The following is a 42,613-nucleotide window of genomic DNA, read 5'->3' on the forward strand; positions in this document are numbered from 1 at the left end:
ACTGCTTTGTTTGCAGCGCAAGGCGCAGCGGGGGACTAGCGTGTTTTTTGCCGCTACGTGTTACCTTGCGAAACGATGTTTCTCATCATTTAGAATGACTAAATTTCGTATTTCGCGCCTAGTATCGCCTAAAAAACACACATAGTCGCAAACATAGACGAATTCTCAACAGACCCCAAAAATATTGTTTGATTTGATTTAGATTGAAAAATAATCTTTAAAAATGAAGTCTAAGCGGCATTTAAAGACAGTATGCAATGTTCAAGGTAATTGATTTACATGAATATTTATTTTAAATCTCCGTATGGGATTTTGTGACGGTGCAGATTTTGCGCTACATATTTATTTGTATTTAGCCCTTGTCATATTCTAGAGAGGGTGATTTTATATTAGGATCATCAACGGGATGATCGAAAGCAACTGCTGGATTTGGAATAGGCTTATGGATGGGTTATCTGAATTTTCTTGGCAAAATATTAAATATAACTTTTACAATACTGGAGAACTGCCAGAGATTGTGCAACGAGATTCACCCATTTTACAGCTTTGGGAAAGTGCAAAAAATTCGGGCTTAAGCCCTTTCTCCAAAATCACTGACTTAGACGAGTTTCCTGTCGCTGACCTTTCACAGGGTGATATAAAATTAGCTGCATTGGCTGAAGGTGTATTAAATGATGTCTGGCGCTTATTTGGGCAACAAGATGTTATCGTTTTCTTAATTAATCATCAGCTTAAAATTATTGCTGAACGTCACAATCCTGATTTAGATGATCAATATCATTATTTATGCACGGGTCGTATTATTGAGCCCTCCGTGTTTGGTGCGATTGCACCGACATGTAGTGTGATGTCTAAACAGCCTATGATCATGACAGGGCATCAACATTATCTAGATGAATTTTCGAATTATTCTTGTGCATCGGTTCCGATATTCAATGGCTGTGGTGATGTGCTCGGCGCTTTAGATATCACTTCACCACAAAGGCTTTTGGCGAGCAATTGGTTGCGTCACTTACTTTACCAAAGTTATATTTTGGAAAATAAGATTATTCAGGCAGCGCTACAACCTGATCAACGGGTCCTTTATTTTCAACATTCCAAAGATTTACTGGACAATGCCTATACGGGCATGATCGTATTGGATCATTCAGGAAAAATCCTCAAAGCCAACCAAATGGCGTTGAAATTGCTGAATTGTTCTATTGAGCAATTGTTGCAGCAACCAATGGATCATTTTTTACTCACTGAGCATTTGAATCCATTAAATTCGAGTGATTGTTTTTTAATTCAAAGTTTTGACCATGCGTTTTTTTATGCCCAGCTACGTAGTGTGAATGGGCAGTTGCAGAATAAAACAAGCAAAATCACGACACAGCATTTGCTTGATCAAGCGCTGAAAGCATTAAAAGCTGATATTCCTGTATTGATTACCGGAGAAACTGGCACAGGTAAGGATCATTTTGCTCAGCAGTTACATCAGAAGCTCGATGTGGATTTACCTTTTATTTCAATTAATTGCGGTGCAATACCAGATCATTTGCTTGAAGCAGAATTATTTGGTTATGAAGGCGGCGCTTTCACAGGTGCTAAACGGCAAGGCGAAAAAGGTTTAATTGAACTGGCGGATCAAGGCATACTCTTTCTCGATGAGATTGGTGATTTGCCGTTACATTTACAAGTAAAAATTTTAAGAGTGTTACAAGATCAGCAGTTCTATCGGGTCGGAGGACGTAAACCGATCAAGTCAGCATTTAAACTGTTATGTGCAACACATCAGGATTTAAAAAGTAAAATACAACAGCAGTCATTCCGCCGTGATTTATATTATCGTATTTGCGGTTTTCAGGTACATTTACAACCCTTACGTTTACGTCAAGATAAACAGATCATTTTACACCACGTTCTGGATCAATTTGGTATAGCGCAATGGTCGAGCCATGTAGAGCAACAATTTGATAGGCACACATGGGAAGGAAATATTCGTGAATTAATTCATGTGGTGAAGCTATCTGCAGCGTTTAAAGACAGTGAAATTTTAAATCATTTATATTTACCTGAAGCTGATTTAGCGATTCAGCAGCAAAGTAAGCAATTGATATTAGATGAAAATAAAAACTTAAATAGCTTGACCAAGCAAATGATTGTGCAGGTATTACAAGAAGAAAATGGCAATATCGCAAGGACAGCGAAGCGCTTAAATATCTCAAGAACAACGATATATAAATATATTGGCAATTAATTGTAATTTTTTATTCAGTCCTCTCGTGCATTTTTTATAAATTCAGCTGAAAGAGAGCCTGAAAAATTCAAGATGATCAATCCTTTACTTGTCCATGTGGGTTTTTCTATTAATTAATAGTCTTATAATTAATAGAATGAAAAGGACTAAAGTTATTAACAAATATGTATTCCCTTGGAATATATGAGAATTATATCCTTTATAAATAAACGTTGGTAAAAGTTCTTGTTGTGTATAACCAATTGAAGATTTCTCAAAAAAGTAGCTTAAAATTAAAGAATATAGACCAGTAAAGACAAAAAAAGAGAGTACTTTATTAATTTTATCTTTTATAAAAATAATAGAATTTAAGCTTAAAGATATAATTAATATTGAAAAAACAGCAGAATAAACGTAAAAGTAGCTTAAAATTAAAGAATATAGACCAGTAAAGACAAAAAAAGAGAGTACTTTATTAATTTTATCTTTTATAAAAATAATAGAATTTAAGCTTAAAGATATAATTAATATTGAAAAAACAGCAGAATAAACGTTAACCCAGTATTCATAATTTTCCATGGATTTACCCACCTAAAGCTTTTTTTATAAATTCGGCTGAAAGACGACCTTCTCTGCGTGTTTTAGCAATGACTTTACCATTATTATAAATTATTCGTGTCTCATGTCGATAATCTTGTTTAGACATATCCTTTGTCCCCCCTCTATTTGGACTAGCAAAATCCGCATGCCCAATAACAACACTTCTTTTTTTACCAGCTTTGAATAAAGCAACTGATATTAAAGAGCTAAGAGTGTCTAGCTCTCCATCAAATGCACTATTACAACCATGTATTTCTATTTTTGATTCATTTGTAAAAACTTTAAAATTAATGTCTGAAATAATGAATGAATTTCTCCAATTAGCTCCACCAAAAAATTCATATTGATCCAATTTTGTTGATCTATTTCTATATAAATTAGATGATAAATTATTTGACTGAGAATATTCAAATGTCATTGATTTTTTTAAAGAAGCACCAATCACACTATAAAGACCTAGATCAGAACCATGGCTAAAAACGTCTAAAGATTGAATGGAATTTTCAGGTTGAACATTTATTAGATCAATAAACTGCCTCATTCCATTTGAAATAAAATAAGATTTCACAGGTAGATCATTTTTATAATCAGCAATCACATTTTTAGAGGCATGAAAAAAAGCCCCATTATCTCCAAGAGATCGGGCACCACCGTATAGGACGAGGCGAGTAGGTGATTTTAATTTTACAATTTCTACTTTTGCAATTTTGGTTGTTGTAGTCTGATATCGATCTACCATGAATCAGCCTCAAAAAGTTTAATTTCAATGTCTTCTGCTTTTTCTGTAAGTTCTAGTTTTTCTGTCATGCCATTTTCATCAGTGACACCTTCAATAGTACGACCATCAGCATAGGTAACAATGTATTTTACATTGCTATATGGTTGATTATTTGAATTATTTACTAACTGATATTGACCTGAATATAGAGTTAAGCCTTGAGCTAAAAAGCTTGATGAGTTTGTATTCTTACTATAGTTTTCCCCTTGACTTGTTCCAACAACATGATCTTGTTTCGGTAAAATTTTAGCTCCACAAGTCAATAAGTCGTCAACATAAGCAACAGCTTTGCCATCCATAATAATATGATCATGGCTTTTAACAATTTCAGACCAACATTTGCACTTAGGGCAAAAGTGACCATCTCCAGCTCGTAGAAATAGATTTCCCATTTGAGAGGTTCTTTGTTGTGTTGCTTGAATGATTCCTCCATGATTTGTCATAGAGTTATGAATTGCAAAACCTTTAGCCATGATTAACACCTTCTTGGTACAAAAAGCCTTCAGGGGCCTTATCACTGATAAAGATATTTATAGCTACAGAGTTGTTAGGGCTATCGACAATCTCATCACCACTCTCTAAGTAGCTTTCTACCAATAAACTCGCTTTAACTAATCCACCATTTTTGCTTTTAGCCCCATTTACTGCAAGGTAATAGATCTTTTTCGGCCTATGTCGAAAATAAAGCTGTTCTGCTTTTATTGTTTGCTTTATGTCTTGTTGAGACATCTGTTTTAACTGTTCAATTGGTAATTCATGTAAAAATTTAGGTTTCGTCATACTTAGTCCAATTATTGTTATTGAATGAAGAACATAGCGATTAAAACATAAAACGAACTATTAAGACAAATTTAATAGAGTTATTAATTATATTTAATAATTTAAATTTATTTACTCAAATTCATGACAGTCTTTTTATAGCTTTCATGTTCTGATCGTACGATTTATTAAAATAGTAAATTTAAGAATTAGTCATATGTGTTTTTTAATAACTTATATTTTAATTTTTGTCTTACTAACATAATTTTGCTTTATCGTTCACGACCAGTTTAACAAACGCCATATTTAATTGTTTAGAGAATATTTCATCTACTCGTCAACATCGCTAACCCTCATCCTTGTTTTAGGCCCCCCAGTGATTGTCCATTGATTGGACAGTGTATTCTCAATGCTGTCCATTTATTGGACATTGGGAATGTGGGTTTATTTTAAGTCTATGATTATTAATTATAAAAATATTGGCACGCTAACTGCAAATATTCTATGGCTCATATTTGATTAAAACAAATCTATCAATCGATTTATTAAGTGTAGATGGTCGATTCGTCATGGATAAATCGATTGATTTTTGATTCAAAATTTAAACAAGTGCAATGAGTAGTGAAAAGGATGCTTGAAACTAAAGGGAATAGATGATGTGTTTTAGCAATAAAAATAGCCTGCTTCTTATGTTGAGTGGCATGTTTGTACAGTATAGCCATGCGATAGATGTAAATGTGGGGGATTATACAGCATTGCCAAAAGGGACCAATGCAGGTGTGTTCTATTATCAACATAGTCAAATGGAGGGTTATTACCAAAATGGTGAAAAAACCAGAGCTGAATCTAAATCGGATATCGGTATTGCACGCTTAATTCATTACACCGACATCGCTGGTTTACGTGCAACACCTCAAATAATTTTACCATTTGGAACAATACGGCATACGCAAATTGGTGATACTGATTTAAACAATGCCTCAGGTTTTGCAGATCCAGTGATTGCTTCTGCTTTTTGGTTGATTAATCAACCTGAACAAGGTTCATCGGGTCGTTATCTGGCATTTACCCCATTTATTTATCTGCCACTTGGGCAATATGATCGAAATGACGCGGTGAATTTAGGCGAAAATCGATTTAAGTATGATCTTCAACTGGCATGGGTACAGCCGCTATATGGCAAGCTTGCTTTTGAACTTTATCAAGATGTGATTTGGTATGGAGACAACGATGAAGCGGGAAAGGGCGATCAAACACTTTCACAAGCGACCAGCTATCAAACTCAATTTAACTTACGTTACGACTTGAATTCTAAACAGAAAATCGCCCTCGGTTATGCCGCAAATTATGGGGGTGATCAACAGCTGGATGGAATCAAACTGGATCAGAACATGGAAAAGCAACAAGCGCGATTGGAGTTTCAGCAAATGCTGAATGCAAAAACTCAATTAAGTGCGCAGTTGCTTTCAGACACACGAACAGAAAGCGGATTTAAGAAGGATTACGGTTTGAATTTTCGTGTTTTTTACATTTTTTAATTTAAAGCAGGTGTAACACATTGATTGCGTCATTTTTACAAGGATGCAGTTGGAACAGTAAAGCAATTGTCTAAATAAATTTTGAAGAGGTCAGAATGTCTATATTCACAAAAGAGCTTTGGGATAAAAAATTATTTAACGGTTCATGGCAGTCAGCCCAAGACACCTACAGTGTGATTGAGGTTGCAACAGGTCAAGTGCTTGGTGAAATCGGTTATGCCACTGCCGCTGATGTGGTGAGTGCTGCACAACAAGCCAAAGCCGCTCAACAACAGTGGTGGGCTTTAAATTACCAAGAACGTCAGGCAGTGTTTGAGCGAGCTGCTGTTTTACTGACAGAAAATCAAGCGGAAGTGATTGAGTGGTTGGTTAAGGAAAGTGGTTCATTACAACTGAAAGCGGGCTTTGAAGTAAGCATTGCGATTCAAGTGCTTAAACATTGTATTGCTTCACCTGCAACTGAACAGGGCACATTATTACCTACACAAAATGGCAAATTAAGTATAGCCAAACGCTTGCCCTTAGGTGTTGTTGGGGTCATTTCGCCATTTAACTTTCCACTGTACTTAGCTTTACGTGCTGTGGCACCTGCTTTGGCCTTTGGTAATGCGGTGGTGTTAAAACCTGATGAGCGTACAGCAGTGTGCAGTGGCTATGTGATTGCACGGATTTTTGAACTTGCAGGATTGCCAAAGGGGCTGCTGCATGTATTGCCAGGTGGGGCAGAAGTTGGTGAAGCACTGACTTTGGATAAAAATATTGCCAGTATCCAATTTACGGGATCAACCCAAGTTGGACGGATTGTTGGGGCGAATGCGGCAAAGACCTTAAAGAAAGTCTCTCTAGAACTGGGTGGGAAAAACTCACTGATTATTTTGGATGATGCGGATATTGAGTTGGCAGCAGAAAATATTGCATGGGGTGCATTTTTACATTCTGGGCAGATTTGTATGACCTCTGGCAAGATTTTGATTCATCAAAAAATTTATCAACAGATCAAACAGCGTGTCATTGAAAAAGTGCAGAATTTTGTGGTGGGGAATCCTTGTGACAAGAATGTCACCATTGGGCCATTGATCAATGCCAAACAAGCGCAACGTGTAGAACAATTGGTTAGTGCTGCGGTTAAAGAAGGCGCAACATTGGAAATCGGTGGACATGCCGATGGGGTGTTTTTTCAACCGACTGTACTGACCGATGTGACTGCAAATAATTCGATTTTTAGTGAAGAGATTTTTGGCCCTGTTGCCGTGTTGATTCCGTTTAGCTCAGATGAACAGGCCATTGAATTAGCCAATGACGGCGATTATGGGCTTTCAGCAGGCATTATTACCTCCAATGTAGGACGAGGTCTGCAACTCGGTGCACAGCTCAAAGTGGGCTTGCTACATATCAACGATCAGACCGTAAATGATGAAACGGTCAATCCATTTGGTGGTTTTGGTTCATCAGGTAATGGTACGCGTATTGGCGGCCCTGCCAATGCCGATGAATTTACCCAGTGGCAATGGATTACTGTACAGGCTCAAGCGCCACATTATCCTTTTTAAACAATTAAATAAATCATTACAGGACGTTATAACATGAGTGAATTAAAAGATATTATTGCCGCAGTGACCCCATGTAAAGGTGCTGACTTTGAGTTGCAAGCTTTAAAAATACGTCAGCCTCAAGGTGATGAAGTATTGGTAAAAGTGGTTGCTACAGGAATGTGCCACACCGATTTGATTGTACGTGATCAATATTATCCGGTTCCGCTGCCTGCTGTTCTTGGACATGAAGGGTCAGGAATTATCGAGGCGATTGGCCCTAATGTAACCGAGCTTCAAGTGGGCGATCATGTGGTCTTAAGTTACGGGTATTGTGGAAAATGTACCCAATGTAATACTGGTAATCCTGCCTATTGTTCAGAGTTTTTTGGACGAAATTTTAGTGGGGCAGATTCAGAAGGACAACATGCACTTTGTACCCACGATCATGGTGTGGTTAATGATCATTTTTTTGCCCAATCCTCCTTTGCAACCTATGCTTTAAGTCGTGAAAATAACACGGTTAAAGTGACCAAAGACGTACCAATTGAACTATTAGGACCACTAGGTTGTGGTATTCAAACAGGTGCTGGTGCATGTATAAATGCTTTAAAAGTGACACCGGCCAGTAGTTTTGTGACTTGGGGTGCTGGTGCTGTTGGTCTGAGTGCTTTGCTTGCGGCAAAAGTGTGTGGTGCTTCGATCATTATTGCTGTTGATATTGTTGAATCACGTTTGGAGCTGGCAAAACAATTGGGTGCAACTCATGTGATCAATAGTAAAACTCAAGATCCTGTGGCGGTGATTAAAGAGATTACTGATGGTGGAGTCAACTTTGCATTGGAATCTACTGGGCGACCTGAGATATTAAAACAAGGTGTTGATGCACTGGGGATTTTAGGCAAAATCGCCGTGGTAGGTGCACCTCAATTAGGCACAACTGCACAATTTGATGTAAATGATCTGTTATTGGGTGGGAAAACCATTTTAGGTGTCGTTGAGGGGAGTGGTTCACCCAAGAAATTTATCCCTGAGTTAGTCCGCTTATATCAACAAGGGAAATTTCCATTTGACCAACTTGTAAAATTCTATGCATTTGATGAAATCAATCAAGCTGCGATAGATAGCCACAAGGGTATTACACTCAAACCGATTATTAAAATTGCATAATCTTGTATGGCATGCTCATTGATGAGCATGCCATTTCTTTGATTATAAGTTTTTTAAGTTTAAATTTTGGGTTTAGTTTCAGATTTTAGGTTAAGTGTTTTAAGCTAGTTGGATGAGTTTAGAGCTTTCTTCGCTTTTCCAGTAATTTTCCAAATAATAAACCCAACTCAAACAATAACCACATTGGGATCGCAAGCATAATCATGGAAATTGCATCAGGTGGTGTTACAAACATAGCGATAAAAAAACAGCCCACTATAATAAAGCGGCGTTTTGCAATTAAACTCTGAGTGCTAACCACACCAATCAAAATCAATAAAAGTGTGATCATTGGAATTTCAAAAGTTACCCCAAACACCAAAAATAACTTTAAACAAAAGCTGAGATAACTATTGATATCGGTCATGGGTGCGACGGTTTCGGGAGAGACGCTAATGAAAAAGTGCAGAATAGAAGGCAGTACAATAAAGTAAGCGAAGGCAATCCCTGCGTAAAATAATAGGATACTACCGAACAACAAGGGAAGTGCCAGTGATCTTTCTTTTTCATAGAGTGCGGGTTTAATAAAACTCCAGAGCTGATAAATAATAAAAGGCATTGCCAGCAGAATCGCCACAAAAAAGTTAAGCTTAAATGGCGCCATAAATGTTGCAGTAACATCAGTTGCGATCATGGATGAATTGGCAGGAAGCTGAGCTCTTAACGGTTCTGAGAGTAGTTGATACGTTCGATTGGCAAAAGGCAATAAACAAAAAAATAGTGCGAATAGAACCCCTACCGTTTTAAACAAATGTTGACGAAGCGCCACCAAATGTTCAATCAGTGGCATTTGCTGTAGTTCTTCAGACGGTAGGTTTTTTGCAATCACAGCGGGTGATGAAGATTGAGGGAGCTGTGTATTCATGCGATCACCTTTAATTTTACCGGAGATGAGGCTTTAGGCTCTGTCTGATGATCATTAGATGGTGGTTGATGCTGTAAATAGTTTTGTAAATAATAGGGTGTAAATACTGAGTAATACGCTTGATTACTCAACAAATCACAATAAATCAAGCTGTTAAACTTTGTTGTTTTTTCAGTAGCGCTACTCTGTAGCTGTTGTTTAGCGTCGCTTACCTCTGTTTGCTGCCGAAGTTCAGCAAGTTGGGATTGCATTTTTTGTTCAAGCTCGGCCATACGCTGCATTTCTTGTTGGACTTGCGTACGCAGTTCGGATAACCCGAGTTCACGGTCAATATCTTGTTTGGCATTGTTCACAAAATGCATGAGTTTGGCATACCATTTCCCCGCGAAACGAGCGGCCTCTGGCAGTTTTTCTGGTCCAAGCACCAGAAGAGCGATAATGCCAAACACAAAAAGTTCAGACATTCCAACATTAAACATCTATATCATCCCTAAACTTAGCTGTTAATGGTTGAGTCGGATGGTTTCTTGGTCTCCTCATGTTCAAGCGTGTTGGTCTCTTTCAATGCGATGTTTTCTTCCTCACGCATTGATTTTTTAAAGTCTTTGACTGCGCCGCCAACATCTTTACCAATATTTTTAAGCTTAGAGGTCCCGAATAATAAAATAACCACAATTGCAAAAATGATCACATGCCAAATTGATAAACCAGCCATAGTGTTCTCCCTTGTTATTCCTGTCCATGAGAATTGATTTTTACTGTATTGAGATCAACATCCATTGATTCAATTCATTGTTTTAAATAACCTAATCATTTAGAGTCTTACAATTAAAAGCAGTGCATTTAAAAATGAATAGGTTTTGAGCGAGTTGGTTATAAGTTAAGTTTTTAAAAGAGAAAATTTCAATAAATTCACAAGAATTTTTTCTCTTTCAGCATCATTTTCACTTTGTTTGTCCAGTCAATTAAATTCCGTTTAATCCTTGGGATATTCTTGTTTAAATCGTTTTTTAATATCGAAATAGCATTGAAAATAATCATTGCTATATTTCAGTGGTTGTTTTAGTCATCTCTCCTGTAATGGATAAATTAAGCAGATGAGGCTTGAGTTGCTTTGGGCTATTCGACTTGATTAAACAACAAGCCGCTCAACTGGATTGCTGATCCACTATATATGTACCATACCCCATAATCTGATTCTGTTCCAATGCTTGAATAAGATCATCTTCCTTTATTTTCGAGTTAGGCCCAAGCTTAATAGATCGCATTGAGCGTGTTGATTTTAAATACAGGTATAGCCAGCATCCGCCGTAATGATTGAACCTGTGATTAGACTTGAGGCATCTGAAGCCAGAAATTGTACAATAGACGCAATTTCATGAGCTTGCCCCATACGTTTAGCCGGTGTCATATCCAGCCATTGATTGACTAAGTTATCTTGGTTTTCAAGGTTTTTTAATAACGGTGTTTCAATATAGGTGGGGGCAACAGCGTTCACCCGAATATGGCGTTGAGCCCATTCAACCGCAAGAGATTTCGTTAAATGATGCACGCCTGCTTTTGAGGCATTGTAGTGACATTGCGGTTGTGGCACGTTGACAATCTGTCCTGACATTGAACCAATATTGATAATCGACCCTCGTCCAGCATCCAGCATTTGACGGGCAAAGCCACGACAAGTCTTAAAGATGCCAGTCAAGTTGATGTTGATGACATTATCCCACTCCTCATCTGTCATGTGCTCAGCTGGGGTATTCGTCACAATGCCCGCATTACATACCAATATATCCAGCGCTGGTAATGCTTGAGCAAGCGCGTTAATCGCTGCACTATCCGTGACATCTAAGCTTTCCGCACGTGCAAGATAGCCCTTGGCCTTTAATGCTTGTGCAGTTGTTGTTGCACGATCCAGTAAGATGTCGGTACAAATAACTTCGGCGCCTGTCGCAGCAAGTGCTACAGCAATTGCTGCGCCTATGCCTTGACCTGCACCTGTGACCAGTGCCAGTTTATTGCTTAAGTCCATTTTCTTGCGATAATCCATATCTTTTCTCTTTGTCTTTTCCATTTTATGTGATGAGTGGGCATCGTAACGATTCACCACGTAAACTGCGTAATGCTTCTTCAGCGGCTAAGCGCTGTAAGGTATCTACCGATGTATCAGAAAAAAACGCTGCATGTGGTGACATGATTAAATGAGGTGCTGTACGTAAAGGCGAGTCTGCTGGTAATGGCTCTTGTGCAAAGACATCGAGTCCTGCGCCTGAGATTTGCCCATTGGCTAAGGCTGTGGCTAATGCTGATTCATCAATCAGTCCACCTCTTGAGCAATTGATAATGATTGAACCTTGAGGCATTTTTGCCATCGCCTCCGCATCAATTAAATGACGTGTTGCAGGAGTCAGTGGAACATGTAGCGATAAAACATGGGCAGAAGAAATCACTTGATCCTGTGACATCAGGTGAACGCCTAGTGTTTTTGCTTGCGCTTCAGTGACATATGGGTCAAAGCCAATCATATGACAACCAAAGGCTGCGAGGCGTGAGACATAAGCTTTCGCAATACGTCCTAGCCCGATTAAACCTACAGTGGTATTACGCAACGAACGAATACCTGTAACCATTTGGTCGATCTTCCATTCACCTGCGCGGATACCTTGGTCATACTGATTGAGTTTACGTGCCATCATCAAGGTCATGGCAGCTGCATGATCAGCGACTTCTTCAATACCATAATCAGGTACATTACATACCTGTATCCCAAGTTGTTTTGCGGCGACGAGATCAACATTATCGACACCAACGCCATAACGTACAATGGTTGCACCAGTTGCCATGGCCTGCATCACACGATGGGTCATGGGTGCAAAGTTGTTGAGTACTACATTTGCTCCTGCAACGGCTTGTACTGTTTCTGCTTCATTATGGCATTGAAATGCTGCAAAACTTGCCCCAGCAACTTGTGCGGCTGCTTGCTCATGTCGTGTATTGCCAAAGGCTTGATCAGTGACCACTAATTTCATTAGAGCACTCCTCGTTTTACTAAATTACGCATCAGTGCACGGGTTCCATAAGTCCATGGTTGTGCTTGATCAGCATAAACAACAGTATTGCGTAATGTGCCTAAAAGCGGAGTTGAGATTTCGACCACGTCACCAGGTTTATGGGTAAAGCCAGAACCTTGACCTTCTCGATCTTGTGTTGGCGCAAACATTGTGCCTAAAAATAACATAAAGCCATCTGGGTACTGATGCGAGTCATTGTAGGTTTGTGCGACCAGATGCGCAGGTTTACGACTGATTTCCGCCATATTGGAGTGTCCCGACATGCTGAAACCATCTTCTGCACCAATTACAGACATGTGAAGCGTGGCATTCTCAATATCGCTAAGGGTGAAATCTGAGTCAAATAGACGGATAAATGGGCCAATTGAACATGATGCATTATTGTCTTTTGCCTTGCCGAGTAATAGCGCTGAACGGCCTTCAACATCACGTAGATTGACATCATTGCCCAGCGTCGCACCACGGATATTGCCTTGGCTATCCACCGCCAACACTATTTCTGGCTCAGGGTTGTTCCATGCTGAAATCCGATTAATCCCCACTTGTGCACCATAACCTACAGCAGACATGGGTTGTGACTTGGTGAAGACTTCGGCATCTGGCCCAATCCCTACTTCGAGATATTGTGACCATAAACCTTCAGCGATCAAGGTCGCTTTAACTTCTGCTGCTTGTTCAGAACCTGCTTGAATATTCGATAAACTGCCGCCGATTAGTGTACCTATACGTTGACGTAATGCTTCGGCACGAGCTGGATCACCCGAGGTTCGTTCATCGATGACACGTTCAACCATACTTTTGGCAAAAGTAACCCCACATGCTTTTAAGGATTGAAAGTCACAGGGTGCAAGTAAGCAAGGATGATCTGCGTGGTAACCCATTTCTGTAGGATCAAGCACCAAATCTTCAACTCTTCCAAGTACTTCACCTGTGAGTTGGTCAAAACGACCAGCAGGATCATGGTCAAGAAAATCAGCCATTGAGATGACCGACTCGGTGACATCAATCATTATGTTGTCACGTAAGATGACAACCGATGACCCTTTGTGAGGAAGCCAAACACGACCAACCAATTTGGCGCTGTTGAGTGATGTGGGTAACATGGAGAATCCTTCCTTTGTTTATCATTTGTTCTATCTAGTAATACTACTTTTTAATTTTAGCATTGGTCAAGTAGTGTATTGAGTATATGCAGAGATTATTCGCTTATATTAATAGATTATGTATTTATATAGTTGTTTTTTAATTGTAAATTATTTTATTTTTATTATTGATTTTGATGTTTCCCCAAAGGATTTTCAGATAATTTATAAATTATTCTTGCATAAAAATAGTATTACTATATATTTTAACAATGAATAACAAGATTACTCGCATAGGAAGGCGTGAAGTAAATGATGAAAAATAATGCTTTAGCTGAATCAATCGCTGTACTCGACAGTACTTTATATATCGACGGAACATTTTCTAAAGGCAAAGGGTCTCGCTTGCCTGTGCTAAACCCTGCAACGGGTGAGGTGATTGGTCATATTGCTGCAGCAACAACGGATGAGATTGATGCGGCTGTTTCTGCTGCACGTCATGCATTTGCTTCATGGTCTAAGCTTGTGCCAAAAACGCGTGCGATCGCTTTGCATCGTTTAGGCGATCTTATTGCTGCAGATGCCTTAAATATGGCAATGATCATGACAGCGGAACAAGGCAAACCTGTTAATGAAGCAAAAGGTGAAATTCTAAAACTCGCTGAAGCATGTCATTTTTATGCTGAAGAAGCCACGCGAGTGCATGGTGAAATTATTCCCAATGATCAACAAGGATTCCAAAGTTTAGTGGTACGTGAACCGATTGGTGTGGTTGCTGCAATTACACCGTGGAACTATCCCGCTGAGTTGGTGGGATGGAAATTATGTGCCAGCCTTGCTGCTGGATGTAGCATCGTTATTAAACCTGCTGAATTGACGCCATTTACTGCTTTGGCAATTGCACAAAAATGTCATGCAGCGGGTATTCCTGCAGGTGTAGTCAATGTATTGACAGGTAAAGGCTCACAAGTGGGGCAGGCACTGGTCGAGCATCCGCAAGTGGATAAAATTGCATTTACAGGCTCAAGTGCAGTGGGTTTGCATATTCAACAAAGCTGCCCACAAGTGAAACGTCTGTCTTTAGAGTTGGGTGGCAATTGCCCGATGATTGTCACTGCGAGTGCCGATCTTGATGCAGCGGTCAAAGGTGCAGCACGTCGTAGCTTCCGTAATTGTGGGCAAATCTGTATTGCGATTAATCGCATCTATGTACATCGCGCAGTATATGAGGAGTTTGTTACTCAACTTGCAGCGGCGGCTGATGCATTGAGTGTCGATAATGGCTTGGAAAATCCAGCCGCTGATCTTGGCGCAATGGCATCTGCTGAGCCTTTGGATAAAACGCGTATCCATCTCCAAGATGCTTTGGCTAAAGGCGCACGATTGGTGGCTGGTGGTAAAGCACCAGAGGGGACTCAATATGCCAAAGGACATTTTTTTCGTCCAACTGTGATCGCGGATTGTAAGCATAGTATGCAAGTCATGAGCGAAGAAACGTTTGGTCCTTTGGTTGGGGTTGCGCCTTTTGATGATTTGGATGAGGCAATCAGCTATGCCAATGATACGCCTTATGGTTTAGCGGCTTATTGTTATGCACAAAATTTGACAGAAATTCATCGGGTTTCAGCGGGTCTTGACTATGGCAATGTTGCGATCAATAACGTTGACGCTGGAATAATGAATGCTGCTTATGGTGGTCGTAAGCAAAGTGGCGTTGGCTACGAACATGGTCGTGAAGGACTGCTTGAATATTTTAATTTCAAACATATTCGTTTACACCACGGCGTGGAGAATTGATTTATGCAAGTACTTCTAGGGATAGATATAGGAACTTCAGGATGTAAGGCTTTATTGATCGATATTGAAGGAAAAGTTGTTGCAGCCGATATCGCAACTTATCCATTGTCTAGGCCTCGACCAGGTTGGACTGAGCAAGATCCTGAATTGTGGGTGGAGGGTGCACGTCAGGCTGTCGCAGGGGCATTGGCCAAAGCGCCTCCAGTGCAAATATTGTGTATTGGCTTGTCTGGGCAGATGCATGGTTTGGTTCCACTTGATGCTTCACAGCAAGTTTTACGCCCAGCCATTTTATGGAATGATCAACGTAATCAAGCTGAATGTGATGATATTGTCGTGGCTGCTGGTGGCTTAGATGGATTGCTTGCGGCAACCAATAACAGAATGTTGGTGGGCTATACCGGTGGCAAAATTCTTTGGATGCAACGCCATGAGCCTGAACTGTTTGCGCGTATGCGTAGCATGCTGAACCCGAAAGATTATTTACGTTTACGTCTGACTGGGGTGATTGCCACTGAGGTTTCTGATGCTTCTGGCACAGGCTTGTTTGATGTGCGTGCACGACAATGGGCGATGGGCTTGATTGAAAAGATAGGAATTGATCCTGCAATACTCCCACCGGTATTTGAATCACAAGTGATTTCAGGACGCGTCTCAGCAGCAGGCGCAGCACTCTTTGGTCTTCCAGAAGGATTGCCTGTTGCGGGTGGGGGTGGAGATTCGGTAATTCAGACTTTTGGTTCTGGGGTGATTGAGCCGGGTGAATTGCAAACCACACTTGGTACAGGTGGGATCCTCGCTGCTGCCTTAGATACAGCACAAGAAAACCCGAAAGGTCGTTTGCAGGTTTTCTGCAATGTGGCTGCTGATAAATGGCATTGTATGGGTGTCTCCCTCAATGCTGGCAGTGCAATGAATTGGTTTCGTGAGAATTTTTGTCATATTGCTGACGGGCAACATCTTTCATTTGAACAAATTGTTGCCAAAGCAACAGCGAGTACGGCGGGTGCAAAGGGCTTATTGTTTTTACCTTATCTGTATGGCGAGCGTTGCCCACATGCCGACCCTAAAGCGCGTGGTGCGCTTATCGGTCTCACTGCGCGACATGATTGTGGTGATGTTGCTCGATCTGTGATGGAAGGGGTGGTGCATGCCTTGGCGGATATGTATTCCTTAATGCAGCCATTAGGGATTGAAAAGCATGTGATTAAAGCTTCTGGGGGTGGTGCAAAGTCTACTCTTTGGCGACAAATCCAGGCCGATGTATTTGGTTGTGAGGTGGTGACAACCGATGGTGCTGCTGAAGGTGCCGCCTTTGGTGCTGCATTGGTTGCTGGCTTAGCAGTGGAGATTTGGCCTGATGCACAGAGTGCAATCAAAAACTTTCGGGCAATTTCTAGAGAACAGCCAAATTTGGCAGTCGCTGAGGTGTATGCACAAGCGCATGAAATGTATCGCAGTCTCTATCCCGTATTGGGGCAAACGCTTACCGCATTAAGTTCTCCAATTTTTGACCAATAATTCTCAGGAGTTTTTTATGACTGCTTATTCTGCATTTATCTTTGATTTAGATGGCACGCTGATTGATAGTGCGCCTGATATTGCGGAGGCTTTAAATATTGGCTTTGCTCAAAATGGTTGGCCCAAGCTTGAGGCGCATTTTGTTGAAAAATTTCTTGGCAATGGTCCACGTCGGCTGATTATCGATATTTTAGATGAATTGGGTGTTAAGTATGACGAACTCACCTTACAGCAAACTCTACAATGCTACCAACAGGCGTATCTGGCCAATCCTGCGGGGCATACCCGAATTTTTCCACACGTACGTGAAGATCTTGAGGCGTTAAAATCGGCTGGGATAAAATTGGGCATTTGTACCAACAAAACCCATGCAATCACTGCTAAAGTGTTGCAGCAATTGGGCTTGTCTGAATTATTTGATGTGGCCTTGGGTGCGGATGCGGTACCTGCCTGTAAACCAGATCCAAAACATTTGTTGGCTGTGGCGGACGCGATGAATTTGGTTTCTGGTGGCTGGGCTTATGTTGGCGATACACCCATTGATCAACAAGCCGCAGTGGGTGCCGATGTGCCTTTTTTTGTTGTACCTTGGGGCGGTGGCCCAGAAGTGGAAATTTCTGCCAAGCAACGTTTAAGTCGTTTGGCGGATTTATTACAAGTTTGATTTGATGTGCTGTCAAGTGGCGGCTAGGAGTGTGGTGGTATGACCGTCAGTTTGTTACAGCGGATTCTTCAAGAAAGTGAAAATATGCATCGTGCTGAACGACGTGTGGCTGATTTTGTGGTGACATCACCATCTGAAGTGATCCAGATGAGTATGGCGAGTCTGTCTGAAGTCTGTTCTGTCAGTGATCCAACCATTATGCGCTTTTGCCGCCGTTTTGGTTTTGAGGGCTATCAGGACTTAAAGCTTCAGTTGGCACAGAGCTTAGTGCCATCTGCACCATTTGCTTATGAGCAAATTATTCCCAATGATAGTATTGAAAATATTGTGCGGAAAACCTGCCGTAATTCACTGAATGCAATTCAGCGCTTGGCTGAAGATTTAGTGCCAGAGCAAATCACGGCGGGAGCAGGTTGCCTACAAGCAGCAAATTGGGTTGGCATTTATGCCACAGGAATGTCTGAAATCAATGCTGTGGATGCAGAACATAAATTTCAACGACTGGGTATCCGCTGTCAGGCCTTGCTTGGTACAAAGCACCAACGTATTCATGCCGATAGCGCCAGACCTGAAGAAGTTATTTTGATTTATTCGCAGTCTGGACATACGCGGAAAATGGTTGAGATTGCTAGCATTGCTCGTAAACGTGGTGCAAAAGTGGTTTCGATTACGGCACATGATAGTCCATTGGCGCAGATTTCAGATGTGCTGATTGCCGTGCAGCCTTATGAGCATACTGAGCTTATGACGCCGTTGGCTTCACGTCTGAACCATCATCTGGTGACCAATATGTTAGTCACTGCCATTGCAATCGCAAGTGGTAGTCAATTTCCTGATCAATTGCCGGCGCTTGATTTATGGCACACGGATAAGATTTGATCGATTAAAAAACAGCAGTGAAGCTGCGTAAGTAACAGGAGTACTGAATGAGTAATCAACAGGATGAAGCAAAAAAAGTAGCAGGACGCCGAGTAATTCAGGATTTTATCCATGATGGTATGAAATTGGGCTTAGGTTCTGGAACGACGTCGCATTTTTTTGTTCGAGAGTTGGGTGCACACATCCGAGAACATGGATTAACCCTGACGTGTACCACCACTTCTTGTTCAACCATTGAGGTGGCACAACAGGTGGGGATTGAAATCACGGATCCCAATGAGATCGGTGAAATTGATCTGACCATTGATGGTCCAGATGAAGTTGATCACCAGTTTAATATGATCAAAGGTGGTGGTGCTTGTTTGCTTTGGGAGAAGATCATCGCACACGCTTCTAAACAAATGATCTGTATTTGTGATGAAACCAAGATTGTCGATTGTTTGGGTGGCTTTCCGCTTCCAGTTGAGGTGGTGCAATTTGCATGGAAGCAAACCTTAGCAATGGTTAAACGTGTACTTAGAGAACATGGTATTGACAATATACGGATTGAACGTCGAATGCGTGATGGGCAACCCGTCGTGACAGACAGTGGTCATTTTATTCTAGACTGCCATTGTGGGCCAATAATCAAAGATCCATCACCATTAGAGATTGAGCTTAATCGAATTCCGGGTGTGGTCGAAAATGGTCTGTTTACCCGTGAAGCGGTGGGGATAGTGGTGGCGTGTTTTGATGGAACCTCTTACGTAAAAATGCGATAATATAGTAAAACTATATTTTATTGTTATAAAACTAAAATCGATTTACCAGAATAAAATGGTTGATATTTCTCTTAAATATCCGTGTTTATTATATATTTAAGCTTTTATTGTTTAATTTTAAGTATCTATTTATTGTATCTAAAGATTATTTTTTAAATATTCTGCATGGGATGTTATTGACAGTTTAATTAAAAATCTAGTATTACTAGATTTAATAAATTAAGGAATAAAGGAGATATTCCAATGACAAAATCAAATCAGGGCGGAATAACCCGTCGTAATCTATTTAAAAGCGCAGTTGCAGCAGGTATAGGACTGAGTTTTGGGGGAGGGCTTATAGGATGTAGTCGTTCTACATCAACCGCAACTCGTCTTTCAATTCCATATTCCAATAAAAGTCTTGATTACTACTTTTTTGTGATTCAGGAAGAAGCTGTTAAACGTGCGGTGCAAGCCAACTCAGGCGAGTTTCAAGCCACCAATGCAAACTTTGACAGTACCCGTCAGCTTGAGCAGTGGCAGAGCTTACTCTTATCAAAACCATCGGCGATTATTTCAGATTCAATTGACAGTCAGGCGATTGTTTCTGCCATCCAGCGCTATAACCAACAAAAGATTCCTGTCGGTATTATCGATACGCCTGCGGATGGTGGTGATGTCGCAATTACTGTGAGTTTTGATAATTTTCAAGGCGGTGTCATTGCTGCAGAGGAGATTGTAAGTCGTCTGGTCAAAAAGTACGGAAAGCCAAAAGGTAAAGTCTTGAATTGTTTTGGTGCTTTGGCTTCTGTGGCATGGCGTTTACGTAAAGAAGGCATGGATTCAGTTTTTGCGAAATACCCAGAAATTACCTATTTGTCTCGACCGACTGAAGGACAACTGGAAAAAATGCTGGCTGTGACCTTATCTACATTATCTGAGCATCCTGATCTAGATGCTGTACATGCACCTTCAGATTCTCCTGCTCGCGGTATTGCGACTGCATTGCAACAAAGAAATCGTTGGAAGAAGGTCGGTGAGGAAGGCCATGTTATTTTCGTGACGATTGATGGTGAACCAATTGCTTTGAAATGGATTCAGGAAGGCTATATGGATGCATGTGTATCCCAAGACCCAATCGCTTATGGTGAGATTGCAGTTGAAATGCTAACTAAGCATTCATTGAAGAATGCAGAAGTGCCTTTGGGTGAATACCACAACACGAAGTACTTTTGGGAAAAAGGCGTCATCGTAAAAGGTAAAACAGGACCAACACTGATTATTCCTGCTTTTGTCATCAATAAGGACAATGCAAGCGATGCAAGACATTGGGGGGCAGTGGCTGAGAAGGATTGGGGCATTCCCTATGCTTAATTCGTATTGAGTAAAGCAGACTTGTTCCAGTGATAACAAATAAGCAATGTTGAGAGAAAAAATGGGATTACATGAACGGAATATTGATAAGGCAATTAATGAGAAGATCCTAAGCATTGACAATGTGACTAAAAGTTATGGTGTGGTTCAAGCACTACGCGGTGTCACGGTTGAGATTCGTAAAGGTTCTATTCATGGCTTGCTGGGTGAAAACGGTGCAGGTAAATCCACATTGGTTGGCATTATTTCGGGACAAGTCACCCCTACATCTGGGCGAATTATTTTAAATGGTCGTGTACTTGAGCATGTTGATGTCAAAGCAATGGAAGCCGCTGGGGTTTTCTTGGTGACACAAGAGCCAATGATCATTGACAACATGACCGCAGAAGAAAACCTGATGTTGGGTATCTGGCCGAATAAAAAAGGGTTTATCGATTGGAAAACTTTGCGTGGCAATGCAAGTCGCATGCTTGAAGGAACCAATATCGATGCCAAAGCGCTAGCAGGGCATTTAAATGCGGTGGCACGACGTAAGTTAAATATTCTACGGGCGATGTTCTCTGGTGGTCGAGTGATTATTTTGGATGAGCCAACAGCGGCATTAACCGTTGCTGATCGCCGTCAGTTATTTGATTTTATGCATAAATTAAAAGCTACGGGGGTAACGTTTATCTTTATCTCACACTACAACGATGAAATTCTTGAAATTTGTGATGCGGTGACTGTATTACGCGATGGCAGTTTGGCAGGTGGTTCTGACAATGTGAGTAACATGAGTTCTGAACAACTGACTGAGTTGGTGATCGGGAGAGACCTTGCGCTTTTTCAACGGGAGCGATGTGATTACACCGGTCAAATCCCTGCTGTTTGTTTAAAAAATATATATGGCAAAGATTTGGCCTTGCAACAACTGAACATTGGTCCAGGCGAAGTGATTGGATTTACAGGTCTGCCTGGCGCAGGCGCAAAAGAAATTGCTCGGGCAATCTTTGGATTGCATCCTGCAAAAGGCTCGATCTCAATGCATGGCGAAGATGCGCAAGCTTTAGCAACGTCTCCACATGAAGCCTTTGATATGGGAATAGCTTATCTTTCTGATGATCGTCGTCATGATGGGGCGGTTGGACAGATGTCAATTGGATCGAATATTGCGCTTTCTTCTTTATCACAACGCTCAAAATTGGGATTTATCGATCAACAGGCAGAGGATTCGGTGATTCAGCATTATTTTAACGCAATGGGGGTGAAAGCACCCAATGCTGAATATGCAGTGGATACATTGAGTGGTGGTAATCAACAAAAAGTGTGCTTGGGACGAGTGTTGGCAGCAAAGCCACGATTGTTGATGGTGGATGAACCGACACGTGGAATTGATATTGGGGTGAAACAAGATGTATTGCGCATCATTGATGAACTTAGTCGTGCTGGTGTTGCGGTCATCATTGTTTCAACTGATATGGACGAATTGGTCCGTGTGGTCGACCGGGTGTGTATTTTTGGTCAAGGGACTGTAAAAGAAACATTGACGGGGCAGGAGATTACCGTCGACCGTCTACGTGCATCCGTTCAGGCGTGATGTCACGAGACAATAATAAGGATAGATGCAATGAGTAAGGAGAGATGCAATGGGTAATGAAATAGCAGCAGACAATAAGATCACCAACATTACAGCAAAGAAAAATACCCGCGAAATTTTAGGTTGGGTGCTCCACAACGTGGTCTGGATTTGGTTGATCGCTTTGGTCATCATTTTTGGTGCATTTAATGAATACTTTCTTACCGTGTTTAATTTGCAAAATATTATGGTGCAGGCAACCGTTTTAGGGCTTTTGGGTTTGGCTGTCGCATTGCCATTGTTGATTGCTGAAATCGATCTTTCAATTCCAGCAAATGCAGGTTTTTCCGCTGCTGTGGGTGCACTTGCTTATTCTGATTGGGGATTACCTTGGTTTGCCGCGATTTTACTGGGCTTATTGGTCGGTACTTTTATTGGGTTCTTTAATGGTTGGTGTATCACCCAATTAAAAATGGTTGCATTGATCCAAACCCTAGCAATGATGATCATCCTTCAAGGTGCACTTTTGGCCTTAACACAAGGCAAAACACTGAATAATTTTGCAGAAGCTTATACCTGGATTGGGCAAGCAACCCTCGGGACTTGGCCATTAATGCCAGTGGTATTTCTGATCATGTTGTTGATTATTGGTGTGATGTTGAAACATACCGTTTTAGGTCGTTCAATCTATGCTGTAGGTGGAAATCCTGCTGCTTCACTCTCTGCGGGAATCCGAGTGAAGCGTATCAAGATTATGACCTATACCATTTCAGGGTTTCTTGCTGCTCTTGCGGGATTCTTACTGGCTTCATGGCAAATGGCGATTACATCAAATCAAGGCTCAAGCTATCTACTCTATGCGATTGCGGCACCGATTATTGGTGGTGTCAGTGTATTTGGTGGGCGTGGCAATGTGAAAGGTGTTTTGGGTGGTGTATTGCTACTCACGATCATTCAGGTCGGACTTGCAATTATCAATGTGCCTTCTTTTTATGTCGGAATGATTGGAGGAATCATGATTTTTATTGCAGTACTGATTGATGCTTTCCGCGTCCGTTATTTTGGTTAATTTACTCAACTTGATCGAGGAATAAGCACAATGTCTTTTCAACCACATGGTCAGCACTTAATCGCAGGGAAGTGGATTGCGACTGATCAGACTTTTACCAATAACCCGATTGATGGTTCAGTATATCGTTTTTCTGTTGGTCATCGTGAACTTGTCAATCAAGCGTGCCAAGCGGCAGAAGATGCTTTTTGCACTTATGGTTACTCAACGCTTGAGGAGCGCGCGACTTTTCTCAATGTCATTGCTGATGAAATCGAAGCTCGAGCAGATGCGATTACCCAGATTGGAACCCAAGAAACAGGGTTGCCCAAGGCTCGACTGGAAGGAGAACGCGGGCGTACTGTGGGGCAGTTGCGACTATTTGCTGCACATATCTTGAAAGGTGAGTTTTTGGATCGCCGTCATGATGTTGCACTTGCGGATCGAAAGCCACTGCCACGTCCAGATATTCGTTTGATGCAACGCCCAATCGGACCAGTTGCAGTGTTTGGTGCATCAAATTTTCCGCTGGCATTTTCAACAGCAGGCGGGGATACAGCATCGGCATTGGCCGCAGGCTGTCCAGTTGTGATTAAAGGGCATGAGGCACATCCAGGTACAGCGGAGATTGTTGCTGAAGCGATTCATGCTGCGATTGAAAAATGTGGATTGCATGCTGGTGTATTTAGTTTAGTCCACGGTGGAGCATTAGATGTTGGTCAAAGCTTAGTACAACATCCGTTGATTAAAGCGGTTGGATTTACAGGTTCGTTGCGTGGTGGACGTGCTTTATATGATCTTTGTGTTGCACGTCCAGAACCGATCCCGTTCTTTGGTGAATTGGGTTCTGTTAATCCAATGTTTATTTTGCCCAATGCGATTGCCAATCGTGGTACTGAAATTGCCAAAGGCTGGGCTGAATCATTGACATTAGGCGCAGGTCAATTCTGCACCAATCCTGGGATCGCCGTGTTGATCGAAGGTTTAGCAGCAGATGCATATATTCAAACTGTTGTAAAAACACTTGAATCTGTTCCAGCACAAGTCATGTTAACCGATGCGATTGCCGAGGCTTATCGTGAAGGGCAACAACGTTTGGCAAATACAGCAGATGTAAGTGAAGTCTTTAGTTCAAGCAGTGATTTGCGTAATGCGAGTCCTTATCTGTTTGTTACAACAGGCAAAGCATGGCTGGAGAATAAGACCTTAGAACAAGAGGTATTTGGACCGCTGGGTTTAGTGGTTATTGTTAAAAATATCGATGAATTGATGCACGTGGCGAAGTCCCTTGAGGGGCAGATTACCTGTACGCTTCATCTTGATCAAGCAGATCATCACGTTGCAAGTCAATTACTGCCTGTACTGGAACGTAAAGCAGGTCGTATTCTTGCAAATAGTTTCCCAACTGGGGTTGAGGTATGTGATGCCATGGTTCATGGCGGACCCTATCCAGCTTCAACAAACTTTGGTGCAAGCTCTGTAGGCACGCTGGCGATTCGTCGCTTTATGCGTCCTGTGTGTTATCAAAACATTGCGGAAGACTTGCTTCCTGTGGATTTACGTTAAGTAAAAATCAAGCCTAATGTGCTTGAAAATAAAGGCAATGAGATGAATTAAAGGAGATGATTTTATCTCATTATTAAACTCTAAATTGAATTGAAATAAATATAATTTTAATGAGTGTGCTCTTTACTCCATCCAACTGAATGAATCAGAGAGATAAGGCAAACTCGTGCTTAAAAAAGGAATTTAACATGAAAACAAACTTATGGATTGTTGGAACAACGGTTTTTTTATTGTCGCAAATTGCATCTGCGATTGAATTTGGTGGCTATTTCCGTACGGGAATCGGTGCAACTGAAAATGGCAAAACACAAGAGTGTTTTCGACTCACGGGGGCGCCGACCAAGTATCGTCTTGGCAATGAATGTGAACAATATGGTGAGTTTTTTGCCCAACAAAACCTGATCAAATTAAAAGATAATTCCGAACTGAACATCAAAGGAATGCTTCAGTTCTATAACCAATATGGGCAAACATTAAGTTTTAATGACGACAATGGTTTTACCCGAATGAATCAAATTTATTTGGATTGGAGAAATATTTCCTATCTGAATGGGGCAAATCTCTGGGCAGGTAGGCGATTTTATCAACGTAATGACATTCACATGACTGATTTCTTTTATTGGAATCAGAGTGCTACTGGCTTCGGTATTGATGATTATAAAATCAATGACTTGTCCTTAAGTTATGTGTTTTCCCGAAAAGACAATGTATTTCAGGAAAAATATATCAATCGACATGATGTGACAGTCAAAGGGGTTCCAATCGGTTCTAAAAATACAATCAATACTGGTTTGTCATTGATTGATGCAGATGAGATGGGCTGGGCATTGACTGTGCAAAATGTCACGGCTGAGGTATTGAATGGTAAAAATACCGTGGCGCTACAATATGGTCAAGGTGCTGGAATCGGGCTGAGTTATACCGGTAACCCTGAGCTGGATCGTGATACTTCTTCACTGCGCTTTCTTGAAATCTTGGATTGGAGCTCAGACAGTAAGAAATTCAATGGACAAGCTCAATTTATTTACCAAAAAGACCAACTGAAGAATCAACAAGATCGTGATTGGATTTCAGTGGGCTCTCGGGTGGCGTATGTGGTTCAAGATCATTTTAAAATTTCCACTGAAATTGGCTATGACCAAATTAAGGCCAATGACCAAACCCGTAATCTGACCAAATTGACACTGGCACCAACCTGGTCGATAAAGGGCACAGGCTATTATGATCGTCCAGAACTGCGCCTTTATTATACCTATGCATTTTGGAACGATAATGAGCAAAAAATGCGTGACTTGGTGATGCCGAATAACAATTTTCAAAATGTGAATCGTGGTTCAAACTTTGGTGCTCAATTGGAATATTGGTGGTAAGGCTTTAATTGATTATTCAAAAATGAGTGGTCTTATAAGATCGCTCATTTTAAAAAATGTGACTCAATTGAAAATATGACTTAATTAAAAATGACATCAACCACTGCAACACAACCCAGTGGAATAAGTCAGCAGCAGAAAGGCACAACAAAAAAAGCAACAACGGAAAACAACACCCAAGGAAGCAATCACAATGAAAGCATTGGTACTGGAAGAAAAAGATAAACTGCAAATTCGTGATATTGAGATCAATGAATATCTAAGCGCAACTGATGTACGCATTAAAATTGCCAAAGTGGGTATCTGTGGCAGTGACGTGCATTATTATCAGCATGGTCGAATTGGTGATTTTGTTGTCAATGCACCAATGATTCTGGGGCATGAAGCGAGTGGGATCATTGTTGAAGTTGGTTCAGCAGTTCAACATTTAAGAATAGGCGATCGCGTATGTATGGAGCCGGGGGTTTTTGAGCCCAATTCTCCAGAAGCGATGCAGGGTTTGTATCATCTAGATCCGAATATTCAGTTTTGGGCAACACCGCCTGTACATGGTGTATTGCGTGAGTCTGTAGTTCATCCTGCAAACTTAACCTTTAAGTTACCAGATCATGTCAGCCTTGAAGAAGCGGTGTTGGTTGAACCTTTGGCCTCAGGTGTACATGTGGCTCGCAAAGTGGGTATTTCACCTGGAGATACTGCTGTGGTTACTGGTGCAGGGACGATTGGTGCTTTAATGGCATTGGCATTACTCGCATCAGGCTGTAGTCAAGTTATCATCACGGATATAAAACAACTGAAGCTGGATTTTTTAGTCCAGCATTATGGTGAGCGTTTAATTGCATGTAATGTCGCACAGGAAGATTTAAAGTGCTTTGTACAACGGCACTTTGTCGGTGGTGTCGACCTATTTGTTGACTGTAGTGGTCATGCAAGCGCAATTGCAGCAGCGCCCGATTGCCTAAAACCTGCGGGCAAACTGGTTTTTGTTGGAATGCCACAACACGCTGTGCCTATGGATATTGTTGCCATGCAGGTCAAAGAGATTGAGACGATTTCAATTTTCCGTTATGCAAATGATTATGAGCGTTCTATTGCGCTGATTGCTTCTGGTCAAATCAATGTGAAGCCGCTAATTTCAAAAAAAATTCATTTTAATCAAAGTATTCAAGCATTTGAGTTGGCGGCATCGGCACCTGCAGATGTGATTAAAATTATTATTGATTTTGAACTGTAATTTATTAATTATTAGTTACTTAGATATGTGAGGTTTTTTTAGCATTGTTTCAAACTTATTATGGCAAACAGGTCTATCAGAAATGAAGATAATCAAATATAGGATCAATGTGATACTCAGATTTTAAGTCAGATAGTTTTGGTCTTTTTGAATAAATATTTTATAAAACAAATAAAAATGCACATGCTCCATAAATGCCATAATAAAGATATAGACATGACTATTTAAATAACAAATAAGATATATACAGATCTGTATAGACAAATTGTAAAACTTTTGAGTATACTGGGTAAAATTTAGAAAAACTTAACAATAACTTATGTTGAATAATATTTACTCTGCTTTAGAGCAATTAGGCTTGAGCGCTCAAAAACGTGTGATCCACATACAATTTTCTAATTCGGCTTTGAGCCAACAAGTATTCCTACAACGTATTGATGGGATGCATGCAATCAATCAAGGGGTGAATTTACAACTGATTTGCCTGTCTACAGCAGAAAATTTACCTTTGAAGAGCTTTATTGGGAGCCAAGTAGCTGTTGATATTGTCACAGATAAATCTGAGTTAACCCGTATTTCAGGCATTGTGACCAAGGCTGATATTGGCGCCAGTGATGGTGCTATTACGATTTATCGCTTGACGGTTGAAGATCCGACAGCACTGTGGAAGCATCGTAGAAACTCCAGAGTTTTCATGGCGAAGTCTGTTGTTGACGTGATCCAGACCGTATTCTACGAATGGGTACAACGGAGCACGCTGTTTGCTTCAAGTCTAAGTTTGGATAAAAGTGGCTTAACCAAGGACTACGATGTCAGACCATTCATTATGCAGAATAATGAACTGGATATAGAATTCCTTACTCGTTTGATGAGAAGTGAAAATATTAGCTGGTTGATTGATGAAGCACAGCTTAAGGTTTCCTGTTTTACAGAAAAAATACAACCGCAAAAACTAAGATTAATAGATGATAATTCTCAATACAAAAGTTTAGAACGTCGGAGTATTCGCTTCCACCGTAGTAGTGCTGTAGAGCGTGGTGATTCGATTTTAAGTTTAGTCGCAGAACGAAGTTTACAACCGACTTCCGTGCATATTCATCGTTGGCAAGCCGATGTGCTGGATATAGAAGAAGGTGCAGGCAATGTCTTAAGTAAACACAAGCATAGTGAAAACTATGACAATGCCGGCTTAGGCTTAGAGCAAGTTTGGCATTTTAGCCCAGCATGGACTCAAGACCTGAATGGAGAGGATGGGGTAACGCCATCAGGCAACAGTCAGGTTGAACGGTTTAACCAAAATCTCAGCAATTACTATGATTCACAAGCCAAACAATTTACCGCAACATCGACAGTACGGGATGCACAGGTTGGCTATTGGTTTGAGTTGAATGAAAATCTCCGAGTGGATCAAAAGTTTTCTTCCGATAACGAATTCTTGATTATATCCAAGACTTTCTATAACCAGAATAATTTACCGAAAGACCTCACGTATCAGATCGATGCTTTAATCAAACAAAGTCAGTGGCAAACCGCAAATATCACAACAAACAATAGTGATGAACGTCAAGCCAATCAATTGGTGCTACAACGACGCAATATTGCAGTTGTTCCCGAATATAATCCACTGAAACATCGACCGATTGCATCACCACAACGGGCCAGAGTGGTTGGTCCAAGTGGTGAAGAAATTTATGTGAATGAAAAGGGACAGATCAAGGTTAATTTTTTGTTTACCCGAAAAGAAGACCACAGTCATGATGGTGGGGCAGGTTCTAACGACAATGATACAGATTCTGCTTGGGTAGATGTACTGACCCATGGGCAGGCGAAGGTTATGGGGCAAGGTTCTTACCGAGGATTGGAGAATTAGTCGTTATAGATTTCTTTGCGGGGGATATTGACAGACCATTTGTGATGGGGCGTATCCATGAAGGACACCGCCATCCGACCCAGTTTGATGATAAGGGAAAACTGCCTGATACCAGAAAGCTATCAGGGATAAAAAGTAAGGAATATAAAGCGAGTGGCTATAACCAACTCAGATTTGACGATACCCAAAACCAAATCAGTAGCCAATTACAGAGTAGTCATGGGGCCAGCCAACTCAATCTAGGTAATTTAAGTCATCCTAAAGAAACTGACACCAGTGAAGGTCGAGGTGAAGGCTTTGAATTGCGTACAGATCAATGGGGAGCACTCAGAGCCAAACAAGGCGTATTGCTTTCTACCTATCCGCAAGTTTCAGCAAGTGGCGATCATCTTGATGCCTCTGAAACAAAATCACAACTTGAATCTAGTTTGAATAATTCAAAAGCTTTAAGTGAAGTTGCTAAAAATCAACAAACTGATCCCTTAGAAATACTGGACGACCTAAAAGAGTTTATTGAGCAAATCGAACAGGAAAGTGAAGCTAAGGCAAAAGCATTTAAACAAGCTTTAATGATTTTGACTTCACCTAACTCTATTGCCTTAGCAAGCAATGAAGATATACATCTATCCGCAGATGGTCAAATCAGTCATAGCGCAGCTGATAGTATTAACCTAAGTACCCAAAAGAATGTCTTAGTGCATGCAAAAAATAAAATCAGTTTATTTGCAGCTCAGGAAGGTGCAAGGTTATTTGCAGGAAAAGGTAAAGTTGAAATTCAAGCGCAGGGTGATGGTGCTGATTTGCTTGCCCGAAAAGGCATTCAGATTATTTCGACTGAAGATAAGATTGAGATAAAAGCCAAAAAGAAAATTGTTTTGATATCTGATACAACGAAGCTAGAGATTAGTGGCGCAGGTGTTTTTTTCACCACAGGTGGTCTGTTTGAGGTGAAGTCTGGACAACAGAAGTTTGTGAGTGGAGAAAAAGTTGTGGCTTCTCTTCCTATTTTGCCATTTAGTTCTTTGAACAATACCTGCCCATTGAAAGGTCGTTATGGGAATGAAAATAGTATTAACGAAAATGAAAATAGCTGAGAATGGAGAAAATCATAATGACAATAGATAATGCACCTTATCCAAACTCAAAGGGAGAGGATATTGATACTCCTCCAGTCAATAAGCTTCCTAAAGTCCAAAAACCTGATTTTTCCAAAGTACAAGGTCATGCTTGTACTAAGATCCCCGCTTTTTTAGATCGCCAACATCGTTTTGAGAGTCTATCGGGGAGTTATTATCGAACTAAAGCTGATGGTTCTTATGATGGTGTTGAATTTGATCCAAAAAAACATTCTAATCAACTCAAAACTGTAGAAGAAAATGGTAAAAAACTAGTAGTAACTTTTTATAATTATGGTGGTGGATCTAAAAATATTGATATCGAATTTGATCCTAAAAAGAATGTACTGTGTTTCTCTTGTAGAATTGTATTTTTACCTAAAAGAGTAATAAGCAATAAGGATGGGAAAGAATATCCTTATGAGAATCAAAAGTCGGACAACATTGATGTTTTTTTAATAGAAAATAGAGAAATTACTGAAGAAATAATTAATTTTATTCAAGAAAAACAAGGTAAAGTAAACGAATTGATTAATTATGTGGGTTATTACTTTAGTCCAAGTGATTGTAATATAGCTGGGGGATGTACTTGTTCAATCCCTGTGATTATGAAAGTTTCTATGCAAGTACAACATGCCAGTGAACCGCAAAGCCCATTAGCACACTATATTAACTTATATCCCTCTGCTAGTCGTGCTGATGCTAGTAATTGGGGGGAGATTGAATTAAAGAAAACCATTAAAGCGGCTGAGTCAATTTATAAAGTTATTAATGGGACGCCAACTAAAGTGGGGGAAAAACCACAAGAAGAAATCGAGATGCCACAAGATGTTACCTCAGTTTTTTTACATGAAGCAGCACATTTGTTTGGTTTTCCTGATGAATATTTTGAGGGTGGTGGAGCTGTGCATAAGATGTATATTAAACCAGATACTCAAACTGTAGATATAAATTTTACTGAACCACAAAATGATTGGAAACGGAAAGTAGATGGTCATTTAATGTCTTCACCATTACCAGGTAAAATGCCCATTATTCCAGCATACTATTATGAACGGTTTCGAGAATATTTTGAAAATAAAACAGGTGTAAGATGGAAAATCAAAAAAACAGAAACTTAATTAAAAGAATTGTTTTTTCTTTAATATTATTTGGAATAACAACAATGAATTACGCTGAAAAATTTCGTATTAAACATATATATGCACCTGTTGTGCAGGTTTTAGGACAGCATTCTACCACAGTTACTTTTCCTGTTTATTATCCTATAGCTATAAGTAATGATGATTATGCAATTACAGAAAATTTAAGTGATACATTTTCAATTAAAAGTGATGATTTTGGAATTTATAAAGTTCTTTTATCTGAGGAAATGAATGAAAGAACAAAAGAAATTAATAAAATATTAACTATGCCAAATGTCGAGAAAATTTTAATAACAAATGATCCTAAACGTGATCTTTGGTATCAATTAAATAAAGATCAGCCTAAATTCACAATGCAGAAATTTATCAAAGGTTTTAGAAGAAGCAATACTATAGATTTGGGTGATTTTCATAACCAACAGGAGCGAAGAAAAGCTCAACGTACGATTCAAGTTAGTAACTATATTTCAGATTTGGCTCAAATAGGATATTCAAAAAATAAAGTTAAATTTGCTGATTTTTATGGAACAACCAACATTATTCCTAAAAAAGAAGGTTTAGAAGTAATTCTAACTTTAAAAAATGTAGGACCTTTTGATGTTACCTTAAGCAATCCTAAAAGTTGGGAGGCAATACCGAAAGTCGGTGAAGAGGTAAATACCGATAAAACTTGGTATGAAATTGTTTTTGGTGGCTTGTATAAAGATGTTTCATGGACAACACGCTTTGGTTTAGAAAATAAATATTTAATTACAGATGAATTGCAGTCTGATAAAGCACTTTATGGTTATTTTATTGTTAAGTCCAACTCTGAAAGAACACTTCGCTTTTTAGTTCCTTATCAAGATATTCAATTTCGATCTAATACGGGACTGATAGATGGTAATCGAACTAAAGAGGGTTATATTCTATTAGACTATCATGCAGGAGTCTTGGATAGTAGCTGGATAATGTATATTGATTTTGGTGGTATATTCTCTCAGCGTGTATGGAAAGCAGAAAAAACCTCAACAGTAAAAGGCTGGATTAATTTAGAATAAAAACTAAAGCATTACCAGACTATTCTAATGTATATTGATTTTGGTGGTATATTCTCTCAGCGTGTATGGAAAGCAGAAAAAACCTCAACAGTAAAAGGCTGGATTAATTTAGAATAAAAACTAAAGCATTACCAGACTATTCTAAAGCTATATTTTTACATGAAACAGCAAACTTATTTGGTTTTCCTGATGAATATTTTGAGGGTGGTGGAGCAGTGCATAAAATGTATATTAAACCTGATACTCAAACTGTAGATATAGATTTTACTGAACCACAAAATGATTGGAAACGTAAAGTAGATGGCCATTTAATGTCTTCTCCTTTATCAGGAAAAATGCCCATTATTCCAGCATACTATTATGAATAGTTTCGAGAATATTTTGAAAATAAAACAGGTGTAAGATGGAAAATCAAAAATAAGTGTTTTATCATTCAAGTGATTTTTATTTGTATGTTTAATTCAATTGAATTTACTAAAACCCTAAAAGAAAATACTTTATACATATCGGTCTTTATATTTGTCGTAATTTGTCAATAAATTCGTGGTGAAATGTCAATACGCATATTTCTAAATTTTATACTTTAACACAGTGTTGTGAATATTTATGAATAAAATTCCACAACTTTTATAACTTTAAGAAATGATTTAAATCAATACCAATCGATAAGACAGCACGAAGGATTTGTGAATCTTGGTATGTATTTTAGTTTGAGATGACGATATAGACCATGACAAGAAAATTTTTATAAATACGCAAGGAGCGGTTAAAAGTGTTTGGTCCTGAAGTGACCGAGCGGATGGAATCTGTTGATAAATCAAGAGCGCAATTTAAAAACCAAGCAGAAATATATATGCAAAAGCGAGGTGAAATTTTGCAGCGTAATTTAAATATGCTTGATCAGGAAAAATCAATTGAAGCACTTAGAAAAGAAATTTTTAGTGACGGATATGATAAGCGGAGAATTATCAGTCTGGAAAAAATTTATGATACGGAAAAATCGCTAGATATTCTCAATTAATGCATGTGTATTCAATGAATCAATCTAGTTAATGGGACCGTAGAGAATAAATAAAGTTAGGTCTTATTTAGTATTTGTAATCTAGCCATAGTTTAAGGAGTAAAGTATGACAGCCAAAATTACACGACGAGAACTTATTCAAAAAAGCCTATTCGGTTTTGGTGCACTGTCTTTATCTGCGGGTTTTACGGGATGTAATGACAGTTCAGATCGAGAATCAACAACGCTACAAGTCAATTTTGAATATGGGGTTGCCAGTGGAGACCCTTTACAAGATCGCGTGATTTTATGGACACGCTTAACGCCCAATGATAGCAGCGCACGTTTGCAAGTGACTTGGGAAATTGCTTTAGATGATCAATTCAAGCAAATCATTAAAACAGACAAAGTCACCACAGCAAAAGCACAAGACTTCACTGTGAAAGTTGATGCCACAAACTTAAAACCAGATCAACGCTATTTCTATCGTTTTAGCTTTGGCAATAAATTTTCACCAGTTGGACAAACCAAAACATTACCAATCAACCCCAGCAAAGTCAGTTTTGCGGTATGTTCTTGCGCGAATTTTCCAGCAGGGTATTTCTATGTTTATCGTGAAATGGCCAAGCAAGATGTTGATGTGGTGATTCATTTGGGTGACTATATTTATGAATATGGTCAAGGTGGTTATGCAACAGAAGATGCAGTGAAGTTAGGACGTACTTTGGCTGCGGACAATAATCAAGAAATTATCAAGTTAGATGATTATCGCAAACGCTATGCGTTATATCGTAAAGACAAAGATTTACAAACCTTGCATCACCGTCACCCATTTATTGTGATTTGGGATGATCATGAGTTGGCAAATGATACATGGCGAGATGGTGCTGAAAATCACCAAGCCAATGAAGGGTCTTTCCTCGATCGTAAACTTGCAGCATTACAAGCGTACTTTGAATGGATGCCGATTCGCCCTATTTCCGCAAATGATCATCTCAATATTTATCGCCAGTTTGACTTTGGTACACTGGTGCAATTGACCATGTTAGATACCCGTATCCTTGCCAGAGATAAGCAACTGGAATATACCGATTATATCACCGCTTCTGGTATGGATTTTCAACGTTTTCAAACCGACTTAACCAATCAGAATCGAACCTTGATGGGGTATACCCAACGTGAATGGTTACAGCAAAAGTTGGCTCAATCTAAGGCAACGTGGAATGTATTGGGTCAGCAAGTGTTGATGGGTAAGATATTAATCCCTGCTGAATTACTGGTACCGTTGAGTGCAGTTCTGAGTGGAAACGCAACTCAAGAGGTTTTAAATCAAATCAATACGATGATTATGGAGTTGGTGCAACTGAAAATGCGTGTGCTACAGGGCGATCCAACATTGACCGCAATTGAAAAGGCACGTTTAACCACTGTCGCACCTTATAATTTAGATGCTTGGGATGGTTATTATGTTGAACGAGAAATTCTGTATAACACTTTAAAAGCATTGAACAAGAAGGTCGTAGTGCTGGCAGGTGATACCCATAATGCATGGTCATCAGAGTTGTATAGTCAGGCGGGTGATTTTGTCGGTGTCGAGCTGGCGACAAGTTCGGTGTCATCACCGGGAATTGAAAAGTATCTCAATATTCCAGTGGAACAGTTACAGCAGTTTGAAATGGCGTTTACCACACTGATTGATGAGTTGGATTATACCAATCTAAATCAACGTGGTTATCTGAATGTCAGCTTTACTGCAACGCAGGTTCAAGCGGACTGGATCTATGTCGATACCATTAAAGAGCCGCAATATACTGTGGATACAAAACGTGGGCATCAAGTGGTGTTGAATAATCAATTGGTCAATACCCGTTCGATTAAGAAAACTGCTTAATAAAAGTCTATTTAATTTTATATCGCCTGACTACTGAAGAAGATTTAGATGCTATTGCTATCGCGTCATTTCTTCAGTAGTGCAGGGTTTGGCTGTCTTTGTACACATAATGAAATAACACAATAGGGCTTGTTGACAATTCGTCTACAACGCAAGCCATTTATGAAATGTCAACAGACCCTAATATCAGGAGTAAAAAATCATGGCTGGATTATCGATTTGGCACGTACTTATTTTTGCAATTGTGGTGATCTTACTTTTTGGCACATCTAAATTAAAAAATTTAGGTAAAGATGTCGGCGGTGCGGTGAAGGATTTTAAAAAATCAATTCAAGATGATGAAACAACCGCTGCTGCACTGAATGAACCAAGAACACAGGAACATCAAAATAGTAATACTGATGTGAACTCTACGGTAAAGCACTAAAACTGGAGAACTAACACATGCTTGATGTCGGATTTTCTGAATTATTGGTTTTTGGGATCATTGCGCTGTTGGTGTTAGGGCCAGATAAACTCCCTGAAGCTGCGCGTTTTGTTGCGAAATGGTACAGTAAATTGAAACGTCTCATCAGCAATGTTCAGAACGACATTGACCGTGAATTACGCTTATCCGAATTGCGCGAACAGATGCAGAATGAGATGCAGCGTATTCAAGAATTAGAGCAAAAAATGCAGGCGCAGATGCATGAGTTACAGCAATTATCGGCTATGCCTGGAGATGCTATACAGCAAGAGCAAGCGCCAGCACGATTAGAGAAACAGCAATTAGAGCAACCGCAATTAAAAGAACAGCAAAAAGCCCAGCTGAGAGTGAAGCAGATTTATCAACCTGTCTCACGTGATATTCCTACAGTCTATTTGCCAAGTATCTGGCTAAAACAAGTTCAATGTAATGATGAAAAACTCAGTATTGATCTTGTTCAATCCAAGTCAATATCGCAATTGAAGGTGGCCGTATGACATCAATGATACCGCAGCTACAAGAGCAAGTTTCCGAAGAAACGACTCAGCTTGAAGCAATGCCAATCACCCGACATTTGATGGTGTTGCGTCAGCATCTGTTTAAAATTATCGGGGTATTGATTGTGCTTTTTTTCTGTTTGTTGCCATTTGCAAACAGAACTTATTCAATGTTATCTGAACCACTACGTGCCCAATTACCTGCCAGTTCGACCATGATTGCTACAGATGTAACTGCAACATTTATGGCACCTTTTAAACTGAATTTCTTTATTGCGCTGATGCTGGCGATGCCTTTTATCATTTATCAGATTTGGGCATTCATTAAACCTGCATTGTATGAAAAAGAAAAGAGTCTGGCATTCCCATTGTTATTGAGCAGTATTTGTTTGTTTTATTCAGGGATTGCCTTTGCCTATTTTATTGCCTTACCTTCGATTCTGCATTTTTTTATCAGTGTTTCACCTGATACCGTTGCGCCAATGACAGACATTAACAGTTACTTAAGTTTTTGTTTAAAACTCTTTTTGGTGTTTGGGGTCACTTTTGAAATTCCAATTATTACACTGGTATTGATTTTAATCGGTTTGGTCAGCACGCAAACGCTGGTGGAAAAAAGACGCTTTATTATTGTGGGCTGTTTTTTTATTGCGATGTTTGTTACGCCACCAGATGCTATTTCGATGATCATGTTGGCAATTCCAATGTGGATGTTGTTTGAATTGGGGTTGGTATTTGGCAAGATGATTGAAAAACGTAAACGTGTATAAGCACTGATTTTTAGTGAAAGTGGTTAAGTGTTGCTTTGTTCTATTCAACCTTTCTTTTTTAAAGCAGGCGAATTCATATTTAAGTGTATAAATTCGCCATATCTCTAGATTTTAACCCATCCTTGTCTCATGGGTGAGTACGTAATACTGTTCTAAACCCCACATGGGTTGCAGCCAAATCAAACTCTTGCGGATATCGACTACTATTTCGATAACGAGAGCAATAACTTGAAGCACATAAGAAAGAACCTCCTTTAATCACATATTGGGTTGCTGCGATGCTTTGCTGACGCAGATCCGTATAATTTCCCATATGTTGGTCATGCGCGCCTTGATATACAGAAGTGGTCCATTCCCAAACATTACCAATCATATCGAACAATTGGAACGCATTGGCAGGGTAGCAACCGACAGGTGCCACACCTGCAAAATGGTCGTCAACAGAATTATGTAACGGAAATTCACCTTGCCAGTAATTGGCTTGTGGATGTTGATGGGCATCCTGAGGTGCTTGGTGCAGTGGTGTATCGACTTTTGAACCTGCTTTGGCAGCATATTCCCATTCTGGTTCAGTAGGTAAATCTCGTCCTAACCAAACTGCATAATGTTCAGCATCATTTTTGGTCACATAGCGAACAGGTTCAGCAGGGCGTGGAGCTTGACCCGAAGCGCCATTAGGCGTTTTCCAAGTGTAATCAGATTTGAGTTGCCACCACTGATTAGGCTTATTGGCATCTGGTGAAAATACAGCCGCCTGTTTCTGTTGCTCTGCATCGGTTACATAGCCTGTGGCTTTTACAAAACTGCTAAATTGCGCCACAGTCACTTCGGTTTGATCAATCCAGAAACCCTCAACTTGTCGTTGTTTTTGCCCAAAATTAAGTTCATCGGGATAGGCTTTATCGGAGCCTAGCTGAAATGAACCTTTGGCAATCCAAACCATCCCCGCTGTTGGCTTTTTTTGCCATGCATCGGGTAAACCTGAATAGTGTTCGCATTGCTGCAATGAACCAAGCGGTGTAGAAGCTTTACTGGTTTGTTTGGGAGAATGGTGCGAGTTGGTCGTAACCTTATTGCAGCCTGTTACAAGAAACAGGCTACACAGTGTAATTAAAAGGGGACTGAACTTCATTGAATGTTGTATTCCTTGACTCCATTTTGTTGGGTATATTTGTTATATACATCAAGTAGTTCTTGTAGTTTTGCTGGATTATTTTGTGCAAGGTTTTGGGTTTCACCACGGTCATTTTTTAAGTTATATAATTCCCAAGTTCCCGTTCCTAGCTCTGCTTTACCTTGTAAAGCAATTTTCCATTCGCCTTGACGCGCATATTTACTGCCATGCAATTCATCGGCAAAACTAAAGTTTACAGGGCGAATCGTCTGCGCTTTATTTTCAAGCACCGATTTCCATGAGGAACCACTTGGGGTATTAATCTGACGGCCTTTATATTGACTTTGTGGGACGGCAATATTGGCATAATCTAAAACAGTAGGGAAAACATCGAGTACTGAAGCAAAACCATGATAGGTTGCTTGCGCTTTATTTTGATGAGGAAGTTTAACAATGGCTGGTGCTGTGGTTGCACCTTCACCTGCAGTATCTTTCCATAAATGGAAAGGTGCGGCACTGACTTCAGCCCAACGCGGACCGACATAGTGATAAGAACTGGATGTACCGACATTATTCACCCGATTATCAAAACCTGATTCGGCTCCATAATTACCACGGATAAAGCCTTCAGCCCCATTATCTGAAACAAAGAAAATTAAAGTATTGTCGTATAAGTTATTGCGTTTTAAATACTCAATCACGCGTCCAATATTGGCATCAAGGTTTTCAACCATTCCCGCATAGATTTCCATTCTGCGTGCTTCTAATACTTTTTGCTCAGCGGAAAGTTCATTCCATTTGCCATATTTTTGTGGTGCATTTTGTGTCGCAATCGGTTCGGCTGCAGTAAAGTTGGCTGGAATTAGACCAAGTTGTTTTTGGCGGGCAATACGACCATTACGAATCACATCATAACCAGCATCGTACACGCCACGATAACGGTCACGATATTCAGTTGGGGCTTGTAATGGCCAATGAGGTGCTGTGTAGGCAGCATAAGCAAAGAATGGCTTGCCTGAATTTTTTCCTGACTCTAAATAGCTAATTAATTTATCAGTGAAGTAATTGGTTGAGAAAAAATCATCGGGTAAGGCTGAAATTGGAACAACTTTACCATCCTCTGTATAGGTGGCATTACGTTTGTAGGCACTAGGTGCTTGTTTAAAGTGTAAATCTAGACCTTGTAATAGCGTAAATGAGTGATCGAAGCCTTTTACATGTGCGTTGGTTTCAGCGGTTAAACCGAGGTGCCATTTTCCGCTGATATAGGTTCGGTAGCCATTATCTTTAAGCACTTCTGCAATTGAGAGTGAGCGCTCATTTAAGTAGCCCTCATAACCCGGCTGGCCTTTTAAGTGGGCAGGGGTGAGCTCAGCCATAGCCCCAATGCCCGCTAAGTGATGGTCTGTACCCGAAATCAATTGTGAACGTGTCGGTGAGCAGGTCGGGGCAGTATGATAGTCCGTTAAAATCCGACCTTCTTTGGTCAGTGCATCAATATTTGGAGTGTGTATTTCTCCACCAAAGGCTCCTAAATCTGAATAACCTAAATCATCTGCCATGATAAATAAAATGTTTGGTTGTTTCTTGGTTTCCACCACAGTATTTGAATCGTCGGAATCATTATTATTACATGCTGAAATTGAAAGGCTGAATAATGCAATGGAAAGTGTTGTAAGCAGATTTTTATGAGACATACGTGTCGACTTGGTTTTCTAAAAAATTAGGCTGAGTTTAGAGTGTTAATTTTTATGGTAAAAATAATTAAAATTTGATTGTTAATCTGAAAAAAAGAAAAGCCCTCAATATGCTTCCAAATAGATGTTGAAATCATTTAAAAGTAAGCATGTTGAGCTGTTTAATAAAACCAAAATACTTCTAGGCTAAAAAATAAGCACCATCAGCTTATAACAAGGCCTTGGATATGCTTTAGGCATATTAGGAAAGTTTTATATTCGTAATAGTTTAATACAGAATATTCAATTGCACCTTTGCAATATTATGGGGTTGAGATACTGATATTTGAGTCGATCCGACCGAATCAATTAAATTGACTAAACTTTAAACATTGGTGTGAATCAATAAGCTGTTTTGATTCGAAAGTATGTTTTTTAAACAAAAGTATACAGAACTGTCTGTTTTTATGTTGATGGTGTATTGATTAATTGAAGATTAATGTGATAAATTCTACAGAATTAGAGGGAGATCTTTTTTAAAGATTCTTGATGCCTTGATCCTATTTCCTTTCCCCAAGGGAAATAGGAGTTTTTAAGGCTGAATAAAAAGCAATGGATAAAGATATTTATAAAAGACAGAAAATATATTATCTCAATACGGACTCAGATAAATTTTATTAAATAATGCATTTGTATGAGCTGTATTTTAAGAGTAATAATACGAATCTATAGGTAAGTATTACGATGAAAATTTATGAAATGATATTTCATAAAGGCACTTATGAACAAACACGCTTATTTTATATTCAGAATAATAAAGCTTCACGTCAGCATTTTATTGAAAATATGCGCTTAGAACTTGAGCAAGAACTTAAGGATTTCAATCTCAGTTGTAAGTCTCAGTATAAGCATGATTTATTTGCCTTGTACAAAAAAGTCCAAAAAGAAAGCCATTTACATTTAGATGCGATGGAAGATGAATTTATACAAAATTCAAAAGCCATTTTTGATCAATGCATTTGTTTAATTGTTAAAAGTCATGAGGTTTTACATGTTGTAAAACCTCTTATTTAAAAAGTATTAGTTAAAATAAATAATCATTAAAAATCAAACCTATAATTAATTAAATTCGTAGTTTCATTGTTTTTCATCATAATACAGCCAATTGCTGTTGCGCTAATTCATAGCCTTGGTCTGCGGCTTTTTTAAACCATGCTTTCGCTTTGTTGATATCTTGGGGCAGACCTAAATTTCCATCTAAGTATAGAGATCCCAGTTTAAATTGTGCTGTCATATCACCATTTTCAGCCGACTTGTGATACCAATAATTTGCAAGATCTTGATCTTTCTTTATATTTTTCCCATCTGAATATTCTTCAGCTAAATTGTATTGTGCCATGGCATTGTTCTGATTTGCAGATTTGGTCAGCCATTCAATACCTTTACGGGTATTTTTACCGACACCTGATCCCCATAAATAACTCATTGCCAAACTGAGTTGAGATTCTGAATCACCCGCTTCTGCGGCTTTTTTAAACCAAAAAACACCTTTTTCTTCATCAAAGGACACACCCTGATTGCCACTACTATAAAGATAACCCACTTGGTATTGCGCTTTTACGTCCCCGTTGTTGGCTTTTTCGAGTAGCGCTTCAAAACTTTGTGCAAATACAAGTGTGGTGGGGGAAAATGTAAGAATAATCAGAGGATACAGCAGTTTTTTAATTTTAAATTTCATCATTTTTCAATCATTTGTGTTTTTTAATCAATAAAATTAAAGTGCAAAATTAAGTTATAGTCAACTTAATTTGAGCCAAGACTTATTCTATTTTGTTTTTCAAGCTTAGCTCCCTAGGGAACTAAGCTTACCTAAATAATGAAAATGAAGAGCTTATATCACTCGACAAATTGGGGTAAAAGACGCTGTTAATACTACACAAAATTATCTAAACACTCGCATGTTTAGTGGTGAGCAGCATTAAAGCATCGTCCTAAGTATCCAGCTTACATATTTGGATAGTTAGGCCCACCACCACCTTCCGGCGTTACCCATGTGATATTCTGAGATGGATCTTTGATATCACAAGTCTTACAGTGAACACAGTTTGCAGCATTAATCTGGAAGCGCTTAGAACCATCATCATTTTCCATAATCTCGTAAACACCAGCAGGGCAGTAGCGTTGAGCTGGCTCATCCCATTTCGGTAAGTTGACATTGACTGGAATCGAAGCATCGGTCAGCTTTAAGTGAGCTGGCTGATTCTCTTCATGTACGGTATTGGATACAAATACAGAAGATAAACGATCAAAGGTTAATTTACCGTCTGGCTTTGGATAAGTGGGTTTAAATGTCGCAGCATCTACAGTTTTTAATGCACTAAAGTCAGGTGCAAGGTCATGTAGGGTAAATGGCACTTTAAAGATATTTTGATCGATAAAGTTAAATGCACCACCCATCCATAAACCGAATTTATGCATCGCTGGGCCAAAGTTACGTGAACGATGTAACTCTTCTTTTAACCAACTGTTGTTGAATTTGTCAGTATAAGCAGTCAATTCTTTAGCAAAGAAATCTTCGCCTTCAGCGACACGCGCAACCGCTAAATCACCACCTTTCTCATGACCCGCTTGGATTGCT

General features: G+C 39.7%; 38 protein-coding genes and 1 pseudogene. 25 read left to right on the forward strand and 14 right to left on the reverse strand.

Going from position 1 to position 42,613, the window contains the following annotated elements; all coding sequences use genetic code 11:
• The first annotated feature begins 442 nt into the window (after window positions 1–442).
• Window positions 443–2,239, forward strand: a complete 1,797-nt coding sequence (locus M2R48_RS07690; protein WP_262085661.1) for a sigma-54-dependent Fis family transcriptional regulator — start codon at window positions 443–445, stop codon at window positions 2,237–2,239.
• A gap of 84 nt (window positions 2,240–2,323) precedes the next feature.
• Here the strand turns inward: M2R48_RS07690 and M2R48_RS07695 are convergent, their stop codons facing one another.
• From M2R48_RS07695 to M2R48_RS07710, 4 genes are read right to left on the reverse strand one after another with little or no spacing between them, the layout of a single operon-like run.
• Entirely contained in the window at window positions 2,324–2,797 is a 474-nt protein-coding gene (locus tag M2R48_RS07695) for a hypothetical protein (RefSeq protein WP_262085662.1), read from the reverse strand.
• 4 nt (window positions 2,798–2,801) lie between these two features.
• Entirely contained in the window at window positions 2,802–3,557 is a 756-nt protein-coding gene (locus M2R48_RS07700) for a hypothetical protein (protein WP_262085663.1), read from the reverse strand.
• Window positions 3,551–4,069 carry a PAAR domain-containing protein gene (locus tag M2R48_RS07705; RefSeq protein WP_262085666.1) on the reverse strand — a complete coding sequence of 173 codons (519 nt, stop codon included), beginning with the start codon at window positions 4,067–4,069 and terminating at the stop codon, window positions 3,551–3,553. The genes M2R48_RS07700 and M2R48_RS07705 overlap by 7 nt, the downstream gene beginning before the upstream one ends.
• A complete protein-coding gene (locus M2R48_RS07710) occupies window positions 4,062–4,376 on the reverse strand; it encodes a hypothetical protein (RefSeq protein WP_262085667.1) in 315 nt (104 codons plus the stop codon). Before M2R48_RS07710 ends, M2R48_RS07705 begins: the two co-directional genes overlap by 8 nt.
• A gap of 635 nt (window positions 4,377–5,011) precedes the next feature.
• Between M2R48_RS07710 and M2R48_RS07715 the strand changes: the two genes are divergently transcribed.
• The 3 genes from M2R48_RS07715 (at window position 5,012) to M2R48_RS07725 (ending at window position 8,592) form a co-directional block, all read left to right on the forward strand.
• Window positions 5,012–5,893 (forward strand): transporter, encoded by an 882-nt coding sequence (locus M2R48_RS07715; protein WP_315972854.1) that lies wholly within the window; start codon window positions 5,012–5,014, stop codon window positions 5,891–5,893.
• Between the two features lie 95 nt (window positions 5,894–5,988).
• The gene (locus M2R48_RS07720; protein ID WP_262085670.1) at window positions 5,989–7,443 is read left to right on the forward strand and encodes a benzaldehyde dehydrogenase; all 1,455 of its coding nucleotides are present in this window, start codon (window positions 5,989–5,991) and stop codon (window positions 7,441–7,443) included.
• A gap of 33 nt (window positions 7,444–7,476) precedes the next feature.
• A complete protein-coding gene (locus M2R48_RS07725) occupies window positions 7,477–8,592 on the forward strand; it encodes an NAD(P)-dependent alcohol dehydrogenase (RefSeq protein WP_262085671.1) in 1,116 nt (371 codons plus the stop codon).
• A 118-nt stretch (window positions 8,593–8,710) separates the two neighbouring features.
• Here M2R48_RS07725 and tatC (M2R48_RS07730) read toward each other — a convergent pair whose 3' ends face one another.
• The 6 genes from tatC (M2R48_RS07730) to M2R48_RS07755 form a co-directional block, all read right to left on the reverse strand.
• The gene (tatC, locus tag M2R48_RS07730; protein ID WP_262085672.1) at window positions 8,711–9,496 is read right to left on the reverse strand and encodes a twin-arginine translocase subunit TatC; all 786 of its coding nucleotides are present in this window, start codon (window positions 9,494–9,496) and stop codon (window positions 8,711–8,713) included.
• Window positions 9,493–9,975 carry a Sec-independent protein translocase protein TatB gene (gene tatB / locus M2R48_RS07735; protein WP_262085673.1) on the reverse strand — a complete coding sequence of 161 codons (483 nt, stop codon included), beginning with the start codon at window positions 9,973–9,975 and terminating at the stop codon, window positions 9,493–9,495. Before tatB (M2R48_RS07735) ends, tatC (M2R48_RS07730) begins: the two co-directional genes overlap by 4 nt.
• Before the next feature lie 17 nt (window positions 9,976–9,992).
• Window positions 9,993–10,211, reverse strand: coding sequence for a Sec-independent protein translocase subunit TatA (tatA, locus tag M2R48_RS07740; protein WP_004721526.1), 219 nt, complete (start codon window positions 10,209–10,211; stop codon window positions 9,993–9,995).
• Window positions 10,212–10,778: 567 nt separating this feature from the next.
• Window positions 10,779–11,540 carry an SDR family NAD(P)-dependent oxidoreductase gene (locus M2R48_RS07745; RefSeq protein ID WP_262085674.1) on the reverse strand — a complete coding sequence of 254 codons (762 nt, stop codon included), beginning with the start codon at window positions 11,538–11,540 and terminating at the stop codon, window positions 10,779–10,781.
• 25 nt (window positions 11,541–11,565) lie between these two features.
• Entirely contained in the window at window positions 11,566–12,519 is a 954-nt protein-coding gene (locus tag M2R48_RS07750; protein WP_262085675.1) for a C-terminal binding protein, read from the reverse strand.
• Entirely contained in the window at window positions 12,519–13,664 is a 1,146-nt protein-coding gene (locus M2R48_RS07755; protein ID WP_262085676.1) for a fumarylacetoacetate hydrolase family protein, read from the reverse strand. Before M2R48_RS07755 ends, M2R48_RS07750 begins: the two co-directional genes overlap by 1 nt.
• Window positions 13,665–13,955: 291 nt before the next feature.
• Here M2R48_RS07755 and M2R48_RS07760 point away from each other — a divergent pair, with 291 nt between their 5' ends.
• The 20 genes and pseudogenes from M2R48_RS07760 (at window position 13,956) to tatC (M2R48_RS07855) (ending at window position 37,185) form a co-directional block, all read left to right on the forward strand.
• Window positions 13,956–15,440, forward strand: coding sequence for an aldehyde dehydrogenase family protein (locus tag M2R48_RS07760; protein WP_262085677.1), 1,485 nt, complete (start codon window positions 13,956–13,958; stop codon window positions 15,438–15,440).
• Window positions 15,441–15,443: 3 nt separating this feature from the next.
• Window positions 15,444–16,961: a xylulokinase gene (xylB, locus tag M2R48_RS07765; protein ID WP_262085679.1), complete on the forward strand. Its 1,518-nt coding sequence runs from the start codon at window positions 15,444–15,446 to the stop codon at window positions 16,959–16,961.
• A 16-nt stretch (window positions 16,962–16,977) separates the two neighbouring features.
• Window positions 16,978–17,625 (forward strand): HAD family hydrolase, encoded by a 648-nt coding sequence (locus M2R48_RS07770; protein ID WP_262085680.1) that lies wholly within the window; start codon window positions 16,978–16,980, stop codon window positions 17,623–17,625.
• A gap of 39 nt (window positions 17,626–17,664) precedes the next feature.
• On the forward strand, window positions 17,665–18,504 hold the full coding sequence (locus M2R48_RS07775; protein ID WP_004721513.1) for a MurR/RpiR family transcriptional regulator: 840 nt from the start codon (window positions 17,665–17,667) through the stop codon (window positions 18,502–18,504).
• Window positions 18,505–18,551: 47 nt separating this feature from the next.
• Window positions 18,552–19,265, forward strand: a complete 714-nt coding sequence (gene rpiA, locus M2R48_RS07780) for a ribose 5-phosphate isomerase A (protein ID WP_262085681.1) — start codon at window positions 18,552–18,554, stop codon at window positions 19,263–19,265.
• Between the two features lie 243 nt (window positions 19,266–19,508).
• A complete protein-coding gene (locus M2R48_RS07785) occupies window positions 19,509–20,618 on the forward strand; it encodes a sugar ABC transporter substrate-binding protein (RefSeq protein ID WP_262085682.1) in 1,110 nt (369 codons plus the stop codon).
• Between the two features lie 61 nt (window positions 20,619–20,679).
• Window positions 20,680–22,194, forward strand: a complete 1,515-nt coding sequence (locus M2R48_RS07790) for a sugar ABC transporter ATP-binding protein (RefSeq protein WP_262085683.1) — start codon at window positions 20,680–20,682, stop codon at window positions 22,192–22,194.
• Between the two features lie 49 nt (window positions 22,195–22,243).
• Window positions 22,244–23,242 (forward strand): ABC transporter permease, encoded by a 999-nt coding sequence (locus M2R48_RS07795; RefSeq protein WP_004721504.1) that lies wholly within the window; start codon window positions 22,244–22,246, stop codon window positions 23,240–23,242.
• 30 nt (window positions 23,243–23,272) lie between these two features.
• Window positions 23,273–24,787, forward strand: coding sequence for an aldehyde dehydrogenase (NADP(+)) (locus M2R48_RS07800; RefSeq protein ID WP_262085684.1), 1,515 nt, complete (start codon window positions 23,273–23,275; stop codon window positions 24,785–24,787).
• A gap of 188 nt (window positions 24,788–24,975) precedes the next feature.
• Window positions 24,976–26,157 (forward strand): maltoporin, encoded by a 1,182-nt coding sequence (locus M2R48_RS07805; RefSeq protein ID WP_262085686.1) that lies wholly within the window; start codon window positions 24,976–24,978, stop codon window positions 26,155–26,157.
• A 193-nt stretch (window positions 26,158–26,350) separates the two neighbouring features.
• The gene (locus tag M2R48_RS07810; RefSeq protein WP_262085687.1) at window positions 26,351–27,391 is read left to right on the forward strand and encodes an NAD(P)-dependent alcohol dehydrogenase; all 1,041 of its coding nucleotides are present in this window, start codon (window positions 26,351–26,353) and stop codon (window positions 27,389–27,391) included.
• A 319-nt stretch (window positions 27,392–27,710) separates the two neighbouring features.
• A pseudogene (locus M2R48_RS07815) lies at window positions 27,711–30,355 on the forward strand (type VI secretion system Vgr family protein).
• Window positions 30,356–30,372: 17 nt separating this feature from the next.
• Complete coding sequence (locus M2R48_RS07820) at window positions 30,373–31,497, forward strand: hypothetical protein (protein ID WP_262085688.1); 1,125 nt, start codon at window positions 30,373–30,375, stop codon at window positions 31,495–31,497.
• Window positions 31,470–32,561, forward strand: a complete 1,092-nt coding sequence (locus tag M2R48_RS07825) for a hypothetical protein (RefSeq protein WP_262085689.1) — start codon at window positions 31,470–31,472, stop codon at window positions 32,559–32,561. Before M2R48_RS07820 ends, M2R48_RS07825 begins: the two co-directional genes overlap by 28 nt.
• 224 nt (window positions 32,562–32,785) lie before the next feature.
• The gene (locus M2R48_RS07830; RefSeq protein WP_262085690.1) at window positions 32,786–32,929 is read left to right on the forward strand and encodes a hypothetical protein; all 144 of its coding nucleotides are present in this window, start codon (window positions 32,786–32,788) and stop codon (window positions 32,927–32,929) included.
• Window positions 32,930–33,312: 383 nt separating this feature from the next.
• The gene (locus M2R48_RS07835) at window positions 33,313–33,582 is read left to right on the forward strand and encodes a lipase secretion chaperone (RefSeq protein ID WP_262087466.1); all 270 of its coding nucleotides are present in this window, start codon (window positions 33,313–33,315) and stop codon (window positions 33,580–33,582) included.
• 106 nt (window positions 33,583–33,688) lie between these two features.
• Complete coding sequence (locus tag M2R48_RS07840) at window positions 33,689–35,452, forward strand: alkaline phosphatase D family protein (RefSeq protein ID WP_262085691.1); 1,764 nt, start codon at window positions 33,689–33,691, stop codon at window positions 35,450–35,452.
• A gap of 202 nt (window positions 35,453–35,654) precedes the next feature.
• Entirely contained in the window at window positions 35,655–35,879 is a 225-nt protein-coding gene (tatA, locus tag M2R48_RS07845) for a Sec-independent protein translocase subunit TatA (RefSeq protein WP_004721490.1), read from the forward strand.
• A gap of 17 nt (window positions 35,880–35,896) precedes the next feature.
• A complete protein-coding gene (tatB, locus tag M2R48_RS07850; protein ID WP_151957908.1) occupies window positions 35,897–36,415 on the forward strand; it encodes a Sec-independent protein translocase protein TatB in 519 nt (172 codons plus the stop codon).
• On the forward strand, window positions 36,412–37,185 hold the full coding sequence (gene tatC / locus M2R48_RS07855) for a twin-arginine translocase subunit TatC (protein ID WP_262085692.1): 774 nt from the start codon (window positions 36,412–36,414) through the stop codon (window positions 37,183–37,185). Before tatB (M2R48_RS07850) ends, tatC (M2R48_RS07855) begins: the two co-directional genes overlap by 4 nt.
• A 127-nt stretch (window positions 37,186–37,312) precedes the next feature.
• Here the strand turns inward: tatC (M2R48_RS07855) and M2R48_RS07860 are convergent, their stop codons facing one another.
• Window positions 37,313–38,317 carry a formylglycine-generating enzyme family protein gene (locus M2R48_RS07860; RefSeq protein ID WP_262085693.1) on the reverse strand — a complete coding sequence of 335 codons (1,005 nt, stop codon included), beginning with the start codon at window positions 38,315–38,317 and terminating at the stop codon, window positions 37,313–37,315.
• Window positions 38,314–39,996 carry an arylsulfatase gene (locus tag M2R48_RS07865; RefSeq protein ID WP_262085694.1) on the reverse strand — a complete coding sequence of 561 codons (1,683 nt, stop codon included), beginning with the start codon at window positions 39,994–39,996 and terminating at the stop codon, window positions 38,314–38,316. The genes M2R48_RS07860 and M2R48_RS07865 overlap by 4 nt, the downstream gene beginning before the upstream one ends.
• Before the next feature lie 723 nt (window positions 39,997–40,719).
• On the opposite strand from M2R48_RS07865, the gene M2R48_RS07870 reads away from it, so the two are divergent.
• On the forward strand, window positions 40,720–41,049 hold the full coding sequence (locus M2R48_RS07870) for a hypothetical protein (protein ID WP_262085695.1): 330 nt from the start codon (window positions 40,720–40,722) through the stop codon (window positions 41,047–41,049).
• Between the two features lie 76 nt (window positions 41,050–41,125).
• Here the strand turns inward: M2R48_RS07870 and M2R48_RS07875 are convergent, their stop codons facing one another.
• Window positions 41,126–41,716, reverse strand: a complete 591-nt coding sequence (locus M2R48_RS07875) for a tetratricopeptide repeat protein (RefSeq protein WP_262085696.1) — start codon at window positions 41,714–41,716, stop codon at window positions 41,126–41,128.
• Window positions 41,717–41,979: 263 nt separating this feature from the next.
• Window positions 41,980–42,613: 4Fe-4S dicluster domain-containing protein (locus M2R48_RS07880; protein WP_262085697.1), on the reverse strand; the 634-nt coding region annotated here is incomplete at its 5' end.

It is taken from the genome of Acinetobacter sp. I-MWF, assembly GCF_025433935.1.
GTDB classification, from domain to species: domain Bacteria; phylum Pseudomonadota; class Gammaproteobacteria; order Pseudomonadales; family Moraxellaceae; genus Acinetobacter; species Acinetobacter guillouiae.

Excerpts from the sequence above, each read along its gene's own strand:
- tatA (WP_004721490.1), top strand. The coding sequence starts at position 35,655 with ATGGCTGGATTATCGATTTGGCACGTACTTATTTTTGCAATTGTGGTG.
- M2R48_RS07875 (WP_262085696.1), bottom strand. The coding sequence starts at position 41,716 with ATGATGAAATTTAAAATTAAAAAACTGCTGTATCCTCTGATTATTCTT.
- M2R48_RS07775 (WP_004721513.1), top strand. The coding sequence starts at position 17,665 with ATGACCGTCAGTTTGTTACAGCGGATTCTTCAAGAAAGTGAAAATATG.
- M2R48_RS07870 (WP_262085695.1), top strand. The coding sequence starts at position 40,720 with ATGAAAATTTATGAAATGATATTTCATAAAGGCACTTATGAACAAACA.
- tatC (WP_262085692.1), top strand. The coding sequence starts at position 36,412 with ATGACATCAATGATACCGCAGCTACAAGAGCAAGTTTCCGAAGAAACG.
- M2R48_RS07760 (WP_262085677.1), top strand. The coding sequence starts at position 13,956 with ATGATGAAAAATAATGCTTTAGCTGAATCAATCGCTGTACTCGACAGT.
- M2R48_RS07710 (WP_262085667.1), bottom strand. The coding sequence starts at position 4,376 with ATGACGAAACCTAAATTTTTACATGAATTACCAATTGAACAGTTAAAA.
- M2R48_RS07785 (WP_262085682.1), top strand. The coding sequence starts at position 19,509 with ATGACAAAATCAAATCAGGGCGGAATAACCCGTCGTAATCTATTTAAA.
- M2R48_RS07810 (WP_262085687.1), top strand. The coding sequence starts at position 26,351 with ATGAAAGCATTGGTACTGGAAGAAAAAGATAAACTGCAAATTCGTGAT.
- M2R48_RS07750 (WP_262085675.1), bottom strand. The coding sequence starts at position 12,519 with ATGAAATTAGTGGTCACTGATCAAGCCTTTGGCAATACACGACATGAG.
- M2R48_RS07720 (WP_262085670.1), top strand. The coding sequence starts at position 5,989 with ATGTCTATATTCACAAAAGAGCTTTGGGATAAAAAATTATTTAACGGT.
- M2R48_RS07795 (WP_004721504.1), top strand. The coding sequence starts at position 22,244 with ATGGGTAATGAAATAGCAGCAGACAATAAGATCACCAACATTACAGCA.
- M2R48_RS07830 (WP_262085690.1), top strand. The coding sequence starts at position 32,786 with ATGTATATTAAACCTGATACTCAAACTGTAGATATAGATTTTACTGAA.
- M2R48_RS07745 (WP_262085674.1), bottom strand. The coding sequence starts at position 11,540 with ATGGATTATCGCAAGAAAATGGACTTAAGCAATAAACTGGCACTGGTC.
- M2R48_RS07840 (WP_262085691.1), top strand. The coding sequence starts at position 33,689 with ATGACAGCCAAAATTACACGACGAGAACTTATTCAAAAAAGCCTATTC.
- M2R48_RS07805 (WP_262085686.1), top strand. The coding sequence starts at position 24,976 with ATGAAAACAAACTTATGGATTGTTGGAACAACGGTTTTTTTATTGTCG.
- xylB (WP_262085679.1), top strand. The coding sequence starts at position 15,444 with ATGCAAGTACTTCTAGGGATAGATATAGGAACTTCAGGATGTAAGGCT.
- tatB (WP_151957908.1), top strand. The coding sequence starts at position 35,897 with ATGCTTGATGTCGGATTTTCTGAATTATTGGTTTTTGGGATCATTGCG.
- M2R48_RS07800 (WP_262085684.1), top strand. The coding sequence starts at position 23,273 with ATGTCTTTTCAACCACATGGTCAGCACTTAATCGCAGGGAAGTGGATT.
- M2R48_RS07770 (WP_262085680.1), top strand. The coding sequence starts at position 16,978 with ATGACTGCTTATTCTGCATTTATCTTTGATTTAGATGGCACGCTGATT.
- M2R48_RS07705 (WP_262085666.1), bottom strand. The coding sequence starts at position 4,069 with ATGGCTAAAGGTTTTGCAATTCATAACTCTATGACAAATCATGGAGGA.
- M2R48_RS07790 (WP_262085683.1), top strand. The coding sequence starts at position 20,680 with ATGGGATTACATGAACGGAATATTGATAAGGCAATTAATGAGAAGATC.
- M2R48_RS07715 (WP_315972854.1), top strand. The coding sequence starts at position 5,012 with ATGTGTTTTAGCAATAAAAATAGCCTGCTTCTTATGTTGAGTGGCATG.
- M2R48_RS07825 (WP_262085689.1), top strand. The coding sequence starts at position 31,470 with ATGGAAAATCAAAAAAACAGAAACTTAATTAAAAGAATTGTTTTTTCT.
- M2R48_RS07820 (WP_262085688.1), top strand. The coding sequence starts at position 30,373 with ATGACAATAGATAATGCACCTTATCCAAACTCAAAGGGAGAGGATATT.
- tatB (WP_262085673.1), bottom strand. The coding sequence starts at position 9,975 with ATGTTTAATGTTGGAATGTCTGAACTTTTTGTGTTTGGCATTATCGCT.
- tatC (WP_262085672.1), bottom strand. The coding sequence starts at position 9,496 with ATGAATACACAGCTCCCTCAATCTTCATCACCCGCTGTGATTGCAAAA.
- rpiA (WP_262085681.1), top strand. The coding sequence starts at position 18,552 with ATGAGTAATCAACAGGATGAAGCAAAAAAAGTAGCAGGACGCCGAGTA.
- M2R48_RS07725 (WP_262085671.1), top strand. The coding sequence starts at position 7,477 with ATGAGTGAATTAAAAGATATTATTGCCGCAGTGACCCCATGTAAAGGT.
- M2R48_RS07755 (WP_262085676.1), bottom strand. The coding sequence starts at position 13,664 with ATGTTACCCACATCACTCAACAGCGCCAAATTGGTTGGTCGTGTTTGG.
- tatA (WP_004721526.1), bottom strand. The coding sequence starts at position 10,211 with ATGGCTGGTTTATCAATTTGGCATGTGATCATTTTTGCAATTGTGGTT.
- M2R48_RS07690 (WP_262085661.1), top strand. The coding sequence starts at position 443 with ATGGATGGGTTATCTGAATTTTCTTGGCAAAATATTAAATATAACTTT.
- M2R48_RS07865 (WP_262085694.1), bottom strand. The coding sequence starts at position 39,996 with ATGTCTCATAAAAATCTGCTTACAACACTTTCCATTGCATTATTCAGC.
- M2R48_RS07860 (WP_262085693.1), bottom strand. The coding sequence starts at position 38,317 with ATGAAGTTCAGTCCCCTTTTAATTACACTGTGTAGCCTGTTTCTTGTA.
- M2R48_RS07695 (WP_262085662.1), bottom strand. The coding sequence starts at position 2,797 with ATGGAAAATTATGAATACTGGGTTAACGTTTATTCTGCTGTTTTTTCA.
- M2R48_RS07700 (WP_262085663.1), bottom strand. The coding sequence starts at position 3,557 with ATGGTAGATCGATATCAGACTACAACAACCAAAATTGCAAAAGTAGAA.